Raw genomic sequence first — 41,682 nt, 5'->3', positions numbered from 1 at the left:
CGGGCGCCACCGCCAATTGGCCGTTATCCACATTCTGGGTCAGGGTCGAACCGGCTGCCGTGGTCGCACCGCTGGAGATATCCACAGGCGCCACCAAGGAGTTGTTGGAGCCGATGAAAACATCGTCACCCATTACGGTTTTCCACTTGTTGGCGCCATCGTAGTTGCAGGTGATGGTGCCGGCGCCAATGTTGGTGCGGGCGCCGACTTCAGCGTCACCCAGGTAGGTCAGGTGACCGGCCTTGGCGTCTTCGCCCAAATGAGCGTTCTTGAGTTCGACGAAGTTACCCACATGGGCACGGGCTTCCAGCACGGAGCCTGGACGCAACCGCGCAAACGGGCCGGCGTCGCTGCCTTCGCCCATGACCGCGCCATCGAGATGGCTGTTGGCCTTGATCACCACGCCTTTGCGCAGGGTGCTGTCCTTGATCACGCAGTTCGGGCCGATGACCACGTCGTCTTCGATGACGACCTTGCCTTCGAGGATGACGTTGATATCAATGACCACGTCGCGACCCACGCTGACTTCACCGCGCACGTCGAAACGGGACGGATCGCGCAGGGTCACGCCTTGGGCCATCAGGCGGCGGGCGGCGCGCAATTGATAGTGGCGCTCCAGCTCGGCCAGTTGCCGGCGATCGTTGGCGCCCTGCACTTCCATGGCGTCCAGCGGCTGCTCGGTGGCGACCACCAGCCCATCGGCAACGGCCATGGCGATCACATCGGTCAGGTAGTACTCACCCTGGGCGTTGTTGTTCGACAGACGACTCATCCAGTCGCCCAGGCGCTCGGCCGGCACGGCAAGAATTCCGGTGTTGCCCTCGGTGATCGCGCGCTGTGCCTCGTTGGCGTCCTTTTGCTCGACAATCGCCGTCACCTGGCCGTCGGCGTTGCGCACAATGCGGCCGTAACCGGTGGGGTCATCCAGCTCGACGGTCAGCAGGCCCAACTGCTGCGGGGCGACGTGCTTGAGCAGGCGCTGCAAGGTCTCGACTTCGATCAGCGGCACATCGCCGTAGAGAATCAGCACCGTATCGGCCGTGATGAACGGCACGGCCTGGGCCACGGCATGGCCGGTGCCCAGTTGTTTGTCCTGCAGCACGAAATTCAGGTCATCCGCCGCCAGGCGTTCGCGTACCGCATCGGCACCGTGGCCGATGACCACATGAATGCGCTGTGGATCAAGTTGCCGCGCACTGTGGATAACATGACCGAGCATGGAATTGCCGGCGACCGGGTGCAAGACCTTGGGCAACGCCGAACGCATGCGGGTGCCTTGGCCGGCCGCGAGGATAACGATTTCAAGAGACATGACTGGCTACCAATCCTGGGTGGTCAGCGGCTGCGACCAGGTAATGAATAGGGGGAAAAGAAAAAAGGGTAGCCGAGGCTACCCTTTTTAATCAATCGCACAGAAAGCAGACGGCTTAGCCGCCGAACTTCTTGCGGATCTGCTGGACGGTACGCAGCTGGGCTGCGGCCTCGGCCAGACGTGCGGCAGCAGAACCGTAGTCGAACTCCGCGCCGCGCTCGTGCAGGGCCTTCTCGGCGGCCTTGACGGCCTCCTGAGCGGAAGCTTCGTCCAGGTCGGCAGCACGTTGCACGGTGTCGGCAAGGACCTTGACCATGTTCGGCTGAACCTCGAGGAAACCACCGGAGATGTAGAACACCTCCCGTTCCCCGCCCTGCTTGGTCAGAGTAATCGGACCTGGCTTCAAGCTGGTGATCAGCGGTGCGTGACCCAGGGCGATACCAAGATCACCCAGCTCACCGTGCGCAACCACAAACTCGACCAGACCGGAGAAGATTTCCCCTTCCGCACTGACGATATCGCAATGGACTGTCATAGCCATCTGATTGCCTCAACCTAAATTAGCGCCCGTTGCCGGGCGCCGGGATTACAGTTTCTTGGCTTTCTCGATCGCTTCTTCGATGCCGCCGACCATGTAGAACGCTTGTTCTGGCAGGTGGTCGTAGTCACCGTTGAGGATGCCTTTGAAGCCAGCAATGGTGTCTTTCAGGGAAACGTATTTACCCGAGGCACCGGTGAAGACTTCAGCCACGAAGAACGGCTGCGACAAGAAGCGCTGGATCTTACGAGCACGGTTTACCAACTGCTTGTCGGCTTCCGACAGCTCGTCCATACCCAGGATCGCGATGATGTCCTTCAGTTCCTTGTAACGCTGCAGCACGTACTGAACGCCGCGAGCGGTGTCGTAGTGCTCCTGGCCGATCACGTTCGGGTCCAGTTGGCGCGACGTCGAGTCCAGTGGGTCTACCGCTGGGTAGATACCCAGGGAAGCGATGTCACGGGACAGAACGACGGTGGCGTCCAAGTGGGCGAAGGTGGTCGCTGGCGACGGGTCGGTCAAGTCGTCCGCTGGTACGTATACCGCTTGGATCGAGGTGATCGAGCCTTGCTTGGTGGAAGTGATGCGCTCTTGCAGCACGCCCATCTCTTCAGCCAGGGTCGGCTGGTAACCTACTGCCGAAGGCATACGGCCCAGCAGTGCGGATACTTCGGTACCGGCCAGGGTGTAACGGTAGATGTTGTCGACGAACAGCAGAACGTCGTTACCTTCGTCACGGAACTTCTCGGCCATGGTCAGGCCGGTCAGGGCTACGCGCAGACGGTTTCCCGGCGGCTCGTTCATCTGGCCGTAGACCAGTGCCACTTTGTCCAGAACGTTGGAATCCTTCATCTCGTGGTAGAAGTCGTTACCCTCACGAGTACGCTCACCCACACCGGCGAACACGGAATAACCGCTGTGCTCGATGGCGATGTTACGGATCAGTTCCATCATGTTGACGGTCTTGCCTACACCGGCACCACCGAACAGACCGACTTTACCGCCCTTGGCGAACGGGCAAACCAGGTCGATAACCTTGATGCCGGTTTCCAGCAGCTCGTTGCCACCAGCCTGTTCAGCGAAGGTTGGCGCAGGACGGTGAATGCCCCAGCGCTCTTCGGTGTCGATCGGGCCAGCTTCGTCGATCGGGTTGCCCAGTACGTCCATGATCCGGCCCAGGGTCGCTTTACCGACCGGTACGGAGATGGCTGCGCCAGTGTTGTTGACGTCCAGACCGCGCTTCAAGCCCTCGGTGGAGCCCATCGCAATGGTACGAACCACGCCGTCGCCCAGCTGCTGCTGAACTTCCAGGGTGGTTTCGGCGCCTTGAACCTTCAAGGCGTCGTAGATGCTCGGTACGCTGTCGCGTGGAAATTCCACGTCGATAACGGCGCCGATGATTTGAACGATACGTCCGCTACTCATAGCTGGATCCTCTGAATATTTGAACCGTTAAACCGCGGCAGCGCCGCCGACGATTTCCGAGATCTCTTGGGTGATCGCAGCCTGACGCGCCTTGTTGTAGATCAGCTGCAAATCGCTGATCAAATCACCGGCGTTGTCGGTAGCGTTCTTCATCGCGATCATCCGCGCCGCTTGTTCAGCTGCGTTGTTCTCGACCACCGCCTGGTAGACCTGCGACTCCACGTAGCGGACCATCAAGCCGTCGAGCAGCTCCTTGGCATCCGGTTCGTAGAGATAGTCCCAGTGGTGCTTGAGTTCCTGTTCCGGGGTCGCCACCAGTGGAATCAACTGCTCCACGGTCGGCTGTTGCGTCATGGTGTTGATGAACTTGTTGGATACCACGGACAGGCGGTCGATCCGGCCTTCCAGGTAAGCATCCAGCATCACCTTGACGCTGCCGATCAGGTCATTGATCGACGGTTCTTCACCCAGGTGGCTGATAGCAGCGACGACGTTGCCGCCGAAGTTGCGGAAGAAAGCCGCACCCTTGCTACCGACCACGCACAGATCGATCTCGACGCCTTGTTCGCGGTTTGCCGCCATGTCCTTGACCAGGGCCTTGAACAGGTTGGTGTTCAAGCCGCCGCACAGACCACGGTCACTGCTCACCACAACGTAACCGACGCGCTTGACGGCGCGTTCGATCATGAACGGGTGGCGGTATTCCGGGTTGGCGTTGGCCAGATGACCAATCACCTGGCGGATGCGCTCCGCATAAGGACGGCTAGCAGCCATGCGCATTTGTGCCTTGCGCATTTTGCTGACCGCCACTTTTTCCATGGCGCTGGTAATCTTTTGCGTGCTTTTGATGCTCGCAATCTTACTGCGAATCTCTTTTGCGCCTGCCATGTAACACCTATCAGGTTAGCAAGCGGGAGCCTTGCGGCTCCCGCTGCGGCTTACCAGGTTTGGGTGGCCTTGAACTTCTCGATACCGGCCTTGAGGCCAGCGTCGATTTCGTCATTGAAGTCACCTTTAACGTTGATCTTGGCCATCAAATCGGCATGATCGCGGTTGAAGAAAGCGATCAGCGCTTGTTCGAAGCTGCCGATCTTGGCGATTTCAATGTCAGTCAGGAACCCACGCTCAGCGGCATACAGCGACAGCGCCATGTCAGCGATCGACATTGGTGCGTATTGCTTCTGCTTCATCAGCTCGGTAACGCGCTGACCATGCTCAAGTTGCTTACGGGTCGCTTCGTCCAGGTCAGAAGCGAACTGGGCGAATGCCGCCAGTTCACGGTACTGGGCCAGGGCGGTACGGATACCACCGGACAGCTTCTTGATGATCTTGGTCTGAGCGGCACCACCCACACGGGATACCGAAACACCGGCGTTCACAGCAGGACGGATGCCCGAGTTGAACATGGCCGATTCCAGGAAGATCTGACCGTCGGTGATGGAAATCACGTTGGTCGGAACGAACGCGGAAACGTCGCCAGCCTGGGTTTCGATGATCGGCAGAGCGGTCAGGGAACCGGTCTTGCCAGTCACTGCGCCGTTGGTGAACTTCTCTACGTACTCTTCCGAAACGCGGGATGCGCGCTCCAGCAGACGGGAGTGGAGATAGAACACGTCGCCTGGGTAGGCTTCACGGCCTGGTGGACGGCGCAGCAGCAGGGAAATCTGGCGGTAGGCCACTGCTTGCTTGGACAGATCGTCATAAACGATCAGCGCGTCTTCACCGCGGTCGCGGAAGTATTCGCCCATGGTGCAACCGGAGTACGGTGCCAGGAACTGCAGTGCGGCCGATTCGGAAGCACTGGCGGCAACGATGATGGTGTTAGCCAGTGCACCGTTTTCTTCCAGCTTGCGAACCACGTTGGCGATGGTCGATTGCTTCTGACCGATTGCCACGTAGACGCAGAAGATGCCGCTGTTTTTCTGGTTGATGATCGCGTCGATCGCCAGAGCGGTCTTACCGATCTGACGGTCGCCAATGATCAGCTCACGCTGGCCACGGCCGACAGGGATCATGGCATCGACAGCCTTGTAGCCAGTCTGTACAGGCTGGTCTACCGACTTACGCCAGATCACGCCTGGAGCAACTTTCTCGACCGCGTCGGTCTCGGTGTTGTTCAGCGGACCTTTGCCGTCAACAGGGTTACCCAGTGCGTCGACAACGCGACCCAGCAGTTCCTTACCTACCGGAACTTCGAGGATGCGGCCGGTGCACTTGGCGCTCATGCCTTCAGCCAGCGTCGTGTATGCGCCCAGTACCACGGCACCTACAGAGTCTTGCTCCAGGTTGAGGGCCATACCGTAGACGCCGCCCGGAAACTCGATCATCTCGCCGTACATGACGTCGGCCAGACCGTGAATCCGCACGATGCCGTCAGATACGCTGACGACAGTGCCTTCGTTACGGGCTTGGGAGGTCACATCGAGCTTGTCGATGCGGCCCTTGATAATTTCACTTATTTCGGAAGGATTGAGTTGCTGCATTGCTCTGCTGCCCCTTCAAACTCAAGATTTCAATGCTTCGGCAAGTTTCGCGATTTTGCCGCGAATCGAGCCATCGATAACCAGGTCGCCGGCGCGGATGACAACGCCCCCAATCAGGGACTTGTCTTCCTCGACTTGCAGGCGCACTTCCCGGTTGAGTCGTGCACTGAGAACCTTGGCGAGTTTGTCTTGCTGTTCTTGGTTCAATGCGAAAGCACTGGTGACTTCCACGTCTACCGATTTCTCTTGCTCGGCCTTGTACAGGTCGAAAAGAGCGGCGATCTCCGGCAGAAGCGGGAGACGGTCGTTTTCGGCAACGACATGGATGAAATTCTGTGCCTTGGCATCGAACTTGTCGCCGCACACGTCAATGAACGTGGCGGCCTTTTCTGCGCTCGTCAGTCGCGGGGCCTTGAGCACGCGCTGCATGGTGCCGTCTTGCGACACCGCTGCTGCCAGGCCGAGCATGGCTGACCAATTGGCCAGTTGCTGGTGGGCCTGAGCGTGCTCGAAGGCCGCCTTAGCGTAAGGTCGGGCCAACGTGGTCAGTTCTGCCATGATCGCCCTCGCTTAGATTTCAGCAGCCAGTTTGTTTACCAGCTCTGCGTGCGCGTTTTGATCGATTGTGGCACCCAGGATCTTCGAAGCACCGCCAACGGCCAGAGCACCCACTTGGGCACGCAGCGCGTCTTTGACACTGTTGAGTTCCTGTTCGATCTCGGCTTGAGCCTGAGCCTTCACACGGTCAGCTTCGACGCGAGCCTGTTCACGGGCTTCGTCGACAATCTGGGTACCGCGTTTCTTGGCTTGCTCGATGATTTCAGCTGCCTGAGCTTTCGCTTCGCGCAGTTGCTGACCCACTTTCTCATGGGCCAACTCCAGGTCGCGAGCTGCACGGCTGGCAGCGTCCAGACCATCAGCGATCTTCTTTTGACGTTCGTGCAATGCCGCAATGACCGGAGGCCATACGAACTTCATGCAGAACAGTACAAAAATCAGGAACGCAACGGACTGGCCAATCAGGGTCGCATTAATGTTCACGCCAACACCTCGCAGTTACGTTGTCCATCACACCAATCTACTCGAGACATCCGAGTAATTAGCCAGCGATTTGACCAACGAACGGGTTCGCAAAGGTGAAGAACAGCGCGATACCAACACCGATCATGGTCACGGCGTCGAGCAGACCGGCCACGATGAACATTTTGACTTGCAGCATTGGAACCATTTCTGGCTGACGCGCTGCGCCTTCCAGGAACTTGCCGCCCAACAGGCCGAAACCAATTGCGGTACCCAGTGCGCCCAGGCCGATCAACAGTGCAACAGCGATAGCGGTTAGACCAACTACAGTTTCCATCTTTCCTCCCGACTTTTACGTCGTATGGTTTAGGTTTTTTAGATTAAAGCGGTAAAACAAATCGTTTCTCAGCCCGGTTCGGGCTCCTTCCCGTTTGACCGGGAAGGACATCAGACTAGTCGAGACTGGCCTTAATGGTTTTCTTCGTGCGCCATCGACAGGTAGACGATGGTCAGCATCATGAAGATGAACGCCTGCAGGGTGATGATCAGGATGTGGAACACAGCCCACGCCCACTGCAGAACTACACCCAGGCCGCTGAGCCACAGCAGGCCGCTGCCGAACATCACAGCGATCAGGATGAACACCAGTTCGCCGGCATACATGTTGCCGAACAGACGCAGTGCCAGGGAAATCGGCTTGGCGATCAGGGTCACGAATTCCAGCAGGAAGTTCACCGGAATCAGCAGGGCCTGAACGAGGATGTTCTTGCTGCCGAACGGGTGCAGGGTCAGTTCGCCGATGAAGCCGCCGATGCCCTTGACCTTGATGCTATAGAAAATGATCAGTGCGAAAACCGAGAACGCCATGCCCAGGGTCGCGTTCGGGTCGGTGGTCGACACGGCGCGGAAGGGGATGTGTGCATCGCCGGAGATCAGGATGGCCAGCTGAGGAATCCAGTCGACCGGTACCAGGTCGATGGCGTTCATCAGGAACACCCAGACGAAGATGGTCAGTGCCAGCGGTGCAATCACCGGGCTGCGGCCATGGAAGCTGTCTTTCACGCTGCCATCGACGAATTCGACCAGTACTTCAACGAAGTTCTGCAGTGCACCTGGCTGACCGGAGGTCGCCTTCTTCGCCGCCATGCGGAAAAGAAGAACGAAAATCAGGCCCAGTGCGACCGACCAGCCGAGGGTATCGACGTGGAAAGCCCAGAAGCCCATTTCCTTGGCTTCTGCTGCGGTGTGGGCAAAGCCCCAGCCGCCGTTGGGTAGCTGACCGAAGGTCAGGTTCTGCAAGTGGTGCTGGATATAGCCCGAAGCGGTTGTCTCTGCCATGGTTGCCTCAAACGCCCTAAGGTCTCGAAAGTCTTGTTCTCATTAGCAGGGGAGCGAACCAGCTGACCAGTTGGGTCAGCACGAAGACGCCGAATACAGCCAGCGGCGCCAATGGCTTCACACCTGCGAACGTCAGTGCAAACAGCACTGCCGTCAAAATCAGTTTCCCCGCCTCGCCGGCATAAAAAGACCGGACGATAGCCTGGGCTACTCGGGCGCCGGAAAACCGAAAGGCCCTGTGAGCGAAGTAAATATTGGGAAGCAAGGCTATCAGGCCTCCGCAAAGGCCTGAGTATCCGGCGACGACTCCTTTCCATTGCCAGAGCGCCAATGTGGCGATCAGTACGACGGTGAATTGAGCCATCAGAACCGGGAAAACTGCCAGACGATGGAACGGCAAGCGGTTTGGCGTGCGGGTTTCCATCGCTTTTGCTCTCCAATAGTCGGCCGCCATAATTCAATAACTTGGCATAATTTGTGCCGACAAAATGCGCGCAGAGTATAGGGGCGGTTCTGCCCCTATTCAACTGTCAGGTAGTGATTTCCGACTGCGCGCTACAAGAGCAATTGTTTCAGCGAATGTGTGCAAGGACACCTTGCAACTCATCGAGGGAGTTATAACCGATCACCAGTTGGCCCTTGCCCTTCTTCCCGTGGCGAATCTGCACCGCAGAGCCCAGGCGCTCGGCCAAGCGTTGTTCGAGGCGGGCGATATCCGGGTCGGTCTTGGGTGCCTCGACAGGTGCCGGTTTGCCACTGAGCCACTGGCGAACCAGTGCCTCGGTTTGGCGCACGGTGAGGCCGCGTGCGACAACATGTCGCGCCCCTTCAACCTGTTGATTTTCCGGCAAACCGAGCAATGCACGGGCATGGCCCATTTCCAGGTCGCCATGGGACAGCATGGTCTTGATGACTTCCGGCAACGCAATCAGGCGCAGCAGGTTGGCCACGGTCACGCGGGACTTGCCCACCGCCTCGGCAACCTGTTGCTGGGTCAGCTGGAATTCCTGCTGCAAGCGCTGCAGGGCCACGGCTTCCTCGATCGGGTTGAGGTCTTCACGCTGGATGTTCTCGATCAGCGCCATGGCGATGGCCGTTTCATCCGGCACATCGCGGACCATCGCCGGGATGGTTTCCTGGCCGGCCTGCTGGCTGGCGCGCCAGCGACGTTCGCCGGCGATGATCTCGAAGCGTCCATTGGCGATCGGCCGGACCACGATCGGCTGCATCACGCCCTGGCTCTTGATCGATTGGGCCAATTCTTCCAGCGCCTGCGGGTCCATGTCCCGACGCGGCTGGTATTTGCCGCGCTGGATCAGGTCCAGGGGCAAGTGCTGCAGCTCGCGCTGGTCGGCCTGTACGGCCTGTTCTTCCAGCGAGCTGACAGTCGGACCGCTGAGCAGTGCATCCAGTCCACGTCCGAGACCTCGTTTCTTGACGGCCATGGGGTTTCCTTAAGTTGGCTGGGCTGCAGCGGTGCGTGGGTTGCGACGCTGACGACGAACCATCTCGCCCGCCAGGGCCAGGTAAGCCAGCGCACCACGGGATTGTTTGTCGTAGGCCAGGGCCGGCATGCCGTAGCTCGGCGCTTCGGCCAGACGGATGTTACGGGGGATGACGGTGTCGTAGAGCTGCTCGCCGAAATGTTCCTTGAGCTGGGCCGAGACATCGTTCATCAGGCTCAGGCGCGGGTCGTACATGGTCCGCAACAGGCCTTCGACCTTCAGGTCCGGGTTCAACAGTTCGGCGATGCGCTTGATGTTATCCACAAGGTCGCTCAACCCTTCCAGGGCGAAGTACTCGCACTGCATGGGAATAATGACCCCATCGGCGGCCACCAAGGCGTTGAGGGTCAGCATCGACAGCGACGGCGGGCAGTCGATCAGGATGTAATCGTAGTTTTCCCGGATCGGCGCCAAGGCGCTGCGCAGGCGGCTTTCCTTCATCTGCATTTCCAGCAGCACCACTTCGGCCGCCGTCAGGTCACGGTTGGCCGGCAGCAGTTGATAACCGCCATGTTCGGAGAAGTGCATGGCCTGGCCCAGATCGCATTCGCCGATCAGGACGTCGTAGATGGAATTTTCCAGGCCATGTTTATCCACACCGCTGCCCATGGTGGCGTTGCCCTGTGGATCGAGATCGATCAACAGCACCCGGCGCTTGGTCGCGACCAGGGATGCTGCGAGGTTGATGCAGGTGGTGGTCTTGCCCACACCACCTTTCTGGTTCGCTATCGCGAATACCTTAGCCATTCTTGCTTGTGTTCCCAATCATGCCGTGCGGCGCAGTATCAGCAGATGGCGTTGGCCTTGGCAACCGGGTACGGCCAAGGCGTGTTCGCTATCGAGGTGGAAGTCTGCCGGCAATGCTACCAGCTCATCGGCCGGATGAACGCCCTTCATTGCCAGCCAGCGCGTACCGGCGTCGCCCAGGTGGCGAGTCCAGTTACTGAAGTTCTCCATGCTGCTGAACGCCCGGGAGATGATCCCGTTGAACGGCTCGGCAGGCTGGAACGCTTCGACGCGGCTGTGGATAACTTGCAGGTTATCCAGTTTGAGTTCGAGTTTGACCTGGGTGAGGAAGCGGGTTTTCTTGCCGTTGCTGTCCAGGCAGGTCACTTGCGAGTCGGGAAACAGGATCGCCAGCGGAATGCCCGGCATCCCCCCGCCACTGCCAACGTCCAGCCAACGACCGTTTTCGATGAAGGACATCACGCTGAGGCTGTCGAGCAAATGCCGCGAGACCATTTCATCCGGATCGCGCACGGCGGTCAGGTTGTAGGCCTTGTTCCATTTGATCAACAGCGCCAGATAACCCAGCAACTGCGTGTGCTGGGCTTCACTCAGGCTGACGCCGAGTTCACGGGCACCTGTGGATAACTCTTCAGCGTGTTGCGAGGTGACCATCGAACTCAAGCGCTTTGCTCCAACTGGCGGCCCGCGCCGCGTTTTTTCAAATGAATCATCAACAGGGAAATCGCCGCCGGCGTGACGCCGGGAATGCGCGAGGCCTGGCCCAGGGTCTCTGGACGGGTCGCACCGAGCTTGCTCTGGATTTCTTTCGACAACCCGGAAATGCCGGTGTAATCGATATCCACAGGCAGCTTGGTGTCTTCGCTGGCGCGCAGGCGGGCGATTTCATCCTGCTGGCGGTCGATGTAACCGGCGTACTTGGTCTTGATCTCGACCTGTTCGGCCACCTGCGGATCTTCCGCGCCCTGGCCGGTCACTTCCACCAGCCCGGCGTAATCGATTTCCGGACGGCTCAAGAGGTTGAGCAGGTTGTATTCGTGGGTCAGCGGGGTACCGAATTTCGCCGCGATGGCATCGCCCTGCTCGGTACCGGGACGAACCCAGGTGCTTTTCAGGCGTTGCTCTTCCAGCTCGATACGCTCGCGTTTCGTGCAGAAAGCGGCCCAGCGCACGTCATCCACCAGACCCAGCTCGCGACCTTTCTCGGTCAGGCGCAGGTCGGCGTTGTCTTCACGCAGGATCAAGCGATATTCGGCGCGGGACGTGAACATCCGATACGGTTCCTGGGTACCCAGGGTAATCAGGTCGTCCACCAGCACACCGATGTATGCCTCATCGCGGCGCGGGCACCAGCTGTCTTTGCCCTGGGCCCGCAGTGCCGCATTGGCACCGGCCAACAACCCCTGGGCGCCGGCCTCTTCGTAACCGGTGGTGCCGTTGATCTGCCCGGCGAAGAACAGGCCGCCGATGACTTTGGTTTCCAGGCTGTACTTCAGGTCACGCGGATCGAAATAGTCGTATTCGATGGCGTAGCCGGGGCGAACGATGTGGGCGTTTTCCATGCCGCGAATCGATTGCACGATCTGCAGTTGCACATCGAACGGCAGGGAGGTGGAGATCCCGTTCGGGTACAGCTCGTGTGTGGTCAGGCCTTCGGGCTCGATGAAGACCTGGTGGCTTTCCTTGTCGGCAAAGCGATGGATCTTGTCTTCGATCGACGGGCAATAACGCGGGCCGATGCCTTCGATTTCACCGGCAGCGGAATACATCGGCGAACGATCGAGGTTCGCCGCAATGATTTCATGGGTGCGGGCATTGGTGTGGGTGATCCAGCAACTGACTTGCCGTGGATGCTGTTCCTTGTTGCCCATGAACGACATGACCGGGATCGGCGTATCGCCAGGCTGCTCGGTCATCACCGAGAAATCCACAGACCGACCGTCGATACGCGGTGGCGTACCGGTTTTCAAGCGTCCGACACGCAATGGCAGCTCACGCAAACGGTGAGCCAGAGCGATCGACGGCGGATCACCCGCGCGCCCGCCGGAAAAGTTCTGCAAACCAATGTGGATAAGTCCGCCGAGGAAGGTCCCGGTGGTCAACACCACGGAATCGGCGAAGAAACGCAGGCCCATCTGCGTCACGACACCGCGTACCTGATCCTGCTCGACGATCAGGTCATCGGCCGCTTGTTGAAATATCCACAGGTTCGGCTGGTTTTCCAGGATTTCGCGGACAGCGGCCTTGTACAGGATGCGGTCGGCCTGGGCGCGAGTAGCGCGCACGGCTGGGCCTTTGCGGCTGTTCAATACGCGAAACTGGATCCCCCCCTTATCGGTGGCCATGGCCATCGCGCCCCCAAGGGCATCGATCTCCTTGACCAGGTGGCTTTTGCCAATGCCACCAATGGCAGGGTTGCAGCTCATGGCGCCGAGGGTTTCCACGTTATGCGTCAGCAACAGGGTTTTTGCTCCCATGCGCGCTGATGCAAGTGCTGCCTCGGTACCGGCATGACCGCCGCCGATGACGATCACTTCAAAACGGGAAGGGAAATCCACCACGCACCTCGTGCCTGCTTTATTCAGGTAATTCGGAAATAGGTTTTGAGTCTGGCCCTGGGCGTTTTTCGAGCCAGGTCGGCAAGTATAGGGACTTCATCCTTTCTAAAGAACCCTTTGCACAAAATTTAACCAGCTGTGGAGAACTCGCGGTTAAAAAAATAAAAAAGAAAGAAATTTATAAAATCTTTGTTTTTATGTTTATTCTTACTGCCCCACCTATCTGTGGATAACGTTCTATAGGCCTTTATTTACCTCGTGTACAGAGATTCAAAACCCTGTGGTCATGTGGCATTGAGGGGCTTGGATAACCGGTGTAAGCCTGTGGATGAATGAGGTGGTTATCCACAGAGGTGGTTATCTTCAGTTTTGAAGGCCGCTTATCAACCGACCTCAATGGCAGTTATTCACAGGGCTTAATCCACAGAAAACTGCCGCTACGGGTCGCATCAGCGCCCACAGGCAAGCCGCCATCAGGGGCAATCGGTTCAAAAAAAGAGAGGGGGAACCGGGTTTGCGTTGCGCTCGTCAGATTGTCGAGGACAAACCCGGTTGCAAAGGAGGGGCTATTTACCGATGCAAAAGCTGGAAAAGATCCGCCCCAGCAAGTCATCGGAGCTGAAGGCGCCGGTAATTTCCCCAAGGGACTGTTGCGCCTGGCGCAGGTCTTCGGCCAACAACTCACCAGCCCCCGCCAAGGTCAGCTGCGCGCGACCGTGTTCCAGGGCGGAACTGGCATGGCGCAACGCTTCAAGGTGCCGCCGGCGAGCGCTGAAGCTGCTTTCCGAGGTCTGCTCGTAGCCCATGCAGGCTTTGAGGTGCTCGCGCAGCAGTTCCAGGCCTTCGCCTGCCGACTTCGCGCTCAGGCTGATGGTCACGTGCCCGTCATCGCTGACTTGCAGGGCAATCGATTCCCCAGTCAGGTCGGCCTTGTTGCGAATCAGGGTGACTTTCGCGGGATCCGGGCGGACCTCGAGGAACTCCGGCCACAACGCAAACGGATCGTCCGCTTCCGGTGCGGTGGCATCGACCACCAGCAACACACGATCGGCCTCGCCAATAGCTTTCAGTGCCCGCTCAACCCCGATCTTTTCCACATGATCGTCGGTGTCGCGCAAACCGGCCGTATCCACCACGTGCAGCGGCATGCCGTCGATGTGGATATGTTCACGAAGGATGTCCCGGGTGGTGCCGGCGATCTCGGTGACGATCGCCGCCTCGCGGCCGGCCAGGGCATTCAACAGGCTGGATTTGCCGGCATTCGGTCGGCCAGCGATCACCACGGTCATCCCATCGCGCAACAAGGCACCCTGCCCGGCTTCGCGCAGTACTGTGGATAACTCATCGCGCACTTTATCGAGCATGCTCAGCACGTGGCCATCGGCGAGGAAGTCGATTTCCTCTTCCGGGAAGTCGATCGCGGCCTCGACGTAGATCCGCAGGCCGATCAATTGCTCGGTGAGGTTATGCACACGCTGGGAAAACGCGCCCTGCAAGGAACGTAACGCGTTGCGTGCAGCCTGTGCAGAACTGGCTTCGATCAAATCGGCGATCGCTTCAGCCTGGGCAAGATCGAGCTTGTCGTTGAGGAACGCCCGCTCGCTGAATTCCCCCGGCCGGGCCAGTCGACAACCCAATTCCAGGCAGCGCTTGAGCAGCATGTCCAGCACTATGGGGCCGCCATGTCCCTGCAGTTCCAGTACGTCTTCGCCGGTGAACGAGTTTGGCCCCGGGAAATACAAGGCCAGCCCTTCGTCGAGCACCTGCTGGTCATCACTGAAAAACGGGCCGTAATGGGCGAACCGCGGCTTGAGTTCACGACCGCTGATAGCCTTGGCCGCGGCACTGGCCAAGGGCCCCGAAATACGGACGATGCCGACACCGCCGCGACCTTGGGCGGTGGCAACGGCGGCGATGGTTTCACGCGGTGCGCTCATAAACCGGTATCCAGACAAAAGTGGCAGATAGCAAAACGCCCCACTAGGGGGCGTTTTGTGTGGTTATCCACAGAGCAAGTTACGCCTCGGCTTTTTTAGTCGCCGCTTCGATCTTACGCGTGATGTACCACTGCTGAGTGATGGACAACACGTTGTTCACAACCCAGTACAGCACAAGACCCGCCGGGAACCACAGGAAGAAGAAGGTGAAGATGATTGGCATCATTTTCATGACCTTCGCTTGCATCGGGTCCGGAGGCGTCGGGTTCAGTTGCTGCTGGATGAACATGGTCGCGCCCATGATGATCGGCAGGATGAAGAACGGATCCTTGATCGACAGGTCGGTAATCCACAGCATGAACGGTGCCTGACGCATCTCCACGCTTTCCAGCAACACCCAGTACAGCGACAGGAACACTGGCATCTGCACAAGAATCGGCAAGCATCCACCCAGCGGGTTGATCTTCTCTTTCTTGTACAGCTCCATCATGGCCTGGGACATTTTCTGCCGGTCATCGCCATGCTGTTCTTTCAGGGCGGCCAGTTTCGGCGCCACTGCACGCATGCGCGCCATGGATTTGTAACTGGCGGCCGACAATGGGAAGAAGATCCCCTTGATCAGCATGGTCAGGAAAATGATCGACCAGCCCCAGTTACCGACGATGCTGTGGATATGTTGCAGCAGCCAGAAGATCGGCTGGGCAATGAACCACAGGAAACCGTAGTCCACGGTCAGTTCCAGGCCTGGGGACAACTCTTTCAGCACCGCCTGGCTTTTTGGACCGGCATACAGAATGGCGCTGGTTTCGGCTTTCGCACCTGGCGCGGCAGTCAATGTCGGGCCGGTGTAACCGATGATGAAGTTGCCCTTGCTGTCTTTACGCGTCTGGACAACATTGCTGTCGCCCTTCTGCGGGATCCAGGCTGTTACAAAATAGTGCTGCAGCCAGGCAACCCAGCCACCTTGTACGGTTTCCTTGAGCTGACCCTTGTCCATGTCCTTCATGGACACTTTCTTGTACGGCTCCGAACTTGTCCACAGGGCGGCGCCCAGGTAAGTCGCGGTGCCGGTGGCCGTGCTGGAGGAAGGATCGTCGCTGGCGTCACGCTTGAGTTGCGCGAACATCGCACCGGACCAAGGCTGGGCGCTCTGGTTGTCGATCAGGTAGGAAACGGTGACGTCATACAGGCCACGTTTCAGGGTGAAACGCTTGATGTAATTGACGCCGTCCTTGCTGAACTTCAGGTCCACGACCAATTGGTCCTGACCGTCAGCCAGTTGATAAGTCTTCTTCTCGGCAGAGTAGACCGGGCGACCGGCCGGGTTCGAATCCGGGCCGTTGCTACCAATCAGGCCACTTTGGGCCAGATAGGTGCGCTCGTTGCCGTTGTCGAACAACTGGAACGGGATGTCCGGATGATCCTGGCGACGCGGGTACAGCGGCAGCTTCAGCTGGGCGACGTCACCACCTTGTGGATCGATTGCCAGCTCGAGCACGTCCGTCTTGACCTGGATGAGATCTTTGCTTGCGGCCACAGGGGCTTCGGCAGGAGCGCTGGTATCGCTTGCCGCGCGTGGGATGTCGTCATTGTTGGCAGCGTTGTTGCCAACGGGAGCATCCGGCAGGCTCGGTGCGGTATTGCTGGCTGCAACATTCTGAGTCGGCAGGGCAGCCTGGCCATAGTCCTGGTTCCATTTAAGGACCATGACGTAGGACACGATTGCCAGGGCGACGATCAGGATCGTGCGTTTGATATCCATGATTACTCGGCCATCGAAGAAGAACGGGAGGTAGGGATAGGCGGAACCGGGTCATAACCGCCGGGATTCCACGGATGACAGCGACCTAAACGACGAAAGGTCAGCCAGCCACCGCGCAGGAGGCCATGATTTTCTATGGCTTCGTACGCGTAGCAGGAACAACTGGGGTAGAAACGACAGTGACTGGCCATCAAAGGACTAATGGCGTAGCGATAAAACTGGATCGGAACGAGTGCCAGTTTACGCATCGGGACTGTCTACCCCTGCAGTTTCGGTGTTGACTGCCGGTACTGGCTTGTTGCGTGCCAGACGTTTCCAGAGCTTGCCGAAATGCTGAATCAATTCGGGGTTTTCTACGTCACCCAAACCTTTGCGCGCGACGATAACGATGTCCCATCCAACCAGTGAATCCTGGTTCAGGCGAAACGATTCGCGCATCAGACGTTTGAGGCGATTGCGCTGAACGGAGAGCTTGACGCTCTTTTTCCCGATAACCAGCCCTAGTCGGGGGTGATCGAGATCGTTACTGCGCGCAAGGAGCAGGAGATTTTTCCCCGGAACCTTGCCGGTAGGGGAGTCAAAGACTGCCTTGAAATGCCGGGGTGTAAGCAGACGCTTTTCCCGACTGAAGTCCTGACTCACCTCCAGTGCCGGATTATCAAACTGCCAGACGCGCACGACCTTTGGCGCGACGACGCGACAGGACGGCACGACCGTTCTTGGTAGCCATGCGAGCACGGAAACCGTGGGTACGAGCGCGTTTGATAGTGCTTGGTTGGAAAGTACGTTTCATGTCGTGTTACCTGGTTCGTCCACAACGGGCCGGAATGGCCCCCGTTTTAAGAGACCGGGGATTCTAGAGAAAGCAAGCCTCTAGGTCAATTTCCAACCAGCGTTTCCTTTAAATAGATATCCAGCCGCTTTCGGCGGATTCATCACACAGCGCTAGATATAGAAATAAAGAAGGGAATTATTTAAAGCTTTTCTGTAAAGCTTATAAAAGCAAGGTCGCCACCTGTCTGTGGATAACCATGTCGGGGCCTTGTAATTCGCCATGTACAGAGAATGACAACTACAGGGGAAAGCAGTGGCCAGCCTGTGCTGCGCTGTCGGATAAGCTGTGGGTGGAATGGCTGGTTATCCACAGGGCGGTTATCCACCGAGTTTCGCCCCCACTTGTGCAACGACCTCAGGCTCGGTTATCCACAGAGCTTATCCACCGACCGTCGGTCGTCTTTCTCTCGGTTAACGCATTGATAAATCATGGGCGATGAGCAACCTGCGTGTGGATAAGTGCACGTCCGCTCGCTACAATGGCCGCTTGTTTTTGCCTCACCGGCTTTCAACTTAGGGGATATCCGTGTCAGTGGAACTTTGGCAGCAGTGCGTGGAGCTTTTGCGCGATGAGCTGCCTGCCCAACAATTCAACACTTGGATCCGTCCACTACAGGTCGAAGCCGAAGGCGACGAGTTGCGTGTCTATGCACCGAACCGTTTCGTTCTCGACTGGGTCAACGAAAAGTACCTGGGCCGGGTCATGGAACTGCTCGACGAGCATGGCAATGGCATGGCGCCTGCGTTGTCCTTATTAATAGGCAGCAAACGCAGTTCGGCACCCCGCGCCGCGCCCAATGCGCCGCTGGCCGCCGCAGCGTCACAGGCCCAGCAGGCTGCCCCGGCTCCTGTGAACAATCATGCCGCCCCGGCGCCCGCGCCTGCCCCGAGCAAACGCAACACGCAAAAAGTCGCCGAAGTCAGCGAAGAGCCTTCCCGGGACAGCTTCGACCCCATGGCCGGTGCCAGCTCCCAGCAGGCTCCGGTGCGGGCCGAACAGCGCACCGTCCAGGTCGAAGGCGCGCTCAAGCACACCAGCTACCTGAACCGGACCTTTACCTTCGAGAATTTCGTCGAGGGTAAATCCAACCAACTGGCCCGCGCGGCGGCCTGGCAGGTCGCGGACAACCCCAAGCACGGTTACAACCCGCTCTTCCTTTATGGCGGCGTTGGCTTGGGTAAGACCCACTTGATGCACGCGGTGGGCAACCATCTATTAAAGAAGAACCCGAATGCCAAGGTCGTGTACCTGCATTCCGAGCGTTTCGTGGCCGACATGGTCAAGGCGCTGCAACTGAACGCCATCAACGAGTTCAAGCGTTTCTACCGTTCGGTGGACGCCTTGCTGATCGACGACATTCAGTTCTTCGCCCGCAAGGAACGTTCCCAGGAAGAGTTTTTCCACACCTTCAACGCATTGCTTGAGGGCGGGCAGCAGGTCATTCTCACCAGTGACCGCTACCCGAAAGAGATCGAAGGCCTCGAGGAACGCCTCAAGTCGCGTTTCGGCTGGGGCCTGACGGTGGCCGTCGAGCCGCCGGAGCTGGAGACCCGGGTCGCGATCCTGATGAAGAAGGCCGACCAGGCCAAGGTCGAGCTGCCTCACGACGCGGCATTCTTCATCGCCCAGCGTATCCGCTCGAACGTGCGTGAGCTCGAAGGTGCCCTCAAGCGGGTCATCGCCCATTCGCACTTCATGGGCCGCGATATCACCATCGAATTGATTCGCGAATCCTTGAAGGACCTGTTGGCGCTCCAGGACAAATTGGTTTCTGTGGATAACATTCAGCGAACGGTTGCTGAATACTACAAAATCAAGATCTCCGACCTGCTGTCCAAACGCCGTTCCCGTTCGGTGGCACGTCCGCGCCAGGTGGCCATGGCCCTGTCCAAGGAACTGACCAACCACAGCCTGCCGGAAATCGGCGATGTGTTTGGCGGACGCGATCACACCACCGTGCTGCACGCGTGCCGCAAGATCAACGAACTTAAGGAATCCGACGCGGACATCCGCGAGGACTACAAGAACCTGCTGCGTACACTGACCACTTGATGACCACCAGCGCAGCTTATTAAGGCAAGGGACTAGACCATGCATTTCACCATTCAACGCGAAGCCCTGTTGAAACCCCTGCAACTGGTCGCAGGCGTCGTCGAACGCCGCCAGACCTTGCCGGTACTTTCCAACGTGCTGCTGGTTGTCGAAGGCCAGCAATTGTCGCTGACCGGTACCGACCTGGAAGTCGAGCTGGTCGGTCGTGTGCAACTTGAGGAACCGGCCGATCCGGGTTCCATCACCGTGCCGGCGCGCAAGCTGATGGACATCTGCAAGAGCCTGCCCAACGACGCGCTGATCGACATCAAGGTCGATGAGCAGAAGCTCGTGGTCAAGGCCGGTCGCAGCCGCTTTACCTTGTCCACACTGCCCGCCAACGATTTCCCGACCGTCGAAGAAGGCCCGGGCTCGCTGACCTGCAGCCTGGACCAGAGCAAATTGCGTCGCCTGATCGAACGCACCAGTTTCGCCATGGCCCAGCAGGACGTGCGTTATTACCTCAACGGCATGCTCCTGGAAGTGTCGGCCGGCGTTATCCGCGCCGTCGCCACCGACGGTCACCGCCTGGCCATGTGCTCGATGCAGGCCGATATCGGTCAGCCGGATCGCCACCAGGTGATCGTGCCGCGTAAAGGTATCCTGGAGCTGGCGCGTCTGCTGACCGAGCCCGACGGCAACGTCAGCATCGTGTTGGGCCAGCACCATATCCGCGCCACCACCGGTGAGTTCACCTTCACGTCGAAGCTGGTAGACGGCAAGTTCCCAGACTACGAGCGCGTGCTGCCAAAAGGCGGTGACAAGCTGGTTCTGGGCGATCGCCAGGCCCTGCGCGAAGCCTTCAGCCGTACCGCGATCCTGTCCAACGAGAAGTACCGCGGCATTCGTCTGCAACTGGCCAACGGGCAGTTGAAGATCCAGGCGAACAACCCGGAGCAGGAAGAAGCGGAAGAAGAAGTGGGCGTTGAGTACAACGGCGGCTCCCTGGAAATCGGCTTCAATGTCAGCTACCTGCTCGACGTGCTGGGCGTGATGACCACCGAGCAAGTGCGTCTGATCCTGTCTGACTCCAACAGCAGTGCGCTGGTGCAAGAGTCCGATAACGACGATTCGGCTTACGTCGTCATGCCGATGCGTCTGTAATCATGCCCAGCAGAAGCTAGATGTCCTTAAGTCGCGTCTCGGTCACCGCGGTGCGCAATCTGCACCCGGTGACCTTCTCCCCCTCCCCCCGCATCAATATTCTTTACGGCGCCAACGGCAGCGGCAAAACCAGCGTGCTGGAAGCCGTGCACCTGCTCGGGCTTGCCCGTTCGTTCCGCAGCACCCGGCTGTTACCGGTCATCCAGTACGATCAACTGGCGTGCACGGTGTTCGGGCAGGTGGAACTGGCAGAAGGCGGCCATAGCGCCCTGGGGATCTCGCGGGACCGGCAAGGGGAGTTCCAGATCCGCATCGATGGGCAGAACGCCCGCAGTGCTGCACAGCTGGCCGAGATCCTGCCGTTGCAGCTGATCAATCCGGACAGCTTCCGCCTTTTGGAAGGCGCGCCGAAGATTCGCCGGCAATTTCTCGACTGGGGCGTGTTCCACGTGGAACCGCGCTTCATGACGACTTGGCAGCGCTTGCAGAAGGCGCTGCGCCAGCGAAACTCTTGGCTGCGACATGGTACACTTGACGCCGTTTCGCAAGCGGTTTGGGACAGGGAACTGTGCCAGGCCAGCGCTGAAATCGATGAATACCGCCGCGCTTACATCAAAGCCTTGAAACCGGTCTTCGAGCAGACCTTGAGCGAACTGGTTGAGCTTGAGGGCCTGACGCTCAGCTATTACCGAGGCTGGGACAAGGACCGGGAACTGAGCACCGTGCTGGCTGGCTCGCTGCAGCGGGACCAGCAGATGGGCCATACCCAGGCTGGACCACAACGCGCTGACTTGCGCCTCAGATTGGGCGCACATAACGCCGCGGACATCTTGTCCCGGGGGCAGCAGAAGCTAGTGGTGTGTGCCTTGCGTATCGCCCAGGGGCATCTGGTCAGCCAGGCCCGGCGCGGTCAGTGTATTTATCTGGTGGATGACTTGCCGTCCGAGTTGGACGAAGCCCACCGCCGCGCGTTGTGCCGCTTGCTGGAAGACTTACGCTGCCAGGTGTTCATCACCTGTGTAGACCACGAATTATTGAGGGAAGGCTGGCAGACGGAAACGCCAGTCGCCCTGTTCCACGTGGAACAGGGCCGTATCACCCAGACCCACGACCATCGGGAGTGAAGGCATTGAGCGAAGAAAATACGTACGACTCAACGAGCATTAAAGTGCTGAAAGGCCTGGATGCCGTACGCAAACGTCCCGGTATGTACATTGGTGACACCGACGATGGCAGCGGTCTGCACCACATGGTGTTCGAGGTGGTCGACAATTCCATCGACGAAGCCCTCGCCGGCCATTGCGACGACATCAGCATCATCATCCACCCGGATGAGTCCATCACCGTTCGCGACAACGGCCGTGGCATCCCGGTAGACGTGCACAAAGAGGAAGGCGTTTCCGCCGCCGAGGTCATCATGACCGTCCTCCACGCTGGCGGTAAGTTCGACGATAACTCCTACAAGGTCTCCGGCGGTCTGCACGGCGTAGGTGTATCGGTGGTGAACGCGCTGTCCGAACAGCTGGTGCTCACGGTACGCCGCAGTGGCAAGATCTGGGAACAGACCTACGTCCATGGCGTGCCTCAGGCACCGATGGCGATCGTTGGCGACAGCGAATCCACCGGCACCCAGATCCACTTCAAGGCGTCGAGCGAGACCTTCAAGAACATCCACTTCAGCTGGGACATCCTGGCCAAGCGGATTCGCGAACTGTCCTTCCTCAACTCCGGTGTCGGCATCGTCCTCAAGGACGAGCGCAGTGGCAAGGAAGAGCTGTTCAAGTACGAAGGTGGTCTGCGGGCGTTCGTTGAGTACCTGAACACCAACAAGACTGCGGTCAACCAGGTGTTCCATTTCAACATCCAGCGTGAAGACGGCATCGGCGTGGAAATCGCCCTGCAGTGGAACGACAGCTTCAACGAGAACCTGTTGTGCTTCACCAACAACATTCCACAGCGCGATGGCGGTACCCACTTGGTGGGCTTCCGTTCGGCGCTGACCCGTAACCTGAACAACTACATCGAACAGGAAGGCCTGGCGAAGAAGCATAAAGTCGCCACCACCGGTGACGATGCCCGCGAAGGCCTGACGGCGATCATTTCGGTGAAGGTACCGGATCCGAAGTTCAGCTCCCAGACTAAAGACAAGCTGGTGTCTTCCGAAGTGAAGACCGCGGTCGAACAGGAAATGGGCAAGTACTTCTCCGACTTCCTGTTGGAGAACCCGAACGAAGCCAAGCTGGTGGTCGGCAAGATGATCGACGCCGCCCGTGCCCGTGAAGCCGCGCGCAAGGCCCGTGAGATGACTCGCCGCAAAGGCGCGCTGGATATCGCTGGCCTGCCGGGCAAACTGGCCGACTGCCAGGAAAAGGACCCTGCCCTGTCCGAGCTGTACCTGGTGGAAGGTGACTCTGCTGGCGGTTCCGCCAAGCAGGGCCGCAACCGTCGCACCCAGGCCATCCTGCCGCTCAAGGGCAAGATCCTCAACGTCGAGAAGGCGCGCTTCGACAAGATGATTTCCTCCCAGGAAGTCGGCACCTTGATCACCGCGCTGGGCTGTGGCATTGGCCGCGAAGAGTACAACATCGACAAGTTGCGCTATCACAACATCATCATCATGACCGATGCTGACGTCGACGGTTCGCACATCCGCACCCTGCTGCTGACATTCTTCTTCCGTCAGTTGCCGGAGCTGATCGAGCGCGGCTACATCTACATCGCCCAGCCGCCGCTGTACAAGGTCAAGAAAGGCAAGCAAGAGCAATACATCAAAGACGACGACGCCATGGAAGAGTACATGACGCAGTCGGCTCTGGAAGATGCGAGCCTGCACCTGAACGAAGATGCCCCCGGTATTTCCGGTGAAGCCCTCGAGCGCCTGGTCAACGACTTCCGCCTGGTGATGAAGACCCTCAAACGCCTGTCGCGCCTGTATCCACAGGAACTGACCGAACACTTCATCTACCTGCCAGCCGTGAGCCTGGAGCAACTGTCCGATCACGCAGCGATGCAGGATTGGCTGGCCCAGTACGAAGTACGCCTGCGCACCGTCGAAAAATCCGGCCTGGTCTACAAAGCCAGCCTGCGCGAAGACCGTGAGCGTAACGTCTGGCTGCCGGAGGTCGAACTGATCTCCCACGGCCTGTCGAACTACGTCACCTTCAACCGCGACTTCTTCGGCAGCAACGACTACAAGACCGTCGTATCCCTTGGCGCGCAGCTGAGCACGCTGCTGGACGAAGGTGCGTACATCCAACGGGGTGAGCGCAAGAAAGCCGTGACCGAGTTCAAGGAAGCCCTTGAATGGCTGATGGCGGAAAGCACCAAGCGCCACACCATCCAGCGATACAAAGGTCTGGGTGAAATGAACCCGGATCAGCTGTGGGAAACCACCATGGACCCTAGCTCGCGCCGGATGCTGAAAGTCACCATCGAAGACGCCATTGGCGCGGACCAGATCTTCAACACCCTGATGGGTGATGCGGTCGAGCCTCGTCGTGACTTCATCGAGAGCAATGCGTTGGCAGTGTCCAATCTGGATTTCTGATCCTTCTGCAGCACCTGCTCCAGCAAAAAAGCCAACGCACATGCGTTGGCTTTTTTTTACGCTGGAAAATACCCACTCCTTCTAAGACCCATCGGTCAAAAACGGTGTAACTGGGTAACACCCTGGCATAAAGCCTTCATTGTCAATGGGTTAGGAATTGGATGAAGGCCCCGGATACCGGGGACTTTGGATTTCCTGGCGCAAAACTTGCGTGTTTAATAACTTACACATCGTTTTTTTAAATTTACAGAAAGCGATGGGTCGAGGTGGTACGAATAAATCCAAATGCCAAGGGTAGTCTCAATGAGCGGTACGCAAACTTCCGATAATCTGGCGCAAGGGCTCAAGCCCCGTCATGTGACGATGCTTTCCATAGCCGGTGTGATTGGCGCCGGTCTGTTCGTCGGCTCCGGCCATGCTATCGCAGCGGCCGGTCCGGCCGTGTTGTTGGCCTACGCTGCCGCGGGTGCCTTGGTGGTGCTGGTGATGCGGATGCTGGGCGAAATGGCGGTGGCGTCGCCGGACACGGGTTCCTTCTCGACGTATGCGGACCGGGCGATTGGTCATTGGGCGGGTTTCACCATCGGCTGGCTCTACTGGTGGTTCTGGGTCCTGGTGATTCCACTGGAGGCCAACGCTGCTGCAACGATCCTGCACGCCTGGTTCCCGAACGTGGCGATCTGGGTCTTCACGTTGGTCATCACCCTCCTGCTGACGGTCACCAACCTGTTCAGTGTGAAGAATTACGGAGAGTTCGAATTCTGGTTCGCCCTGGTCAAGGTGGTGGCGATCATCGGCTTCATCGGGCTGGGTCTGATGGCGATATTCGGTGTTCTGCCAACCAGCCAGGTCAGCGGTGTTTCGCACCTGTTCGACACCCAGGGCTTCCTGCCCAATGGCATGGGCGCGGTGCTGGGGGCGATCCTGACCACCATGTTTTCGTTCATGGGCACCGAGATCGTGACCATCGCGGCGGCCGAATCGAAGAACCCCGGCCAGCAGATTTCCAAGGCAACCAACTCGGTGATCTGGCGGATTGGTTTGTTCTACCTCGTCTCCATTTTCATCGTCGTCGCCCTGGTGCCATGGAACGACCCGCTCCTGGCCAGTGTTGGCTCCTACCAGACGGTGCTGGAGCGCATGGGCATCCCCAATGCCAAGCTGATCGTCGATATCGTGGTCCTGGTAGCGGTCACCAGTTGCCTGAACTCGGCGCTGTACACGGCTTCGCGCATGATGTTCTCGTTGGGCAAGCGCGGTGATGCGCCGGCCGTTTCCCAGCGCACCAACAAGAGCGGCACACCTCACTGGGCGGTGATGTTGTCGACCGGTGCGGCCTTTTTGGCGGTGTTCGCCAACTACGTGGCACCGGCGGCGGTCTTCGAATTCCTGCTGGCCAGCTCTGGCGCCATTGCGTTGCTGGTGTACCTGGTCATTGCGGTTTCGCAATTGCGTATGCGCAAACAACGCATGGCTCGCGGGGAAAAAATCGCTTTCAGCATGTGGCTGTTTCCCGGCCTGACCTACGCGGTGATTGTCTTCATCGTCGGGGCCTTGACCATCATGCTGTTCCAGGAAGCCCATCGCGTGGAGATCCTTGCGACCGGTCTGCTGAGTGTCTTGGTGGTGATATCCGGCGTGCTGATACAGCGTCGTCGGATCGCAAAAACAGGAAGCCTGGTACCGACGATCGGGTGATATCCATTGGGTGGCGAGGGAGCTTGTTCCCGCTTGGGTGCTAAGCGCTCACAAAAGGGGCTGCTGCGCAGCCCAGCGGGAGCAAGCTCCCTCGCCACAGATACCATTCAATATGAGCAGTCGGTTCCCTAACTGGCTACCGACGCCTCACTCCCCGCCACCACACTCTCCAACCGATACCCATACCCGTAGATCGTCAGCAACTGCCAACCCCGATCCGCCGTCAGCCCGAGCTTGTTGCGCAGGCGATAGATATGGGTGTCGAGTGGGCGGGACGAGGTCATTTCCTCGTGGGTCCAGAAGCGTTCGTAGAAGTATTCCCGGGACAGCGGCCGGCCCAGGTTGGCGAACAGGCACCGGGCCAGGCGGTATTCCCGTTCGGTCAGGCTGATGGGGATGCCGGCGCGGGTGATGGTCAGTTCGGCGTCGTCGAACGCCAGGTCGTTGAACACCAGCACGTCGCTGGCAGGCGCGCGTTGCAGGTTGTGACGGCGCAGCACGGCTGTGACCCGGGCCTTGAGCTCGTTGGGCCTGAAGGGTTTGCTCACATAGTCGTCGGCGCCGGCGTTGAGGGCCTGGACGATGTCGTGCTCGCCGTCGCGGCTGGTCAGCATGATGGCGGCCGGTGGCGAATCCATGTGCTCGCGGGTCCAGCGCAGCAATGAAAGCCCGCTGATGTCGGGCAGTTGCCAGTCGAGGATCAACAAGTCGAAGGTTTCCCGCCGCAGTTGCCGCAACAAGTCTTCCCCGCGTTCGAAACTGTGCAGGGTCCAGGCTTGCTCGCCTCTGCCGGGGATTTGTTGCAGCGTCTGTTCTACCCGGCGCAACTCGGCCGGTTCATCGTCCAGTATGGCGACACGCATGGAATGCGATTCCTTGATCTCGAGAGTAACGGACATCTTCAGGTGGCAATGAAAGGCAGCCAGTGGCTGATTCATTGACCTGTCGCTGGCTGCGACAATACCGGCTCGCGACACAGAGGGAAAGGCAGCAGCGCGCCACCCATCGAGTCCGTTATAGTCGTGGGCTTTCACGCCTGTCGACTTACGCAGGCCAGTGAAGATATCCACAGTCCTTGAGTTCGGCCAGGAGGCCTATGAGTAACCAGCGTCGCCGTGAAAGTCGTGAACCCACCCAGGTTCAGCGGTTGTTTCGACAGTTGGTGCGGGAGTGGTTGTGGATAAGTCTGCTGCTGTTGCCGCTGACGGCCTTGTTGTCATTGAGCAGTCAATCCACAGATAACCATTCAGGCGCCGCGTTGTTGTCGGTGTGCCTGGTGGGTTGTGTATTGGGCTTGCTGCTGTTGCGCCCGCGCCTGGCCCTGTGGACAACGGTGGGTGGTATGAGCCTGGCCCTGTTGATCAGCGCCATGCTGGGCGCGCGGGGGTGGTGGTGGTCGCCCGTGGCGAGCGTGCTGGGGATCATGTTCGGCTACCTGATCTGGAACTGGCGACGGCTGAGCGTGGTGTTGGCCTATTTCGGTTGGGAGCTGGCACGCCTGGACGCGGAGCCCAAGGTCTTCCCGGAGCGTCGTCGCGCCTCATACGCCGGCAGCGACCGTTTGCAGGGCCAGATCATGGCCCTGGAACAAGCCATGAGCCGAACCCGCGACACCCGGCGCTTCATTGCCGATGGCTTGGAATACTTGCCGGTGGCAACCATGATCAGCGATCCCCAAGGCAAGCTGCTGCTGGGTAACCGAAAGGCGCGCGAGCTGTTCGGCCATGGTCTGGCGGGCGGCGATGTGCTGGAGCACCTTGGGCAATTGGGTTATCCGGGGCTGGAGCACGGGGCGCATCACCGGTTATCCACATTGCCCCTGGTGGAGTTTCGCGACATTCGCGAGCGCAGCTTGCGCCTGGAACGGGCTGCGCTGTTGCCGGTGGATGGCGATGCGCCGATTGGCTGGTTGCTGAGCCTCACGGACCTGAGCGCCGAACGTGAGGCGGAAGAACAGCGCAGTGTCATGCTGCGGTTCCTCTCCCATGACTTGCGCGCCCCTCACTCGGCGATCCTTGCGCTGCTCGATGTGCAGCGGCATCAGGCGGGTGGCGATCATCCGCTGTTCGACCAGATCGAGCGCCAGGTACGGCGCGCCCTGGACCTGACCGAGGGCTTCGTACAACTGGCCAAGGCCGAATCCGAGGCCTATCAATTCCAGCCGACGCTGTTCGCCATGCTGGTGTTGGACGTGCTCGATCAGGCGCTGCCCATTGCACAGGCAAAGCGTATTCGGTTGGTTCACGAAATAGAGGATGAAGATGCGATGGTGCGGGCGGATCAATCGTTATTGACCCGTGCCCTGTTCAATCTGCTGGAAAATGCCATCAAGTACAGCCCGTCCGACGCCTGTATTTCCCTGCAGGTTCATTGCATCTCGGGTTGGTTGATCTGCAATGTCGCCGACCAAGGCAAGGGCATCAGCGCCGAAGAACTGCCGGACCTGTTCAGTCAGTACCGGCGGTTTTCCTCGGCTCAAGGGGTCGATGGAATTGGCCTGGGATTATCGATGGTCAAGGCCGTGGTCGACCATCACGAGGGGAAAATCGAGTGTCGTAGCGTGGTGGGTAAAGGCACGACCTTCAGCCTGCGCTTCCCGTTATTGGAAGATTGAAAAGATCGCAGCCTTTGGCAGCTCCTACAGGACGTTTCCAACCCCCGAAGGCTACGATATTTTGCTGCTATAAAAACTTATGCACCTGAACGTGGGTTTTATGTGTTTATGAAATATGTATGAAAAACATAGGCTTACGACATAAAAACAACGGATTTCGAAAAAACGGTACACAGGTTATCCACAGATCTCAAACAGCGGCTTGTTCCGTGGGGACTTCCGCGACAGGGCCTGGAGGAAGCGAGCCCATTTCCCGTTGTGCCTGTTCATTCCAGGCTTGTACGCGGTCATTGAGCTCGGCGATGGCGCGGGGCCCAGTGCCTTCGGCATACATCGGTGCGCCGATCACCACGGTGATGACGCCAGGTGTTCTGATCCAACCTGCCTTGGGCCAGAATTTGCCGGCATTGTGTGCAATCGGCAGCACCGGCAGGTTCGCGTTCACCGCCAATGCGGAACCGCTGCGGGAAAACTTGCCAATCGTCCCGTAAGGAACACGGGTGCCCTCGGGGAAGATCAGCACCCAGGTGTTGTCCTTGAGCAGTTCGTCGCCCTTTTTCGCCACTTGCTTGAGCGCCACTTTGGGATTGTCGCGATCGATGGCAATCGGGCGCAGCATGGCCATGGCCCAGCCAAAGAACGGTACGAACAGCAGCTCACGCTTGAGGACCTGGCTCAACGGCTCGAAATAGGCCGAGAGAAAGAACGTCTCCCAAGTGCTTTGATGGTTGGACTGGATCACGCAGGGCCGGTCCGGCACGTTCTCGGCGCCCTTCACTTCATAGCGGATGCCCAGGAACACCTTGCTCAGCCACAGTGCGCAGCGGCACCAGTACACGTTGATGAAACGGTAGCGCGCCCTGAACGGCAGGAAGGGCGCGATAAAAAAACTCAGGGTGCACCACAGCAAGGAGCTGGTGCCCAGCAGCAGGTAAAAGAGAAAGCTTCTGATGGCCTGCAATATCGACATAGCGGCGTTTACCGTTGCGGGCAATGCCCGCCTGTTCAAGCGCTTCCCGAACAGTCCTTGATCAGGATGTCTTGGGAGCTCTAATTGTGGATAAGTTCAGCGGCAATCGCCGCCAGGTCGTCAAAAATCAAGGTGCCCACCGGCAGGGTCTTGCCCAGAGTCTTCTCGCCTTTCCCGGTCTTTACCAAAACTGGCTGACAATCGACGGCCTTGGCCGCCTCCAGGTCACCGAGACTGTCACCGACGAACCACACACCTGCCAAGGCCACATCGTAATGCGCGGCAATGGTTTTCAACATGCCCGGCTTGGGCTTGCGGCAATCGCAGCCGTCGTCCGGCCCATGCGGGCAATAGACGATCAAGCCGACTTCCCCGCCCTGCTCCGCCACCAGGGCGCGCAGGCGCTCATGCATGGCGTCCAGAACGGTGAGGTCGTAATAACCGCGGGCAATGCCCGACTGGTTGGTGGCGACCGCCACCGTCCAGCCGGCCTTGCTCAACTGCGCGATGGCTTCGATCGAACCGGGCAGTGGCAACCATTCCTCCACCGATTTGATGTAAGCGTCGGAGTCGTGATTGATCACCCCGTCCCGATCGAGAATCAGCAGTTTCAAGCGTTACCCCAGCAACGAAATATCGGCGACGCCGAGGAACAGCCCACGCAGACGCGCCAGCAGCGCGTAACGGTTGGCCCGTACTTTGGCATCTTCGGCGTTGACCATCACCGCCTCGAAAAACGCATCCACCGGCTCGCGCAGTGCCGCCAGGCGCGCCAGGGTTTCGCTGTACTGACGCGCCGCCGCCATTGGCTGGACCGCCTGGTCCGCCTGCTGGATCGCTGAGTACAGGGAAAACTCGTTGGCGTTGTCGAAGTACTTGGCTTCGACGGTGGCCGCGATGTTGCCTTCGGCCTTGCCCAGCAGGTTCGATACCCGCTTGTTCACCGCTGCCAGTGCGGCGGCTTCCGGTAATTTGCGGAAGGCTTGCACCGCTTGTACGCGCTGGTCGAAGTCCAGGGCCGAACCCGGTTTCAGGGCTCGCACCGACAGGTAGGTGGCGACGTCGACGCCTTCATCTTCATAACGCGCACGCAGGCGGTCGAAGATGAATTCCAGCACCGCATCGGCCAGGCCGGCAGCCTTGACCTTGCTGCCGAACGCGTTGACGGCGAATGCCACGGCGTCGTTCAGGTCCAGGTCCAGTTGCTTGTCGATCAGGATCCGCAACACGCCCAGGGCCGCACGCCGCAAGGCATACGGGTCTTTGCTGCCGGTGGGCAGCATGCCGATGCCGAAGATGCCGACCAGGGTGTCGAGCTTGTCGGCGATCGCCACGGCCGCACCGGTCAGGGTGGTTGGCAGTTCAGCGCCGGCACCGCGGGGCATGTACTGCTCGTTCAGCGCCAGGGCCACGTCCTGCGGCTCGCCATCGTTGAGGGCGTAGTAGTAACCGGCGACGCCTTGCATCTCCGGGAACTCACCGACCATTTCGGTGGACAGGTCGCACTTGGACAGGATGCCGGCACGGGCCGCGCGCTGGGCGTCGCCGCCGATGCGTGGGGCGATGAATGCCGCCAGTTTCGAAACGCGCTCGGCCTTGTCGTAGACGCTGCCGAGTTTTTCCTGGAACACCACGTTGCGCAGGCGCTCGTTGAAGCTTTCCAGGGGCTGTTTCTTGTCTTGCTTGAAGAAGAACTCGGCATCGGTCAGGCGCGGGCGAACGACTTTTTCGTTACCGGCGATGATCTGCTGCGGGTCCGTGCTTTCGATGTTGGCAACCGTGATGAAGCGCGGCAGCAACTTGCCTTCGGCGTCCAGCAGGCAGAAGTACTTCTGGTTGTCCTGCATGGTGGTGATCAGCGCTTCCTGCGGCACTTCAAGGAAACGTTCCTCGAACGAGCACACCAGCGGCACTGGCCATTCCACCAGCGCGGTCACTTCGTCCAGCAGGTTGGCCGGCACGATGGCGGTGCCTTCCTGCAGGGTGGCCAGCTCTTCGGTGCGCTTGCTGATCAGCTCGCGCCGCTCGTTGGCGTCGGCCAGTACGTAGGCCGCACGCAGGTCGGCCAGGTAGTTGGCCGGCGAGGTGATGCGCACGCTCTGTGGATGATGGAAGCGGTGACCGCGGGAGTCGCGACCGGCCTTCTGGGCCAGGATCGTGCAATCGATGACCTGGTCACCGAGCAACATCACCAGCCACTGGGTTGGACGTACGAACTCTTCCTTGCGCGCGGCCCAGCGCATGCGCTTGGGGATCGGCAAGTCATTGAGGGAGTCTTCGACGATGGTCGGCAACAGGCTGGCGGTCGGCTTGCCCTTGATGCTCTGGCTGTAGCGCAGCTTCGGGCCGCTCTGGTCGATTTCGCTCAGGTCCACGCCGCACTTCTTGGCGAAGCCCAGGGCGGCCTGGGTCGGGTTGCCGTCGGCATCGAACGCGGCCTGGCGTGGCGGGCCGTCGAGGTTGATGCTGCGGTCCGGCTGCTGGGTCGCCAGGGCGGTGATCAGCACGGCCAGGCGGCGCGGCGCGGCGTACACCTGTTTGGCTTCGTAGCTCAGGCCAGCGGCTTGCAGGCCTTTGTCGATACCGGCCAGGAACGCATCGGCCAGGGTGTTCAGGGCTTTGGGTGGCAGTTCTTCGGTGCCCAGTTCAACCAGAAAATCTTGAGCACTCATTGTGCAGCCTCCAGCTTAGCCAACACTTCATCACGCAGGTCCGGGGTCGCCATCGGGAAGCCCAGCTTGGCACGGGCCAGCAGGTAGGCTTGCGCAACGGAACGCGCCAGGGTGCGTACACGCAGGATGTATTGCTGGCGCGCGGTCACGGAAATCGCCCGGCGTGCATCCAGCAGGTTGAAGGTATGGGACGCCTTCAACACCATTTCATAGCTCGGCAACGGCAGCGGCTGATCCAGCTCGATCAGGCGCTTGGCTTCGCTCTCGTAGAAATCGAACAGCTCGAACAGCTTCTCGACGTTGGCGTGTTCGAAGTTGTAGGTCGACTGCTCCACTTCGTTCTGGTGGAACACGTCGCCATAGGTCACTTTGCCGAACGGGCCGTCGGCCCATACCAGGTCGTAGACCGAATCCACGCCCTGCAGGTACATGGCCAGGCGTTCCAGACCGTAGGTGATCTCGCCGGTGACCGGGTAGCACTCGATGCCGCCCGCTTGCTGGAAGTAGGTGAACTGGGTCACTTCCATGCCATTGAGCCAGACTTCCCAGCCCAGGCCCCAGGCGCCCAGGGTTGGCGACTCCCAGTTGTCTTCGACGAAACGAATGTCGTGCACCAGTGGGTCGAGGCCGACGTGCTTGAGGGAGCCCAGGTACAGTTCCTGGAAGTTTTCCGGGTTCGGCTTCAGGACCACCTGGAACTGGTAGTAGTGCTGCAGGCGGTTCGGGTTTTCGCCGTAGCGGCCGTCAGTCGGGCGGCGGCTGGGCTGCACATAAGCGGCGTTCCAGGTTTCCGGGCCGATGGCACGCAGAAACGTGGCAGTGTGGAAAGTGCCGGCGCCTACTTCCATATCGTAGGGCTGAAGTACCACGCAACCTTGCTCGGCCCAGTATTGCTGGAGGGCGAGGATCAAGTCTTGGAAGGTACGCACGGCTGGCGTAGGCTGGCTCACGAAATTCACCTGTTTCTTGGGCTGCGATTTAAAGAGCGGGAGTATACCCGATTCGTTCGTGCGCACGCCCCCTGGAGCCTTATGCCACGCTGCTTTTGGTGTTCTGACGATCCGTTGTACATGGCTTATCACGATCAGGAGTGGGGCACGCCGCTGCGCGATGCGCAGGGTTTGTTCGAGTTGCTTTTGCTCGAAGGGTTCCAGGCCGGGTTGTCCTGGATCACCGTTTTGCGCAAACGCGAGCGCTACCGGGAAGTGTTGTACGGCTTCGATGTGCAGCGCGTGGCGCAGATGAGCGACGCGGAAATCGACGAGCTGATGCTCGACCCGGGCATCATCCGCAACCGCCTCAAGCTCAAGGCCGCCCGTCGCAATGCCCAGGCCTGGCTGGCGCTGGAAGACCCGGTGGCGTTCCTCTGGTCGTTCGTGGGCGGCAAACCCATCATCAACCATTTCAAGGACCGCAGCGAAGTGCCGGCTATCACGCCCGAGGCACTGGCGATGAGCAAAGGCCTGAAAAAAGCCGGGTTCACTTTCGTCGGGCCGACCATTTGCTACGCCTTGATGCAGGCCTCGGGCATGGTCATGGACCACACCCAGGACTGCGACCGCTACGCCGAGTTGGTAAACGGCGGTTAGAATAGCCGGCTCGCAATACGGCCCATACATTCAGGAGTGACCTGTGGATAAGTTGAAAGGCGCCTTGCTGGTCGGCGCTCTGCGGTTGTTTGCGCTGCTGCCCTGGCGAGCGGTGCAGGCAGTGGGCTCGGCGATTGGCTGGCTCATGTGGAAATTTCCCAACCGTTCCCGCGACGTGGTGCGGATCAACCTCGCCAAGTGCTTTCCCGAGATGGACCCGGCCGAGCGCGAACGCCTGGTGGGCCAGAGCCTCAAGGACATCGGCAAATCCCTGACCGAAAGCGCCTGCGCCTGGATCTGGCCGGCCCAGCGCTCCATCGACCTGGTGCGCGAAGTCGAAGGCCTGGAGGTGCTGAAAGAAGCCCTGGCCTCCGGCAAAGGCGTGGTGGGTATCACCAGCCACCTGGGCAATTGGGAAGTGCTCAACCACTTCTATTGCAGCCAGTGCAAACCGATCATTTTCTACCGCCCGCCCAAGCTCAAGGCGGTGGATGAATTGCTGCAGAAGCAACGCGTCCAGTTGGGCAACAAGGTCGCGGCGTCGACCAAGGAAGGCATCCTCAGCGTCATCAAGGAAGTGCGCAAGGGCGGCCAGGTGGGCATCCCCGCCGACCCGGAACCGGCCGAATCCGCCGGCATCTTCGTACCCTTCTTCGCTACCCAGGCCCTGACCAGCAAGTTCGTGCCGAACATGCTCGCTGGCGGCAAAGCGGTCGGCGTCTTCCTCCACGCCCTGCGCCTGCCCGACGGCTCCGGCTACAAAGTCATCCTCGAAGCTGCCCCTGACGCGATGTACAGCACCGACACTGAAACCTCCTGCGCGGCCATGAGCCAAGTGGTGGAGCGCTACGTGCGGGCCTACCCGAGCCAGTACATGTGGAGCATGAAACGTTTCAAGAAGCGCCCGCCGGGTGAGGCGCGGTGGTACTGAAGATCTGTTGCTTCATATGCGCCGGGGATTTGTGGTGAATGCAGGATCTGTGAACACCCAAGTCCCTATGTGGGAGTACCTATGTGGGAGCCGAGCTTGCTCGCGATGACGGCGGCACACTCAACATCGATGCAAGCAGACCCACCGCTATCGCGAGCAAGCTCGCTCCCACAGTTTTTCCGGGCTGTTTACAGGCATTGCGTCCATCATAAATCCCTGGTGGGAGCGAGCTTGCTCGCGATAGCGCCCTAACAGCCGCCACATAACTAACTGACTTCACCCCACGCGATCTCGTCTCCTAAAGCTCGGTCCCCGGCTGTCGATAACCCGATGTATCCGCCAATCATGGACCGATGAAATGGAACTCTCCCTTAGCGCTGCCTCTATTGCACCCGCCAACACCCACCTCACCCGCTCCGACCAGAAGTTGGTCACTCATCCTCCAACAGGCTCTGTAAAGGAACTGGCAAGCGCTGGCCCAGCAGCCATCTACCACCCCAGTGAAGAAACCCAGACCGTGGAGCAACCACTGGTGGCCATTACCACCTGGGTCGGTCGATCCCAATCGCCAGATTTTCCTCGCTATGCCGCGATCACCGAGAGCGCGAAAAACACATTGAAAACCTCCTTCGAGGCATTCCAGTCAACGCTGTCGGCAACCCACCCGGATTTGGCCAGCAAGAAATACGGCTTCACCGTCGAGGCCGATGGCAAGCTGAAAGTGCTCAACACCGCCGGGCAGCTAAGCACCTCGGAAACCCAGCGCCTCACCGATCTGCTCAATGAATCCACTGATTTGAAAGCCGCAGCCAGCGCCTTCCGCGACGCCTCCATCGACATGGTGGATGCCGACTCGCCTTGGTCTGGCAGCTACCTGGGCCGCTACAGTCTGACCAAGGAAAACTTCGCCAGCACCATCGATCTGGCGCCGATGCTCAAGCGCGCCGGCTCGGTGCCGCCCCAGGAATTTTCGGACGGGCTGTTTTTCAACCAACTGGCGCACAAAGGCGAACTGGCGACCCAAGAGACGGAAGCCGCGATGCTTGAACGGCGTGCCGCGCAGCGATTCAGCGCGCAGGCCTGAAAGCCGGCTCTACCGAACCGTGTGGCGAGGGAGCTTGCTCCCGCCGGGCTGCGCAGCGGCCCTTCCCCATGACCGGCTATGAGCTGGCGGTACGGTCGGCTTCCTGATGGTTGTTTGAGCACGAGGAGGCGCAAAGCCTCAATCGTGTCCATGATTAAGGGCCTGCGATATCGGCGACGTTGGGATGGAAAAGCCATCTCTAAATCCTTCGGACTACCGTCCAGTCAGAAATATCGCACTTCCTCTGGTTCATTAATCAAGGAGTCCCCCTCATGAACATCGATTTCACCGGACGTCAGGTCCTGGTCACTGGGTCTACCAGCGGTATCGGTTTCGCGACCGCCAAAGGCTTTCTCGAAGCCGGCGCTCATGTAGTCATCAACGGTCGCAGCCAGAGCAGCGTGGACGACGCATTGCAGCGCCTGGGCACCCTTGCTTCAAATGCCGTCGGTTTTGTTGGCGACCTGAGCAATGAATCAGGCTGCCAGGCACTGATCGCCAAGCACCCCAGCTTCGATATCGTCATCAACAACCTGGGCATTTTCAAACAGGAGGATTTCTTCGAAACACCGGACAGCGAATGGCAACGCTTCTTCGAAACCAACGTGATGTCGGGCGTGCGTGTTTCCAGGGCCTACGCGCAAGGCATGGTCGAGCGCGGTTGGGGGCGGATTGTGTTTATCTCGTCGGAATCGGGCGTGAACATTCCCGCCGACATGATCCACTACGGCTTCACCAAGACCGCCCAACTGTCCATCGCTCGCGGCTTGGCCAAGCGCCTTGCCGGCACGGGCGTGACGGTGAACTCGGTGCTGCCTGGGCCGACGCTTTCCGAAGGCGTTGCCCAGATGCTCCAGGCAGACGTCGAGCGCAGTGGGGAAAGCCTGGAAAAGGTCGCGGCGGATTTCGTCAACGAGCACCGCAGCACCTCGATCATCCAGCGTGCGGCACGCGTCGAGGAAGTTGCCAACATGATCATCTACGCCAGCTCGGAGCAGGCCTCGGCCACCACGGGGGCGGCGCTGCGTGTCGATGGTGGTGTGGTGGATAGCATCGTTTAGAGGCCTACGACACGTTGAAAAAAAACGCCGCTTCCTCATGAGAGATAAGCGGCGTTTTTTGTTTTGGAAGCAACATGGGTTGATTCGACCGGCGTTGGAGTGGTGAGGGGATGGTTCAGCCCACTCTGTTTTCCATCAGTCGATCCGAACCGCCTTCAGCGACGCGTTTTTCGATCAGGCGATCCGAGCCGCCTTCAGCGACGCGTTTTTCGATCAAGCGATCCGAACCGCCTTCAGCGACGCGTTTTTCGATCAGGCGATCCGAGCCGCCTTCAGCCATGCGTTTTTCGATCAAGCGATCGGAGCCGCCTTCAGCGACGCGGTTTTCGATGAGCCGATCGGAACCGCCTTCAGCGACACGTTTTTCGATCAGTCGATCCGAACCACCTTCAGCAAACGAGGGTTGATCAAAAGAAGTCGCGAACGCATTGCCAAGGGACAGTGCCAGAAGCGAGCCAACGAGAGTCTTGTGGAAAGTGTTCATGTCCTGATCCTTTTATTCGTATGTGAGTGAGTTAGACGGTGACGTGCAAACGGACGTCGACGTTGCCGCGTGTCGCGTTGGAGTACGGGCAAACCTGGTGAGCCGCGTCGACCAGCGCTTGGGCATCGGCTTGATCCAGACCTGGCAGGTTGATGTGCAGGTCGATGTCCAGACCGAAACCGCCAGGGATCTGGCCGATGCCAACGTGTGCCGTGATCGAGGCGTCGGCAGGAATGCTGCGTTTGCTCTGGCTGGCGACAAACTTCAGTGCGCCGATGAAGCAGGCCGAGTAGCCGGCTGCGAACAGTTGCTCAGGGTTGGTGGCTTCACCACCGGCACCACCCAAGGCTTTTGGCGTGGCCAGTTTCACGTCGAGAATCTTGTCGCTGGAAACCGCACGGCCATCACGGCCACCGGTGGAGGTTGCGACTGCGGTATAGAGAACGTTCATGGTGTTTCCTCTTGCTGAATGGGCTAATCGAGTTCGGGTTTGGTCTGCGCTAAATGTTTGTGCGCTAACCAGTTGAGATAAAGTTAACGTTCAAATACTTTGCGCGCAAGATAAATTTTCAAAAAATTATCACTTTTGAATTAACCAGTTGATCTAAAAAGGAATTTATTTTCGGGGCCGCGCAGTATCACCCGCCGCGAGGTGAGCCAAGGAGAAGGAGGTGCCAGGGGTCAGTGCCTGCGTAATTGCAGGCCTTTGAAGAGAGGGCGTTCAGGGTTTCTCGATCGTTCCCACGCTCCCGCGTGGGAACGCTGCCGGGGACACTCAGCGTTCCGCTTCTGGAATGTGATGTAGCGTGGGGGGATCTAATGATGCAAAGCCAACCCGACTAAGCAACAGCGACCCGATTACGCCCCAACGCTTTCGCCCGATACAGGGCCTTATCCGCATCGTTCATCAAGCTGTGAAGATCCTTATTACAGGCCTCCGTAGACGCGACGCCAAGGCTGGCGGTTATGCAGTGAACAGGCTCGATCATCAAACCCGCAATCGTATCGATGAGCTGTTCCGCAATCTGGGTAGCAACCTCGATGGACGTGTCCGGAAGCAGAATGGCGAACTCTTCCCCACCCAGCCGGCCATGAATGTCCGTCGCCCGAAACGACGAACTGATGACCAGCCCCATCTCGCGCAAAACCTGATCCCCGACCTGATGGCCATAGGTGTCGTTGATGTGCTTGAAGTGATCCATGTCCAACATGACGGCGCACAACCCTAACCGGTTGGTCTTGCATTCGTCATAGAGCTGCTGGGCATGCTCGAAAAAAGCCCGCCGACTCTTCAGGCCGGTCAGTTCATCGGTTTGTGCGGCGCGGGTTGAAATGCTGTTCGCCTGTTCCATTTCACGGGTAAGACGAAAGGCGATTTCCAGTGCCTGGGACATTTTGTGCGTGGCGCGGGCCGCAAATGCCGCGAACACCAGGATCGAAAGGGCCATGCCGACTTGGATCGGGGACGGTTGAAACAGCAGCCAGACGGTGCATGGAAACAGCACCAGGCCAATGGAGACCAGCGTCATATCGCGGTAGGCCGAATAGCAGGACACCGCGCTGACGGTCATCCCGACGGTAAAGAGCATGACCAACGCCTGGGACAACAGATCGTCCGCCGGCATGACCACAAACGCACCACCGCCCCAGATGCTGGCGGATAACACCAGCGTGATCCAGTATCGGCGCTCCCAGCGTTGAGGCGTACGCTCACTTTCGGGGCTGCGAAAATAGGCGACGAACATCGCGATACGCAACAGCGTCGATGCGGTCAGGATGCCCAGCCACCAAAGAATAGCGCTGTGCTCAAACCGATCCCAACACAGCCAACTCAACATGATGGCAGCCAGGTAACTGCCGAAAACCGCAGAAACGGATTGGCGAAACAGTTGCTGCAATCGGTCAGTTCGCACCTGCTCGGCTATGAAAAAAGCTTGGCCGTTCCGAGATCTTGGGCCATCCATTTGATCCACCTGATCGTGATGCAACTAAAATGGCGATTGTGGCACCCGGCCACCAATGCAAACAACTGAATTACACCCACGGCCCCAATTGAACAAAACCCCGTGGCGAGGGAGCTTGCTCCCGCTGGGCTGCGAAGTAGCCCCAACCATTCCTACAGCCAAACGGCATCATCTGGCTTTACAGGATCAGGCTGGAATCAACCCTGCTTCCCGGTAGCTCAAAATCAGATCATCGAACAGGCCGACATCCGCCCGCGTTCGCGCGATTAACTGGGCACCCGCAACAGCGGTGTAAATGGCGCGGGCTCGGCGTTCACATTCTTCTGCGCTACCTGTTCCAGCATCTGCCAGTACCTGGGCGAGCCACGCCACGTTGACGTCCGCAAAAGCCCTGATCTCTCGCGACACTTCATCGGGAAGGTCTTCGTATTCGGCTGCCATGAAGCTGGACAGACAAAGCCTGTTGCCGTCCTCAAGCGACTTTCGAAAAATGGAGGGGTACAGCCGTACACACGCCTTCGGATCGGTATGGGCGGCGCGTATCGCTTCAAGCATGCGCAGCGCGTCCTGCCAGTAGCGTTCAGCAACTGCCGCAGCCAGGCCCGCCTTGCTCGGAAAGTGGTAGTAAATGCTGGCGTTCTTGATGCCCACCTGGTCGGCAATGCTACGGAAATTGATACCGCTGTAACCGTGCAATTGGGCAGCGGCTTTCGCTGCCGCCAAGATGGCTTCTCGAGCATTTTCGTTCACGTTGCAGCCTCGTTTCGAGATTCGACTCACTCAGGTAACGGCGATTCTACGCGCAGATCCGTTTACCTGCCAATTGTCAGGTAGGGGATTGACAGCACTAAATCGGCGGCTCAGTCTTTACCTACCAATTGACAGGCAGGTGCTTGAATCATGACTTCCCCACAACAGCGCGTTGATGTTTCCACTGTTCCTACGATGAAAATCTACGATTGGTTCAACGGCCCCTACCCCGCCCGCGTCCGCATTGCGCTGGCGGAAAAAGGATTGCTGCCGAACATCGAATTCGTAGCGGTGAATCTCTGGGCCGGCGAGCACAAGAAACCCGAGTTCCTGGCCATCAATTACTCCGGGACACTGCCCGTGCTGGAGCTGAACGATGGGACGCGGATCGCCGAGTGCACGGCGATCACCCTGTACCTGGATAGCCTGGACGGTCATCCGACGTTGACGGGCGAAACGCCTGTTGAAAAAGGCATCATCCATATGATGACCAAACGTGCCGAGATCGAGTTTCTCGACGCCGTCAGCGCGTACTTCCACCATGCCACGCCGGGCCTCGGCCCCGATGTCGAGCTGTACCAGAATGCCGAGTGGGGCGCCCGGATGGGCGATAAGGCGATCAGGGGCATGCGCTATTTCGACAACCTTCTCAAAGACCGGCCCTTTGTGGCGGGCGACAAGTTTTCGATGGCCGACATTGCGGTACTGGGCGGCATGATCTTCGCCTCGCTGGTGCAACTCCCCGTGCCTGAAGAGTGCGTGGCGCTTCGAACATGGCACGCCAGGATGCAGGAGCGCTCCAGCGTCCAGGCATGGCGTGCCATGGTCGAGCGTGGCGCTGCGTAGCACTGAGAGTGACTAGCCAGCGCCAGGCATGAAAAAGGGGGAAGGGCTAATGCCAGTCAGTTAAGGATCAAAACGACACAAACCAGTGGGAGCAAAGCTTGCTCGCGATGGCGGCAGACCAGTCAAAAGCGTTGTCGACTGGCTCACCCCAATTGCGAGCAAGCTTTGCTCCCACGGGGCTTAACTGACTGGCGTTAGGGCAAGCCCGACGTGCTCAATGTTTACGGGTTACTCGACTTGCGACAGCTTGGCGTCGTCACAACCGGCAGCACGGCACTCGCGCTCGACAGCTTTGAGTATGACGATACGCGCCTCGGTCTTCTCATTGGCACAGTCCAAGTAGAGCAGGCCATCGTTGGAGCAGGCGCTGTCACGATTTTTGATCCACTGGATCTGAGCGGCTTTCACTTTTTTCTTTTGATCCGGGTTCAGGGCACTCATCGTCTTCTTGTACTGCTCGTTGATTTCCTGATCCGACTGAACCATTTTCAGCGACGCGCAATAGGTTCTGTCATAGGCGTTTCTAGGGTTATCGCAACTCATCGCAGATGCCGATGCTGATGCCATTGCCAGAAATGCCCCAACCAACAAAGACTTGATCACTTACTTCTCTCCCTGAATGCCCTCTATTGATTAGAGGTCGCGGCGGGGAATTTATCATGAGGGTTGTTGAACAATGAAGCAGATCCTAAGGTTCATTCGGCCCGAACAATGGGCAAATGCTGATAGGGGGGTGGGAGCAAGTGATTGCTGAAAAAGGCTGCATCGCTCCCGCCGAGCGACTGCCCCCACTTCCTCTACCCCCCAAACCAGCCAA

At 59.0% G+C, this 41,682-nt stretch carries 40 protein-coding genes; 11 read left to right on the top strand and 29 right to left on the bottom strand.

The genetic code is table 11. The features are described from left to right. From glmU to rpmH, 19 genes are all read right to left on the bottom strand, one after another. On the bottom strand, positions 1-1,312 hold a 1,312-nt coding region (gene glmU, locus J4E53_RS14215; protein WP_207268154.1), incomplete at its 3' end, for a bifunctional UDP-N-acetylglucosamine diphosphorylase/glucosamine-1-phosphate N-acetyltransferase GlmU. 115 nt (positions 1,313-1,427) lie between these two features. Further along, positions 1,428-1,853, bottom strand: a complete 426-nt coding sequence (locus J4E53_RS14210) for a F0F1 ATP synthase subunit epsilon (protein ID WP_060739915.1) — start codon at positions 1,851-1,853, stop codon at positions 1,428-1,430. Between the two features lie 45 nt (positions 1,854-1,898). Beyond that, entirely contained in the window at positions 1,899-3,275 is a 1,377-nt protein-coding gene (gene atpD, locus J4E53_RS14205; protein WP_003187186.1) for a F0F1 ATP synthase subunit beta, read from the bottom strand. A gap of 27 nt (positions 3,276-3,302) precedes the next feature. Then, the gene (gene atpG, locus J4E53_RS14200; protein WP_060739914.1) at positions 3,303-4,163 is read right to left on the bottom strand and encodes a F0F1 ATP synthase subunit gamma; all 861 of its coding nucleotides are present in this window, start codon (positions 4,161-4,163) and stop codon (positions 3,303-3,305) included. A 50-nt stretch (positions 4,164-4,213) separates the two neighbouring features. Continuing rightward, positions 4,214-5,758 (bottom strand): F0F1 ATP synthase subunit alpha, encoded by a 1,545-nt coding sequence (gene atpA, locus J4E53_RS14195; RefSeq protein ID WP_053126819.1) that lies wholly within the window; start codon positions 5,756-5,758, stop codon positions 4,214-4,216. 21 nt (positions 5,759-5,779) lie between these two features. Next, complete coding sequence (locus J4E53_RS14190; protein WP_060739913.1) at positions 5,780-6,316, bottom strand: F0F1 ATP synthase subunit delta; 537 nt, start codon at positions 6,314-6,316, stop codon at positions 5,780-5,782. Positions 6,317-6,328: 12 nt separating this feature from the next. Beyond that, the gene (locus J4E53_RS14185; RefSeq protein ID WP_047230097.1) at positions 6,329-6,799 is read right to left on the bottom strand and encodes a F0F1 ATP synthase subunit B; all 471 of its coding nucleotides are present in this window, start codon (positions 6,797-6,799) and stop codon (positions 6,329-6,331) included. Between the two features lie 58 nt (positions 6,800-6,857). Then, positions 6,858-7,115 (bottom strand): F0F1 ATP synthase subunit C, encoded by a 258-nt coding sequence (atpE, locus tag J4E53_RS14180; RefSeq protein WP_003097235.1) that lies wholly within the window; start codon positions 7,113-7,115, stop codon positions 6,858-6,860. 131 nt (positions 7,116-7,246) lie between these two features. Next, positions 7,247-8,116 (bottom strand): F0F1 ATP synthase subunit A, encoded by an 870-nt coding sequence (atpB, locus tag J4E53_RS14175; protein WP_039593180.1) that lies wholly within the window; start codon positions 8,114-8,116, stop codon positions 7,247-7,249. Between the two features lie 16 nt (positions 8,117-8,132). Continuing rightward, positions 8,133-8,540 carry a F0F1 ATP synthase subunit I gene (locus tag J4E53_RS14170; RefSeq protein ID WP_103310081.1) on the bottom strand — a complete coding sequence of 136 codons (408 nt, stop codon included), beginning with the start codon at positions 8,538-8,540 and terminating at the stop codon, positions 8,133-8,135. Positions 8,541-8,688: 148 nt separating this feature from the next. Next, positions 8,689-9,561 carry a ParB/RepB/Spo0J family partition protein gene (locus J4E53_RS14165; protein ID WP_003187197.1) on the bottom strand — a complete coding sequence of 291 codons (873 nt, stop codon included), beginning with the start codon at positions 9,559-9,561 and terminating at the stop codon, positions 8,689-8,691. 9 nt (positions 9,562-9,570) lie between these two features. Beyond that, positions 9,571-10,368, bottom strand: coding sequence for a ParA family protein (locus J4E53_RS14160; RefSeq protein WP_003207100.1), 798 nt, complete (start codon positions 10,366-10,368; stop codon positions 9,571-9,573). A gap of 18 nt (positions 10,369-10,386) precedes the next feature. Then, positions 10,387-11,022, bottom strand: a complete 636-nt coding sequence (rsmG, locus tag J4E53_RS14155) for a 16S rRNA (guanine(527)-N(7))-methyltransferase RsmG (RefSeq protein WP_177431729.1) — start codon at positions 11,020-11,022, stop codon at positions 10,387-10,389. Between the two features lie 5 nt (positions 11,023-11,027). Then, positions 11,028-12,926, bottom strand: a complete 1,899-nt coding sequence (mnmG, locus tag J4E53_RS14150) for a tRNA uridine-5-carboxymethylaminomethyl(34) synthesis enzyme MnmG (RefSeq protein ID WP_060739910.1) — start codon at positions 12,924-12,926, stop codon at positions 11,028-11,030. A gap of 566 nt (positions 12,927-13,492) precedes the next feature. Beyond that, a complete protein-coding gene (gene mnmE, locus J4E53_RS14145; protein ID WP_103310076.1) occupies positions 13,493-14,863 on the bottom strand; it encodes a tRNA uridine-5-carboxymethylaminomethyl(34) synthesis GTPase MnmE in 1,371 nt (456 codons plus the stop codon). A 79-nt stretch (positions 14,864-14,942) separates the two neighbouring features. After that, on the bottom strand, positions 14,943-16,625 hold the full coding sequence (gene yidC / locus J4E53_RS14140; protein WP_060739908.1) for a membrane protein insertase YidC: 1,683 nt from the start codon (positions 16,623-16,625) through the stop codon (positions 14,943-14,945). 2 nt (positions 16,626-16,627) lie between these two features. Continuing rightward, positions 16,628-16,873, bottom strand: coding sequence for a membrane protein insertion efficiency factor YidD (gene yidD, locus J4E53_RS14135; protein WP_010465488.1), 246 nt, complete (start codon positions 16,871-16,873; stop codon positions 16,628-16,630). Next, positions 16,866-17,267, bottom strand: a complete 402-nt coding sequence (gene rnpA / locus J4E53_RS14130) for a ribonuclease P protein component (RefSeq protein WP_207268155.1) — start codon at positions 17,265-17,267, stop codon at positions 16,866-16,868. The genes yidD and rnpA overlap by 8 nt, the downstream gene beginning before the upstream one ends. A 16-nt stretch (positions 17,268-17,283) precedes the next feature. Continuing rightward, positions 17,284-17,418 carry a 50S ribosomal protein L34 gene (gene rpmH / locus J4E53_RS14125; RefSeq protein WP_003213577.1) on the bottom strand — a complete coding sequence of 45 codons (135 nt, stop codon included), beginning with the start codon at positions 17,416-17,418 and terminating at the stop codon, positions 17,284-17,286. A gap of 567 nt (positions 17,419-17,985) precedes the next feature. Here rpmH and dnaA point away from each other — a divergent pair. From dnaA to gabP, 5 genes are all read left to right on the top strand, one after another. Beyond that, positions 17,986-19,512 (top strand): chromosomal replication initiator protein DnaA, encoded by a 1,527-nt coding sequence (gene dnaA, locus J4E53_RS14120; protein WP_060739907.1) that lies wholly within the window; start codon positions 17,986-17,988, stop codon positions 19,510-19,512. A 39-nt stretch (positions 19,513-19,551) separates the two neighbouring features. After that, positions 19,552-20,655, top strand: coding sequence for a DNA polymerase III subunit beta (dnaN, locus tag J4E53_RS14115; protein WP_003196145.1), 1,104 nt, complete (start codon positions 19,552-19,554; stop codon positions 20,653-20,655). Positions 20,656-20,675: 20 nt separating this feature from the next. Then, complete coding sequence (gene recF, locus J4E53_RS14110; RefSeq protein WP_003196148.1) at positions 20,676-21,779, top strand: DNA replication/repair protein RecF; 1,104 nt, start codon at positions 20,676-20,678, stop codon at positions 21,777-21,779. Between the two features lie 5 nt (positions 21,780-21,784). Then, on the top strand, positions 21,785-24,202 hold the full coding sequence (gyrB, locus tag J4E53_RS14105) for a DNA topoisomerase (ATP-hydrolyzing) subunit B (protein WP_060739906.1): 2,418 nt from the start codon (positions 21,785-21,787) through the stop codon (positions 24,200-24,202). Positions 24,203-24,505: 303 nt separating this feature from the next. Next, on the top strand, positions 24,506-25,900 hold the full coding sequence (gene gabP, locus J4E53_RS14100; protein ID WP_103310549.1) for a GABA permease: 1,395 nt from the start codon (positions 24,506-24,508) through the stop codon (positions 25,898-25,900). A 128-nt stretch (positions 25,901-26,028) separates the two neighbouring features. Here the strand turns inward: gabP and J4E53_RS14095 are convergent, their stop codons facing one another. Beyond that, on the bottom strand, positions 26,029-26,763 hold the full coding sequence (locus J4E53_RS14095; RefSeq protein WP_103310551.1) for a response regulator transcription factor: 735 nt from the start codon (positions 26,761-26,763) through the stop codon (positions 26,029-26,031). Between the two features lie 233 nt (positions 26,764-26,996). Here J4E53_RS14095 and J4E53_RS14090 point away from each other — a divergent pair, with 233 nt between their 5' ends. After that, on the top strand, positions 26,997-28,514 hold the full coding sequence (locus tag J4E53_RS14090; RefSeq protein ID WP_060739903.1) for a PAS domain-containing sensor histidine kinase: 1,518 nt from the start codon (positions 26,997-26,999) through the stop codon (positions 28,512-28,514). 190 nt (positions 28,515-28,704) lie between these two features. On the opposite strand, the gene J4E53_RS14085 is transcribed toward J4E53_RS14090, so the two are convergent. From J4E53_RS14085 to glyQ, 4 genes are all read right to left on the bottom strand, one after another. Further along, entirely contained in the window at positions 28,705-29,484 is a 780-nt protein-coding gene (locus J4E53_RS14085; RefSeq protein ID WP_060739902.1) for a 1-acyl-sn-glycerol-3-phosphate acyltransferase, read from the bottom strand. Positions 29,485-29,564: 80 nt separating this feature from the next. Beyond that, positions 29,565-30,098: a D-glycero-beta-D-manno-heptose 1,7-bisphosphate 7-phosphatase gene (gene gmhB / locus J4E53_RS14080; RefSeq protein ID WP_060739901.1), complete on the bottom strand. Its 534-nt coding sequence runs from the start codon at positions 30,096-30,098 to the stop codon at positions 29,565-29,567. 3 nt (positions 30,099-30,101) lie between these two features. Continuing rightward, positions 30,102-32,156: a glycine--tRNA ligase subunit beta gene (glyS, locus tag J4E53_RS14075; RefSeq protein WP_060739900.1), complete on the bottom strand. Its 2,055-nt coding sequence runs from the start codon at positions 32,154-32,156 to the stop codon at positions 30,102-30,104. Next, positions 32,153-33,106, bottom strand: coding sequence for a glycine--tRNA ligase subunit alpha (gene glyQ / locus J4E53_RS14070; protein WP_003177094.1), 954 nt, complete (start codon positions 33,104-33,106; stop codon positions 32,153-32,155). Before glyQ ends, glyS begins: the two co-directional genes overlap by 4 nt. A gap of 81 nt (positions 33,107-33,187) precedes the next feature. Between glyQ and J4E53_RS14065 the strand changes: the two genes are divergently transcribed. The 4 genes from J4E53_RS14065 to J4E53_RS14050 all read left to right on the top strand — a co-directional run bounded on the left by J4E53_RS14065 (position 33,188) and on the right by J4E53_RS14050 (position 36,821). Then, on the top strand, positions 33,188-33,745 hold the full coding sequence (locus J4E53_RS14065; RefSeq protein WP_060739899.1) for a DNA-3-methyladenine glycosylase I: 558 nt from the start codon (positions 33,188-33,190) through the stop codon (positions 33,743-33,745). A 43-nt stretch (positions 33,746-33,788) separates the two neighbouring features. Next, on the top strand, positions 33,789-34,676 hold the full coding sequence (locus J4E53_RS14060; RefSeq protein ID WP_060739898.1) for a lysophospholipid acyltransferase: 888 nt from the start codon (positions 33,789-33,791) through the stop codon (positions 34,674-34,676). A 358-nt stretch (positions 34,677-35,034) separates the two neighbouring features. Beyond that, positions 35,035-35,760, top strand: a complete 726-nt coding sequence (locus tag J4E53_RS14055) for a hypothetical protein (protein ID WP_060739897.1) — start codon at positions 35,035-35,037, stop codon at positions 35,758-35,760. 272 nt (positions 35,761-36,032) lie between these two features. After that, positions 36,033-36,821: an SDR family NAD(P)-dependent oxidoreductase gene (locus J4E53_RS14050; RefSeq protein ID WP_103310553.1), complete on the top strand. Its 789-nt coding sequence runs from the start codon at positions 36,033-36,035 to the stop codon at positions 36,819-36,821. A 115-nt stretch (positions 36,822-36,936) separates the two neighbouring features. On the opposite strand, the gene J4E53_RS14045 is transcribed toward J4E53_RS14050, so the two are convergent. The 4 genes from J4E53_RS14045 to J4E53_RS14030 all read right to left on the bottom strand — a co-directional run bounded on the left by J4E53_RS14045 (position 36,937) and on the right by J4E53_RS14030 (position 40,019). Further along, entirely contained in the window at positions 36,937-37,305 is a 369-nt protein-coding gene (locus J4E53_RS14045) for a hypothetical protein (RefSeq protein ID WP_207268153.1), read from the bottom strand. Between the two features lie 31 nt (positions 37,306-37,336). Further along, on the bottom strand, positions 37,337-37,756 hold the full coding sequence (locus J4E53_RS14040; RefSeq protein WP_003196182.1) for an organic hydroperoxide resistance protein: 420 nt from the start codon (positions 37,754-37,756) through the stop codon (positions 37,337-37,339). 388 nt (positions 37,757-38,144) lie between these two features. Continuing rightward, the gene (locus J4E53_RS14035; protein WP_103310557.1) at positions 38,145-39,269 is read right to left on the bottom strand and encodes a diguanylate cyclase; all 1,125 of its coding nucleotides are present in this window, start codon (positions 39,267-39,269) and stop codon (positions 38,145-38,147) included. A gap of 186 nt (positions 39,270-39,455) precedes the next feature. Then, positions 39,456-40,019: a TetR/AcrR family transcriptional regulator gene (locus tag J4E53_RS14030; protein ID WP_060739893.1), complete on the bottom strand. Its 564-nt coding sequence runs from the start codon at positions 40,017-40,019 to the stop codon at positions 39,456-39,458. A 150-nt stretch (positions 40,020-40,169) separates the two neighbouring features. On the opposite strand from J4E53_RS14030, the gene J4E53_RS14025 reads away from it, so the two are divergent. Next, a complete protein-coding gene (locus J4E53_RS14025) occupies positions 40,170-40,865 on the top strand; it encodes a glutathione S-transferase (RefSeq protein ID WP_103310559.1) in 696 nt (231 codons plus the stop codon). Positions 40,866-41,093: 228 nt separating this feature from the next. On the opposite strand, the gene J4E53_RS14020 is transcribed toward J4E53_RS14025, so the two are convergent. Further along, a complete protein-coding gene (locus J4E53_RS14020) occupies positions 41,094-41,468 on the bottom strand; it encodes a lysozyme inhibitor LprI family protein (protein WP_081015348.1) in 375 nt (124 codons plus the stop codon). Positions 41,469-41,682 lie beyond the last annotated feature (214 nt).

The organism is Pseudomonas sp. FW305-28, assembly GCF_017351395.1.
Classification (GTDB): Bacteria; Pseudomonadota; Gammaproteobacteria; order Pseudomonadales; family Pseudomonadaceae; genus Aquipseudomonas; species Aquipseudomonas fluorescens_AA.
Note: the sequence above shows the minus strand (reverse complement) of the source record. Positions and strands in the feature narration are given on the sequence as shown.

Bases quoted from the DNA above. Each gene is read 5' to 3' on its own strand.
- yidC (WP_060739908.1), bottom strand. From the start codon at position 16,625: ATGGATATCAAACGCACGATCCTGATCGTCGCCCTGGCAATCGTGTCC.
- rsmG (WP_177431729.1), bottom strand. From the start codon at position 11,022: ATGGTCACCTCGCAACACGCTGAAGAGTTATCCACAGGTGCCCGTGAA.
- atpG (WP_060739914.1), bottom strand. From the start codon at position 4,163: ATGGCAGGCGCAAAAGAGATTCGCAGTAAGATTGCGAGCATCAAAAGC.
- J4E53_RS14190 (WP_060739913.1), bottom strand. From the start codon at position 6,316: ATGGCAGAACTGACCACGTTGGCCCGACCTTACGCTAAGGCGGCCTTC.
- J4E53_RS14170 (WP_103310081.1), bottom strand. From the start codon at position 8,540: ATGGAAACCCGCACGCCAAACCGCTTGCCGTTCCATCGTCTGGCAGTT.
- J4E53_RS14065 (WP_060739899.1), top strand. From the start codon at position 33,188: ATGCCACGCTGCTTTTGGTGTTCTGACGATCCGTTGTACATGGCTTAT.
- J4E53_RS14040 (WP_003196182.1), bottom strand. From the start codon at position 37,756: ATGAACGTTCTCTATACCGCAGTCGCAACCTCCACCGGTGGCCGTGAT.
- mnmE (WP_103310076.1), bottom strand. From the start codon at position 14,863: ATGAGCGCACCGCGTGAAACCATCGCCGCCGTTGCCACCGCCCAAGGT.
- atpB (WP_039593180.1), bottom strand. From the start codon at position 8,116: ATGGCAGAGACAACCGCTTCGGGCTATATCCAGCACCACTTGCAGAAC.
- J4E53_RS14160 (WP_003207100.1), bottom strand. From the start codon at position 10,368: ATGGCTAAGGTATTCGCGATAGCGAACCAGAAAGGTGGTGTGGGCAAG.
- atpE (WP_003097235.1), bottom strand. From the start codon at position 7,115: ATGGAAACTGTAGTTGGTCTAACCGCTATCGCTGTTGCACTGTTGATC.
- J4E53_RS14050 (WP_103310553.1), top strand. From the start codon at position 36,033: ATGAACATCGATTTCACCGGACGTCAGGTCCTGGTCACTGGGTCTACC.
- rpmH (WP_003213577.1), bottom strand. From the start codon at position 17,418: ATGAAACGTACTTTCCAACCAAGCACTATCAAACGCGCTCGTACCCAC.
- glyS (WP_060739900.1), bottom strand. From the start codon at position 32,156: ATGAGTGCTCAAGATTTTCTGGTTGAACTGGGCACCGAAGAACTGCCA.
- dnaN (WP_003196145.1), top strand. From the start codon at position 19,552: ATGCATTTCACCATTCAACGCGAAGCCCTGTTGAAACCCCTGCAACTG.
- J4E53_RS14095 (WP_103310551.1), bottom strand. From the start codon at position 26,763: ATGCGTGTCGCCATACTGGACGATGAACCGGCCGAGTTGCGCCGGGTA.
- yidD (WP_010465488.1), bottom strand. From the start codon at position 16,873: ATGCGTAAACTGGCACTCGTTCCGATCCAGTTTTATCGCTACGCCATT.
- J4E53_RS14055 (WP_060739897.1), top strand. From the start codon at position 35,035: ATGGAACTCTCCCTTAGCGCTGCCTCTATTGCACCCGCCAACACCCAC.
- J4E53_RS14035 (WP_103310557.1), bottom strand. From the start codon at position 39,269: ATGGATGGCCCAAGATCTCGGAACGGCCAAGCTTTTTTCATAGCCGAG.
- J4E53_RS14025 (WP_103310559.1), top strand. From the start codon at position 40,170: ATGACTTCCCCACAACAGCGCGTTGATGTTTCCACTGTTCCTACGATG.
- recF (WP_003196148.1), top strand. From the start codon at position 20,676: ATGTCCTTAAGTCGCGTCTCGGTCACCGCGGTGCGCAATCTGCACCCG.
- J4E53_RS14090 (WP_060739903.1), top strand. From the start codon at position 26,997: ATGAGTAACCAGCGTCGCCGTGAAAGTCGTGAACCCACCCAGGTTCAG.
- J4E53_RS14165 (WP_003187197.1), bottom strand. From the start codon at position 9,561: ATGGCCGTCAAGAAACGAGGTCTCGGACGTGGACTGGATGCACTGCTC.
- atpA (WP_053126819.1), bottom strand. From the start codon at position 5,758: ATGCAGCAACTCAATCCTTCCGAAATAAGTGAAATTATCAAGGGCCGC.
- J4E53_RS14085 (WP_060739902.1), bottom strand. From the start codon at position 29,484: ATGTCGATATTGCAGGCCATCAGAAGCTTTCTCTTTTACCTGCTGCTG.
- J4E53_RS14045 (WP_207268153.1), bottom strand. From the start codon at position 37,305: ATGAACACTTTCCACAAGACTCTCGTTGGCTCGCTTCTGGCACTGTCC.
- gabP (WP_103310549.1), top strand. From the start codon at position 24,506: ATGAGCGGTACGCAAACTTCCGATAATCTGGCGCAAGGGCTCAAGCCC.
- atpD (WP_003187186.1), bottom strand. From the start codon at position 3,275: ATGAGTAGCGGACGTATCGTTCAAATCATCGGCGCCGTTATCGACGTG.
- J4E53_RS14210 (WP_060739915.1), bottom strand. From the start codon at position 1,853: ATGGCTATGACAGTCCATTGCGATATCGTCAGTGCGGAAGGGGAAATC.